At 44.6% G+C, this 45,082-nt stretch carries 43 protein-coding genes, 3 tRNA genes and 1 other annotated feature (1 of these 47 only partly in view); of the genes, 40 read left to right on the forward strand and 6 right to left on the reverse strand.

From position 1 onward, the window contains the following. The 5 genes from murB to ftsZ all read left to right on the forward strand — a co-directional run. On the forward strand, positions 1-15 hold the 3' portion of the coding sequence (gene murB, locus AC1DM9_RS11810; RefSeq protein WP_477580116.1) for a UDP-N-acetylmuramate dehydrogenase. It extends 891 nt beyond the left edge of the window; 15 of the gene's 906 nt are visible here — the last part of the coding sequence; the start codon falls outside the window, past its left edge; the stop codon is at positions 13-15. A 15-nt stretch (positions 16-30) separates the two neighbouring features. After that, on the forward strand, positions 31-1,299 hold the full coding sequence (murA, locus tag AC1DM9_RS11815) for a UDP-N-acetylglucosamine 1-carboxyvinyltransferase (protein ID WP_076268162.1): 1,269 nt from the start codon (positions 31-33) through the stop codon (positions 1,297-1,299). Positions 1,300-1,410: 111 nt separating this feature from the next. After that, on the forward strand, positions 1,411-2,163 hold the full coding sequence (locus AC1DM9_RS11820; RefSeq protein WP_339208722.1) for a cell division protein FtsQ/DivIB: 753 nt from the start codon (positions 1,411-1,413) through the stop codon (positions 2,161-2,163). Between the two features lie 236 nt (positions 2,164-2,399). Further along, entirely contained in the window at positions 2,400-3,641 is a 1,242-nt protein-coding gene (gene ftsA / locus AC1DM9_RS11825) for a cell division protein FtsA (RefSeq protein WP_339208723.1), read from the forward strand. Positions 3,642-3,760: 119 nt separating this feature from the next. Further along, entirely contained in the window at positions 3,761-4,876 is a 1,116-nt protein-coding gene (ftsZ, locus tag AC1DM9_RS11830; RefSeq protein WP_441882996.1) for a cell division protein FtsZ, read from the forward strand. Positions 4,877-5,744: 868 nt separating this feature from the next. Here ftsZ and AC1DM9_RS11835 read toward each other — a convergent pair. Then, positions 5,745-6,428, reverse strand: a complete 684-nt coding sequence (locus AC1DM9_RS11835; RefSeq protein ID WP_477580118.1) for a DNA-binding response regulator — start codon at positions 6,426-6,428, stop codon at positions 5,745-5,747. A gap of 508 nt (positions 6,429-6,936) precedes the next feature. Here AC1DM9_RS11835 and spoIIGA point away from each other — a divergent pair. The 3 genes from spoIIGA to sigG all read left to right on the forward strand — a co-directional run bounded on the left by spoIIGA (position 6,937) and on the right by sigG (position 9,502). After that, on the forward strand, positions 6,937-7,854 hold the full coding sequence (gene spoIIGA, locus AC1DM9_RS11840) for a sigma-E processing peptidase SpoIIGA (protein WP_441909666.1): 918 nt from the start codon (positions 6,937-6,939) through the stop codon (positions 7,852-7,854). Positions 7,855-7,892: 38 nt separating this feature from the next. Next, positions 7,893-8,615 carry an RNA polymerase sporulation sigma factor SigE gene (gene sigE, locus AC1DM9_RS11845; protein ID WP_054027973.1) on the forward strand — a complete coding sequence of 241 codons (723 nt, stop codon included), beginning with the start codon at positions 7,893-7,895 and terminating at the stop codon, positions 8,613-8,615. A gap of 104 nt (positions 8,616-8,719) precedes the next feature. Continuing rightward, the gene (gene sigG / locus AC1DM9_RS11850) at positions 8,720-9,502 is read left to right on the forward strand and encodes an RNA polymerase sporulation sigma factor SigG (RefSeq protein WP_054027974.1); all 783 of its coding nucleotides are present in this window, start codon (positions 8,720-8,722) and stop codon (positions 9,500-9,502) included. Positions 9,503-9,557: 55 nt separating this feature from the next. Here the strand turns inward: sigG and AC1DM9_RS11855 are convergent, their stop codons facing one another. Beyond that, positions 9,558-9,986 carry a DUF3995 domain-containing protein gene (locus AC1DM9_RS11855; protein ID WP_477580120.1) on the reverse strand — a complete coding sequence of 143 codons (429 nt, stop codon included), beginning with the start codon at positions 9,984-9,986 and terminating at the stop codon, positions 9,558-9,560. Between the two features lie 16 nt (positions 9,987-10,002). Beyond that, positions 10,003-10,569, reverse strand: coding sequence for a TetR/AcrR family transcriptional regulator (locus AC1DM9_RS11860; protein ID WP_477580122.1), 567 nt, complete (start codon positions 10,567-10,569; stop codon positions 10,003-10,005). 178 nt (positions 10,570-10,747) lie between these two features. Between AC1DM9_RS11860 and AC1DM9_RS11865 the strand changes: the two genes are divergently transcribed. From AC1DM9_RS11865 to AC1DM9_RS11905, 9 genes are all read left to right on the forward strand, one after another. Further along, positions 10,748-11,029: a YlmC/YmxH family sporulation protein gene (locus AC1DM9_RS11865; protein WP_076268170.1), complete on the forward strand. Its 282-nt coding sequence runs from the start codon at positions 10,748-10,750 to the stop codon at positions 11,027-11,029. 142 nt (positions 11,030-11,171) lie between these two features. Next, positions 11,172-12,023, forward strand: coding sequence for a peptidoglycan editing factor PgeF (gene pgeF / locus AC1DM9_RS11870; protein WP_477550800.1), 852 nt, complete (start codon positions 11,172-11,174; stop codon positions 12,021-12,023). Between the two features lie 3 nt (positions 12,024-12,026). Beyond that, on the forward strand, positions 12,027-12,746 hold the full coding sequence (locus AC1DM9_RS11875) for a YggS family pyridoxal phosphate-dependent enzyme (RefSeq protein ID WP_430060840.1): 720 nt from the start codon (positions 12,027-12,029) through the stop codon (positions 12,744-12,746). Between the two features lie 2 nt (positions 12,747-12,748). Next, positions 12,749-13,198: a cell division protein SepF gene (locus AC1DM9_RS11880; protein WP_076268173.1), complete on the forward strand. Its 450-nt coding sequence runs from the start codon at positions 12,749-12,751 to the stop codon at positions 13,196-13,198. Between the two features lie 10 nt (positions 13,199-13,208). Further along, complete coding sequence (locus tag AC1DM9_RS11885) at positions 13,209-13,475, forward strand: YggT family protein (RefSeq protein WP_054027981.1); 267 nt, start codon at positions 13,209-13,211, stop codon at positions 13,473-13,475. A gap of 18 nt (positions 13,476-13,493) precedes the next feature. Continuing rightward, complete coding sequence (locus AC1DM9_RS11890; protein ID WP_076268174.1) at positions 13,494-14,276, forward strand: YlmH family RNA-binding protein; 783 nt, start codon at positions 13,494-13,496, stop codon at positions 14,274-14,276. A gap of 96 nt (positions 14,277-14,372) precedes the next feature. Further along, positions 14,373-14,870, forward strand: a complete 498-nt coding sequence (locus AC1DM9_RS11895) for a DivIVA domain-containing protein (RefSeq protein ID WP_076268175.1) — start codon at positions 14,373-14,375, stop codon at positions 14,868-14,870. 79 nt (positions 14,871-14,949) lie between these two features. Continuing rightward, positions 14,950-15,251: a binding site (T-box leader), on the forward strand. 46 nt (positions 15,252-15,297) lie between these two features. Then, complete coding sequence (ileS, locus tag AC1DM9_RS11900) at positions 15,298-18,396, forward strand: isoleucine--tRNA ligase (protein ID WP_477580123.1); 3,099 nt, start codon at positions 15,298-15,300, stop codon at positions 18,394-18,396. A gap of 145 nt (positions 18,397-18,541) precedes the next feature. Next, entirely contained in the window at positions 18,542-18,880 is a 339-nt protein-coding gene (locus tag AC1DM9_RS11905) for a DUF5665 domain-containing protein (protein ID WP_256710892.1), read from the forward strand. On the opposite strand, the gene AC1DM9_RS11910 is transcribed toward AC1DM9_RS11905, so the two are convergent. Then, positions 18,881-19,612 (reverse strand): TraR/DksA C4-type zinc finger protein, encoded by a 732-nt coding sequence (locus AC1DM9_RS11910; RefSeq protein WP_477550802.1) that lies wholly within the window; start codon positions 19,610-19,612, stop codon positions 18,881-18,883. Positions 19,613-19,840: 228 nt separating this feature from the next. On the opposite strand from AC1DM9_RS11910, the gene lspA reads away from it, so the two are divergent. The 16 genes from lspA to AC1DM9_RS11990 all read left to right on the forward strand — a co-directional run bounded on the left by lspA (position 19,841) and on the right by AC1DM9_RS11990 (position 40,880). Continuing rightward, a complete protein-coding gene (gene lspA, locus AC1DM9_RS11915; RefSeq protein ID WP_441909652.1) occupies positions 19,841-20,362 on the forward strand; it encodes a signal peptidase II in 522 nt (173 codons plus the stop codon). Continuing rightward, entirely contained in the window at positions 20,343-21,281 is a 939-nt protein-coding gene (locus tag AC1DM9_RS11920; RefSeq protein WP_477580125.1) for an RluA family pseudouridine synthase, read from the forward strand. Before lspA ends, AC1DM9_RS11920 begins: the two co-directional genes overlap by 20 nt. A gap of 112 nt (positions 21,282-21,393) precedes the next feature. After that, the gene (locus tag AC1DM9_RS11925; RefSeq protein WP_477580127.1) at positions 21,394-22,629 is read left to right on the forward strand and encodes an LL-diaminopimelate aminotransferase; all 1,236 of its coding nucleotides are present in this window, start codon (positions 21,394-21,396) and stop codon (positions 22,627-22,629) included. A gap of 339 nt (positions 22,630-22,968) precedes the next feature. Beyond that, positions 22,969-23,544 (forward strand): bifunctional pyr operon transcriptional regulator/uracil phosphoribosyltransferase PyrR, encoded by a 576-nt coding sequence (gene pyrR / locus AC1DM9_RS11930; protein WP_441909650.1) that lies wholly within the window; start codon positions 22,969-22,971, stop codon positions 23,542-23,544. Further along, on the forward strand, positions 23,541-24,440 hold the full coding sequence (locus AC1DM9_RS11935; protein WP_076268183.1) for an aspartate carbamoyltransferase catalytic subunit: 900 nt from the start codon (positions 23,541-23,543) through the stop codon (positions 24,438-24,440). The genes pyrR and AC1DM9_RS11935 overlap by 4 nt, the downstream gene beginning before the upstream one ends. 40 nt (positions 24,441-24,480) lie before the next feature. After that, the gene (locus tag AC1DM9_RS11940) at positions 24,481-25,767 is read left to right on the forward strand and encodes a dihydroorotase (protein ID WP_477580129.1); all 1,287 of its coding nucleotides are present in this window, start codon (positions 24,481-24,483) and stop codon (positions 25,765-25,767) included. Positions 25,768-25,827: 60 nt separating this feature from the next. Beyond that, positions 25,828-26,973, forward strand: coding sequence for a glutamine-hydrolyzing carbamoyl-phosphate synthase small subunit (gene carA / locus AC1DM9_RS11945; protein WP_339208742.1), 1,146 nt, complete (start codon positions 25,828-25,830; stop codon positions 26,971-26,973). Then, complete coding sequence (carB, locus tag AC1DM9_RS11950; RefSeq protein WP_441883026.1) at positions 26,960-30,184, forward strand: carbamoyl-phosphate synthase large subunit; 3,225 nt, start codon at positions 26,960-26,962, stop codon at positions 30,182-30,184. Before carA ends, carB begins: the two co-directional genes overlap by 14 nt. A gap of 137 nt (positions 30,185-30,321) precedes the next feature. Continuing rightward, complete coding sequence (pyrF, locus tag AC1DM9_RS11955; RefSeq protein WP_441883028.1) at positions 30,322-31,059, forward strand: orotidine-5'-phosphate decarboxylase; 738 nt, start codon at positions 30,322-30,324, stop codon at positions 31,057-31,059. Continuing rightward, positions 31,052-31,699, forward strand: coding sequence for an orotate phosphoribosyltransferase (gene pyrE / locus AC1DM9_RS11960; protein WP_477580131.1), 648 nt, complete (start codon positions 31,052-31,054; stop codon positions 31,697-31,699). The genes pyrF and pyrE overlap by 8 nt, the downstream gene beginning before the upstream one ends. A 175-nt stretch (positions 31,700-31,874) precedes the next feature. Further along, positions 31,875-33,602, forward strand: a complete 1,728-nt coding sequence (locus AC1DM9_RS11965; protein ID WP_477580133.1) for a methyl-accepting chemotaxis protein — start codon at positions 31,875-31,877, stop codon at positions 33,600-33,602. Between the two features lie 177 nt (positions 33,603-33,779). Continuing rightward, a complete protein-coding gene (locus AC1DM9_RS11970; protein ID WP_441883032.1) occupies positions 33,780-34,511 on the forward strand; it encodes an ABC transporter ATP-binding protein in 732 nt (243 codons plus the stop codon). Beyond that, positions 34,483-35,547 carry an efflux RND transporter periplasmic adaptor subunit gene (locus AC1DM9_RS11975; RefSeq protein WP_477510141.1) on the forward strand — a complete coding sequence of 355 codons (1,065 nt, stop codon included), beginning with the start codon at positions 34,483-34,485 and terminating at the stop codon, positions 35,545-35,547. Before AC1DM9_RS11970 ends, AC1DM9_RS11975 begins: the two co-directional genes overlap by 29 nt. A 3-nt stretch (positions 35,548-35,550) precedes the next feature. Then, a complete protein-coding gene (locus AC1DM9_RS11980) occupies positions 35,551-38,469 on the forward strand; it encodes an ABC transporter permease (protein WP_441959631.1) in 2,919 nt (972 codons plus the stop codon). An 8-nt stretch (positions 38,470-38,477) separates the two neighbouring features. Then, a complete protein-coding gene (locus AC1DM9_RS11985) occupies positions 38,478-39,368 on the forward strand; it encodes an ABC transporter ATP-binding protein (protein WP_076268354.1) in 891 nt (296 codons plus the stop codon). A gap of 6 nt (positions 39,369-39,374) precedes the next feature. Next, positions 39,375-40,880 carry an ABC transporter substrate-binding protein gene (locus AC1DM9_RS11990; protein WP_441883036.1) on the forward strand — a complete coding sequence of 502 codons (1,506 nt, stop codon included), beginning with the start codon at positions 39,375-39,377 and terminating at the stop codon, positions 40,878-40,880. A 67-nt stretch (positions 40,881-40,947) separates the two neighbouring features. Here AC1DM9_RS11990 and AC1DM9_RS11995 read toward each other — a convergent pair whose 3' ends face one another. Further along, on the reverse strand, positions 40,948-41,460 hold the full coding sequence (locus AC1DM9_RS11995; RefSeq protein WP_076268194.1) for a 2'-5' RNA ligase family protein: 513 nt from the start codon (positions 41,458-41,460) through the stop codon (positions 40,948-40,950). A 141-nt stretch (positions 41,461-41,601) separates the two neighbouring features. Here AC1DM9_RS11995 and AC1DM9_RS12000 point away from each other — a divergent pair, with 141 nt between their 5' ends. The 4 genes from AC1DM9_RS12000 to AC1DM9_RS12015 all read left to right on the forward strand — a co-directional run bounded on the left by AC1DM9_RS12000 (position 41,602) and on the right by AC1DM9_RS12015 (position 42,173). Further along, positions 41,602-41,766 (forward strand): hypothetical protein, encoded by a 165-nt coding sequence (locus AC1DM9_RS12000; protein WP_162839330.1) that lies wholly within the window; start codon positions 41,602-41,604, stop codon positions 41,764-41,766. Positions 41,767-41,875: 109 nt separating this feature from the next. Continuing rightward, positions 41,876-41,952: transfer RNA gene (locus AC1DM9_RS12005), tRNA-Met, on the forward strand. Positions 41,953-41,989: 37 nt separating this feature from the next. Further along, a tRNA-Ile gene (locus AC1DM9_RS12010) sits at positions 41,990-42,066 on the forward strand. Between the two features lie 21 nt (positions 42,067-42,087). Beyond that, a tRNA-Leu gene (locus AC1DM9_RS12015) sits at positions 42,088-42,173 on the forward strand. A 199-nt stretch (positions 42,174-42,372) separates the two neighbouring features. Here AC1DM9_RS12015 and AC1DM9_RS12020 read toward each other — a convergent pair. Beyond that, positions 42,373-42,888, reverse strand: coding sequence for an RNase H family protein (locus AC1DM9_RS12020; protein WP_477510092.1), 516 nt, complete (start codon positions 42,886-42,888; stop codon positions 42,373-42,375). 220 nt (positions 42,889-43,108) lie between these two features. Here AC1DM9_RS12020 and AC1DM9_RS12025 point away from each other — a divergent pair, with 220 nt between their 5' ends. The 3 genes from AC1DM9_RS12025 to AC1DM9_RS12035 all read left to right on the forward strand — a co-directional run bounded on the left by AC1DM9_RS12025 (position 43,109) and on the right by AC1DM9_RS12035 (position 44,904). Continuing rightward, positions 43,109-43,504, forward strand: coding sequence for an RDD family protein (locus AC1DM9_RS12025; protein WP_477580136.1), 396 nt, complete (start codon positions 43,109-43,111; stop codon positions 43,502-43,504). A 170-nt stretch (positions 43,505-43,674) separates the two neighbouring features. Beyond that, positions 43,675-44,160, forward strand: coding sequence for a hypothetical protein (locus AC1DM9_RS12030; protein ID WP_477580138.1), 486 nt, complete (start codon positions 43,675-43,677; stop codon positions 44,158-44,160). A 51-nt stretch (positions 44,161-44,211) separates the two neighbouring features. Then, on the forward strand, positions 44,212-44,904 hold the full coding sequence (locus AC1DM9_RS12035) for a uracil-DNA glycosylase (protein ID WP_477580140.1): 693 nt from the start codon (positions 44,212-44,214) through the stop codon (positions 44,902-44,904). The last annotated feature ends 178 nt before the right edge of the window (positions 44,905-45,082 follow it).

A 45,082-nucleotide genomic window follows, 5' to 3' on the forward strand; every position in this document is an offset into this window, starting at 1 on the left:
GTGGGTGAGCGGTAATTCGGAGGTGATACATTGGACAAATTGGTGATTGAAGGTGGGAAACCTCTCTCAGGAACCATAGTTATCCAAGGAGCGAAAAATGCCGCTTTGCCGATTCTGGCTGCCAGTCTATTGGCCGAAGGCACAACAACGATAGATCATGTGCCTGATTTGCTAGATATCGATGTCATGCTGAACATTTTGCGCGAATTAGGATGCCGCGCCGAGCATACGGGAGGAACTGTGGTGCTGGACACTGAGACTGCACATACATCCCACGTGCCGGAATCGTTAATGAGACAGATGCGATCTTCTATTTTTTTAATGGGGCCTTTGCTTGCTAGATTTGGGGAAACTCAGGTTTATCAACCAGGTGGATGTGCAATCGGTGAGCGGAAAATTGATCTTCATTTAGAAGGTCTTCAGGCTCTGGGTGCAGAAATAGAAGAATTGGGTAACCGGATCATATGCCGTGCCGAGAAACTAAGGGGAGCGGATATTCACTTAAGCTTTCCAAGTGTCGGCGCAACAGAAAATATTATGATGGCCGCTGCTTTGGCAGAAGGCCGAACCACAATAAGCAATGCTGCAAGGGAACCGGAAATTCAAGACTTGCAAGGCTTTTTAAATGCAATGGGCGCTAAAATAATGGGAGCCGGAACCGACACGATAACGATAGATGGGGTACAGTCGCTAACACCTTGTCGTTATAAAGTGATTCCGGATCGTATTGTAGCAGGGACCATCATGGTAGCCGCCGCTGCAACACGCGGTCAAGTCACGCTCCAAAATACGCAGCCAGCCCATTTATCTTCCTTGATTCATGTTCTGCGCCGGGCAGGTGTTCAAATTGTTGTCGACGATGATATAATTAAAGTTGGCAGTGCAACAAGGCCTAGAGCGGTTGAAAGAATCGTAACCTCTCCATACCCGGCTTTTCCTACCGATTTGCAGTCTCAGGTTATGGTACTTCTTACGCTTGCAGATGGTGTGAGCGTATTAAAAGAAACGATTTTTGAAGGCAGATTAAAGCATGTGGATGAACTGTCACGTATGGGTGCAGACATTCGCGTAGACATGAATGCGGCATTCATTCGCGGCGTGCCAAGGCTTTATGGAGCGACGGTGGAAGCAACGGATTTGAGAGCGGGTGCCGCCCTTGTCATAGCTGGTTTAGCAGCGCAAGGAAGGACGGTCGTTGAGCAAATTCATCACATCGATCGAGGCTACGAAAAAATCGAAACGATGCTGTCTAGGCTGGGTGCGCGGATTTCGCGTTATTCGCCAGTGCCTAATAACTAATACTATGCGCATGAGCTGCAAGATAGAAACAGCCGGTACCCTTTTGATGCTAAGCGAAGGCTGACGCGGAGAGGTTAACCGGATGTTTTTTGGGGAAAGAAGGGACAAGTTATGAGTGCACAGATGCCAGTACTTAAGGAACCACCGAAAAAAAGAATGGGCAGTCGGAAGCTGTTGACCATACTTATATTATTGTTTGTGGCGCTTTTGGCTGTATTATTTTTTAATTCCTCTATTAGCAAAATATCAGAAATCCAAATTGAAGGAACTAGATTCGTAACCAGAGAAGAAATAGGCAAGGCAGCTGCTATTTTGGTTGGCGATGCTTTTTTTCGAACTTCGTCTTCTACTATAGAAGATAGAATTGTCACATTGCCACAAATTAAAGGGGCTAAGGTTACGAAGGTATTTCCAGGTGTGGTGAAGATTCATGTAGAGGAGTTTCCTGTTGTTGCATTCGAGCTTTCCAAGCAAGGGGAAATGACAGCGTTATTGACAAATGGAACGACAGTTGAGGCTGACAGCGATGAAATGCAGCTTGTGGACAAGCCTGTATTGTCAGGCTGGGCAGATGGAGATCCCGTAAAAGCACAGCTCACGAAGCAGCTTGCAAAAATATCGACGAAGCAGCTCTCCGACCTGTCTGAGATTTTACCATTTCCGTCAACCGCTTATCCCGATCGGATTCTGATGTACACTCGCACTAAATTTGAAGTAGTAACAGCGGTGTCGGTTCTTCCAGAGAAGATTGAAGCGTTGAATGCAGTAATCGAGACTCAAGAGCCAGGTAAGATCACGATGCTTCTGGCGGATACATATGTGCCTTTCGTAAGTGAGAGTCCAGAAAATATAGATTCTGAGTAAAATTATACTACTCAATAGTCTGAAAGAATGGTAGAATTTTATTTATGCATTAATACTCGATTAAGCTGGATAAACATAGGAAATATAGAGAATCGCAAGGGGCGGTGCTCGACACAAAGCGAGAAACAACGAAAAATTTGTTGAAAAAAGAGGGAAAATAATAAAAGCGTTGAATATGTAGGAAGACCTTAACATGTGGTAAAATAATTAATTATTTGAAACGGAGGTGCCGCAAGATGAGCAGCAACGACATCATCGTCAGTTTGGACATCGGTACATCCAAAGTTCGTGCTATTATTGGTGAAGTGAATAATGGAGCCATTAATATTATTGGAGTTGGATCTGCCGACTCAGAGGGTATTCGCAAAGGAGCAATAGTAGATATTGACCAGACTGTGCAATCGATCCGTAATGCCGTAGAGCATGCGGAGCGCATGGTAGGCATTCAAATATCAGACGTATATGTTGGTATTCAAGGCAATCATATTGCTTTGCAAACCAATAGAGGCGTCGTTGCAGTATCCAATGAGGACCGTGAAATTGGTGAAGAAGATATTGAACGAGTATTACAAGCTGCTAAAGTAGTGGCGCTCCCTCCAGAGCGTGAAATCATTAACTTGGTTCCAAAGCAGTATCTAGTAGACGGCTTGGAAGGTATTTCCGATCCGCGCGGTATGATTGGCGTTCGCCTTGAGGTTGAGGCGACGATCGTCACGGGGACGAAGACTGCTATACATAACCTTATGCGTTGTGTAGAGAAAGCAGGCCTTCGTATTTCTGGTGTCATTTTGTTATCACTCGCTTCAGGCGTGGTTTCGCTCACCAAAGATGAGAAATCGATAGGGACTGTTCTTACTGACATAGGAGCAGGATCATGTACGATTGCCATTTATGATCAAGGCGGCCTAGCTGCTACGTCAACGCTTCCAATTGGTGGCGAATATGTAACAAATGATATAGCTTATGGTTTGCGCACGCAAAGTGAGCAAGCTGAGAAAATCAAACTTAAATATGGCTGTTCTAATGTATTGGATGCAGCTGAAGATGTGAAGTTTAAAGTAGCACGAATGGGCAGCAATGTGGAAAAAGAGTTTTCACAGGTTGATCTTGCTAGTATTATTGAGCCTCGCATGCAAGAGATTTTCCATTTAGTTCGACAAGAGGTACGTCGACTTGGTTATGGAGACAAGGTTAACGGTTATGTGTTGACCGGTGGCACTGTATCGATGCCAGGAACACTCGCTTTGGCCCAGGCAGAGCTTGAGTCTTCCGTCCGAATTGCACTCCCTGATTATATTGGTGTAAGAGACCCGGCGTATAGCAGCGGCGTTGGCATGATTCAATATGTGTCAAAATATATGGGAGCTCGCGGAACTGGAGCAGTGAAGAAAACGGCAAGCCGCAAAGCAAGTCCAACACCTTCTACTAAACCCGGTATGTTCGAGCGGATTAAAAGTATGTTTAATGAATTTATTTGAGGATTTAAGATAATATAAGTTTCACCTTATATACGATACTTATATTTTACTGCGAAACGTTGCTGTGCCGTCTCATAGATGTTATCAGCAGTTTACGCTTGACTGGGGGAAAATGAAAGATGTTGGAATTCGACTTTGAGCTTGAGCAGCTTGCTCAAATAAAAGTAATAGGTGTTGGCGGTGGCGGTAGCAATGCCGTTAACCGAATGATAGAAAATGGTGTTAAAGGCGTGGAGTTTATTACGGTAAACACCGACGCTCAGGCGCTGCATTTGGCTAAATCCGAGCATAAGCTGCAAATCGGCGATAAGCTGACGCGTGGACTTGGTGCGGGTGCCAATCCTGATGTAGGCAGCAAGGCTGCAGAGGAATCTCGCGAAATTATTATGAACCAGCTTAAAGGCTCGGACATGGTATTCGTGACAGCAGGAATGGGCGGCGGTACGGGAACGGGAGCAGCTCCGGTTATTGCCGAAATCGCTCGCGAATGCGGCGCACTCACTGTAGGGGTTGTTACTCGGCCTTTTACCTTTGAAGGACGTAAGCGTGCTGGACAAGCTGAGCTTGGGATTGAAGCACTTAAAGAAAAAGTAGATACGCTTATCGTCATTCCTAATGACCGTTTGCTTGAGATTGTAGATAAAAAGACACCAATGCTGGAAGCTTTCCGTGAAGCGGATAACGTACTCCGTCAAGCCGTTCAAGGCATCTCTGACCTTATTCAAGTACCAGGCCTAATCAACCTTGACTTTGCAGACGTAAAAACAATTATGACAGAACGCGGCTCCGCTTTGATGGGTATCGGTATTGCTACTGGCGAGAACCGTGCTGCTGAAGCAGCGAGAAAAGCGATTATGAGCCCGCTGCTTGAAACGTCAATTGACGGCGCTCGTGGCGTTATTATGAACATTACTGGCGGCAGCAACCTTTCACTCTATGAAGTGAATGAAGCAGCTGAAATCGTCATTTCAGCATCTGATCCAGATGTGAATATGATCTTTGGTGCGATCATCGATGAAGATCTGAAGGACGAAATTAAAGTAACCGTTATAGCAACGGGCTTCGAGCACAAGTCACCAGCTGCTCGTCGTGTTCCACAACAGCAGCCAGAAGCGGTTGATACAAGGCAACAGGGCAGCTCCAATGCAGTTAAGCCTTTTGGAGCTAACAACACTTCAAGCGATCAGCTTGAAATTCCAGCATTTTTGCGCAATCGCCCTCGCAACGATCGCTAAAACTTTTTGTACTAAGCCTCGCCATTATGGTGAGGCTTTTTTTATTTGTTTGATTGTAAGTTGATCGAGAAAAGGGGAGAAGCAGCTGTAAGCACGCATATGCACTTACAGCATGAAGAAAAATTCATTTTGCTGCTAATGAGCACCTATATGTTCTTTTTGCCAACGATTAGCGAATGAGCAAGGTAGATAAGCCGTTGTAAGAACACATAGGTTCTTACAGCAAGAAAGAAACCATGGTTAGCTGCCAATAAGCGCCTATACGTTCTTAAAGCCTACTATTTGCGAATGAGCAAGGTAAATAAGGCCCTGTAAGAACAAATAGGTTCTTACAGCATAAAAGAAACCATGGTTAGTTGCCAATAAGCGCCTATACGTTCTTACAGCCTACTGTTTGCGAATGATCAAGGTAGGTAAGCCTCTGTAAACACGTATAGGTTCTTACAGCATGAAAGAAACCATGGTTAGCTAGCCAATAAGCACCTATATGTTCTTACAACTGATGCTTGGTGAATGAGCAAGGTAGAGAAGCCTCTGTAAGCACGTATAGGTTCTTACAGCAAGAAAGAAACCATAGTTAGCTGCCAATAAGCACCTATACGTTCTTACAGCCTACTATTTGCGAATGAGCAAGCTAGATAAGTCACTGTAAGCACGTATAGGTTCTTACAGCATGAAAGAAGCCTTAGTTTGCTGCGAATGAGCAAGGTAGATAAGCCTCTGTAAGCACGTATAGGTTCTTACAGCATGAGAGAAGCCTTAGTTTGCTACCAATAAGCGCCTATATGTTCTTACAATCAATGCTTGGTGAATGAGCAAGGGTGAGAAGCTGCATATCGTAAATGCTAACAACCCTCTAATGTGCTTGTTAAAGTGAGGTAAATAATAAAGTATGCAGCTGCTCTTGGTTTACTTTGTAGCATCGAATTCTCTGGGTGCCATTTCCTGCGGGCAACAAGGCTTGATTGAGAACCATACGATGAAGCAGTTTTTGAGCTTCGCGTTTTTTGATTTTCAGAAGATCGATAACGTCAGTGGGCCGGATAGGATGCTGTAGTTGAGAAGCATAACGTAATACTTCCAACTGCAAGAATGCATCAGCGCTTGTATCTTGTTTATTGCCAATCAAGCTCCTACCCATAAATTGCTGGAGAAGCTGTTGGCACATTCGCGGTTTTTCTTTTAGGTCATCATAGGAAAAACGTAATATTTTCCAGCCGTCGAGCACAAGGTGGTTTTGACGCATTAATGAATCTGAAAACTGCCAGCGAGTGGTTTCTGAGGAATGAGTGCGAAATCCATCGATTTCGATCGCTAGCCGCAAGCCTGATTTTAAATATGCAAAGTCTAAAAAACGAGTGCCGTCTCGAAAATCAGCAATCTCAAACTCTGGAATAAGTCCGTCAAGTTGATGGAAGGCAGGATACCATACCTTTTCTAAAAATAATTTTTCAGCGTGTCCATGTCCTTGCTCCAGCCTCCGTCTATTTTCTCCACTACTTTTTTTCAGATGATGTACCAGCCAACATTCATATACCGATTGAAACGACAAAGTTATCATCCTCCTCCGGAAAATAAAAAAAACCGCATACTGCGGGAGAAAGATCTCCCGAGTAAGCGGTGTGCTTCACTGCTTCTATCTATTTAGAATGATAATCTAATTGCCAAAGTGGAACAAGTATCCATTCCAATTTTTTTGTATTTTTAAAAAAAACGGCCAGATTAATTAGTCGAAAATTATTTTAGCAATGACAAGTGATGGCGGGAACCTCAAAAAGAAACAAAAAGGTAGATTCAGCCTGACATAGGAGTGATCCCTCACAGGAGCAGCCCTAGGTTAATGAACTGTTAGCAAAATAGGAGGAGCTAAAGATATAAGCCTCTGCAAAAATAAACATAAAAGACTTGCCGTTTTTTATACTCCTACTCGACAAAAAAAGATACGTCATGCCGTCATGAATAGACAGACTTTGAAATAGGATTTTAATATACTAGTGTCAATCGTTCTCCCGGGTGCCGGCTGCAGGCCGTTTACCGCCAGTTGCAGGAAGGTGACCGAAGTGGCTGTTTATGTTGATGTTATGTTTTTGCGAGAGCTGCTCGTTGACGGTGCTATTCTATTAACTACTGCTTGGGCACGTCATCTTAAACCGAAGCCTTGGCGAGTATTATTGGCTTCTGCTGTCGGAGCTTGTTATGTCGTTTTAATGCTTTTTCCACAATTATCTTTTTTATTCACATTTGCAGTTAAGGTTGCTACGTCGTTATTGATTTTATGGATTGCTTTTGGCTTTGCCTCGATTCAGCACTATATGAGGAATGTTGCAGCGTTTTATGCGGTTAACTTTGTGGCTGCTGGAGCTGTGCTTGGACTTTATTATTTGTTCATGCAAGGGTCCCGTGAGGTTTGGAAAACGATGATGTTCGTAAACGGAAACATGCGTGTGGAGCTTAAGATGGGATTGTTTTATTTGATTGCTGCGTTATGCATCGGATTGTATATATACCGTGCCGTATTGACGCAAAAAAGAGAAAGGGAGCTGGTGCAAACTCATTTGGCAGAAGTGAAAATTATGATTGGAGAACGTATACAAACCTGCATAGGCCTGATCGACACCGGCAATCAGCTTTATGATCCACTTACACGGACACCGGTCATGGTAATGGAGGCATCCTTGTGGCAAGATGATTTACCTGAATCGTGGTTGAATAGCATACGAGATGCACAAGTGGATCGTCTTGTAGCGGGAATGGATGAGCACACCTTTGTTTGGCAAGATCGACTTCGTCTTGTACCATTCAGAGGTGTCAATCGAGGGTCACAGTTCATGCTAGCGATAAAGCCGGATGCGGTTGAAATTACTAGGGAAGGACAAGTTTTTGAAACGCGGAAGGTGCTTATCGGGCTTGACGGCGGTAAGTTAACGTCTGATGGGGCATATCGAGCCATTATCCATCCGTCTATGGTACAACAGTAACGAACGTATGCTCATACAAACGAGGAGGGATGGGCCAGATGCTCGTCAAGTACAAACTGATCCTTCAGTTATATTATTATCGTGTCATGTTTTTATTCGGATTAAAAAGTGAAGAAATTTATTATATTGGTGGCAGTGAGGCATTACCGCCTCCCCTAACACGTGAAGAGGAAGAATATTTGCTGGAAAAACTGCCTACCGGCGATACGGCTATTCGCGCAATGCTAATCGAACGTAATTTAAGGCTAGTCGTATACATCGCTCGTAAGTTTGAGAATACCGGCATTCATATTGAAGATCTCGTATCAATCGGCGCGATCGGTCTAATTAAGGCGGTTAACACGTTTGATCCTGAGAAAAAGATTAAGCTGGCCACCTACGCCTCGCGTTGTATTGAAAATGAAATATTGATGTACCTGCGCCGCAATAGTAAGACGCGCACCGAAGTGTCCTTTGATGAACCGCTTAACATCGACTGGGATGGAAATGAACTGCTTCTATCGGATGTTCTCGGAACGGAGAATGATACGATTTACCGTAACATTGAAGAGCAGGTAGATCGCAAGCTGCTTCACAAAGCGCTTGATAAATTGTCAGAGCGTGAACGGATTATTATGGAGCTTCGCTTCGGTCTTGCCGACGGCGAGGAAAAAACACAAAAGGATGTTGCTGATCTTCTTGGCATTTCACAGTCCTATATTTCACGCCTTGAGAAGCGAATTATTAAAAGACTTCGTAAAGAATTTAACAAAATGGTTTAGATCCCGCATCCTGCTTGCAGTTGTCGAACGATGTCGCAATAGGAATAAAAAGGACTCCTGAGGAGATAATGTACATTAATGTTTCTCCTTGGGAGGTAATCACGTTGACCCGAAATAAAGTCGAGATCTGTGGAGTGGATACCGCGAAACTGCCTGTCCTTAATAATGTCGAAATGAGAGAATTGTTTACGGCATTACAAACCCGTAATGAGTGGGCAGCAAGAGAGAAATTAGTTAACGGTAATCTGCGGCTAGTGCTTAGCGTTATACAACGGTTTAACAATAGGGGAGAGTTTGTAGACGACTTATTCCAGGTCGGATGCATTGGACTTATGAAGGCGATAGATAATTTCGACCTTAGCCAAAATGTCAAATTTTCCACCTATGCCGTACCGATGATTATCGGGGAAATACGCCGTTACTTGCGTGACAACAACCCTATACGCGTATCGCGCAGCTTGCGAGACATTGCCTACAAGGCGCTTCAAGTTAGGGATAGCTTGACGAACAAAAATTCACGCGAACCGACGATTTTTGAAATATCGGAAGCTTTAAATGTTCCGAAGGAAGATGTCGTATTCGCACTGGACGCCATTCAAGATCCTGTTTCATTGTTTGAACCGATCTACCATGACGGCGGCGATCCTATTTATGTTATGGACCAAATTAGTGACGAACGAAACAAAGATGTATCGTGGATCGAGGAAATCGCGCTTCGGGAAGCTATGCATAAGCTGAACGACCGTGAAAAAATGATTTTGTCGATGCGCTTTTTCGAAGGCAAGACGCAAATGGAGGTAGCCGATGAAATCGGCATTTCACAGGCACAGGTATCTCGTTTGGAAAAGTCGGCTATTCAGCAAATGCAAAAGCATGTAAAAACATAAAAAAACGGTGCCGAGAGGCACCGTTTTTTTTGTTTATGTGATTTATTGAAGGGGACTAACCAATAATCATTAACCAAAAAGATAGGAAACTGATGATCAGACAAAGCGGAGAGTAAACATACGTATCCATTCGTGCAAAATGCGTGTTTCGAATCGTTTTGAATAACCCGACTGCACGAAACTCACCAACTGCTCTAGCCAAAAAAACAATAGCAAGTGCCCAGGCTGCAATGGAGGGCAGTGATGCTGGTCCGATGACAGGGATAATATCTGCAAACATGAGAATGAATGCGGCGCCCGCAAAGAAAAGTACTGCAACAGCTGCCGTTCCAATTGGACGAGGTTTAAAAAGAGGCTGAGATGTGTAATTCTTTGTCGGGACAGCAATGGAGATTCCATGCCGACCGCCTAACACCCAATATACATGTATCACGCCGATGACGAACAACACCGCACTAATGAGCGCTGCTAATAACGATTGCATCACATATCCCTCCGTGTCATGTATGATTTTTTTCAATAAACGGCATGAGCAGGTCAATCTGCTTCTTGGTTTCTTCCGGATTGAGAGTACGATGTTTATTTCGTTCGTACCATCCCAAGTAATAACTGTATAAGAGTTCAGTTGTATTCTTTGCCTCATCTTCTAATAATTCGCACGCAATGAGCAAGCCGCTCATATAATCCAAGCGCTGCTGCTCAATTTGCTGAAGCAGCTCGGCATACGCAGGCGATGTCGTTCCTAATTTTCGGAAATGATAAATAAAATCTTTTCCTTCTATCGTGCTGAACATGACGCTGAGCAGCTGGTATACCTTTTGCTTTGGTTCTAATGAATCATACTGCTGAATATGAGCGATGATTGATGTGGTTGTTTGTTCATGCCAGTAATGAATAATACGATCCACATACAAAATACGATTTTTAAAATACCAATAAAAGCTGGTTTTACTGCTGTTTAACTGCTTAGCGAGCTGTTCGATAACGAGAGCTTCGACACCCCCTTCAGCAAATTTTTGCAGTCCAAGCTTGATCCAATCGAGTTCCGTTGCGACGATTTTTGGCATGATATGCTCCTTATTCGATCCTCTGATATTCTTTTATTGTACGCTATCGTACATAAAAATCAAATTTTGAAATAAGAGGCTCCTTTTCTTGATAAGAAGGACATTTTGGGCGATTTCCACATATAATTATAGGAGAGACAAACGGGTGATCACTCTACTTGAAAAGTGGTGAGCGGAAATGAAAATATCTGATTTTCAGACAAAGGACGTTATTAATATTGTGGACGGAAAAAAGCTGGGTCAAATAACGGATTTGGAGCTTGATCTGCGGCAAGGTCGGATCGATTCTATTGTGGTGCCGCAGTATACTAAGTTTTTGGGGATGTTTGGCGGTGGCGGCACGGAAGTCGTTATTCCATGGCGCAATATTGTGAAAATTGGGGCAGATGTTGTGCTCGTTCGAATGGATGACACGAAACAGCTTCGTTCCGAGGAAGAAGATTTGCACGCTCGCTCATAAAACGCTAAACTGTGACTATACCAGCAAAGCAGATTTGCTTTGCAAACCTTAGCAAATGCTTACGAAGTAGGTTTGCTCTGCAAACCTAAGCTTATGCTTACGAAGTAGGTTTGCTTCGCAAACCTTTAATAGAGGTGAACAAATGGAAGCTTTTAAACATAATCAATCAGCGAAGGGACCTTCGCTTTTTTTATTGTCTGAATGGGAATCACGTTATGATCGTTTGAACGCGGGGTTTACAGGACGTCAAGGCGGGGTTAGCGAAGGACACTTTTCATCGTTAAACATGGGCTTGCACGTCAAGGATCAAGATGCCGCGGTTATATCAAATAGGCGATTGCTGACCGATGCTATCGGCTGGCCTTTTGAAGCATGGACTTGTGCTGAACAGGTGCATGGGAACCGGGTATGGCAAGTGACTGAAGCAGATAAAGGCAAGGGTAGAAATAGTCTGGACGATGTGCTGAGGGATTGTGATGCTATCATGACTAACGTCCCTGGGGTGCTGCTGACTTCTTTTTACGCAGATTGTGTCCCATTGTATTTCTATGATCCAGAGCATGATGCGGTGGCGCTTGCCCATGCCGGTTGGAAGGGAACCGTCCAGCAGATCGCTATTGAAACGGTACGAGCAATGGAGCAAGCATATGGAACCGACCCTAAAGCGCTTGTGGCAGCGATAGGGCCTTCTATAGGAGGCTGCTGCTATGAGGTGGATGGTCCAGTCATAGAGCAAGTACAGGCGCTTTTGACTGATCTGAGCTTGACGCCAGAAGAAGCGGAATCAATGCTTAAGCAAACCGAGGATGGCAAAGCGAACTTAGACTTGAAAGAAATAAACCGACAGATTATGATAAAAGCAGGAATTTTGCCGATACGTATCGAATTAACAGAGTGGTGCACTGGATGCAGACGGGATTTGTTTTTTTCTCATCGCAAAGAAGGTGGCTTAACCGGCCGAATGGCCAGTTGGATCGGCATTCGGGAGAGGTGAAACATGTCATTCACATTAGAGAATAGAATTGAGCTTGTGGAAGAGCGAATTAAGAAAGCCTGCGAGCGTGCCGGGCGCAGCAGAGATGAAGTTCAAATTATTGCTGTTACGAAATATGTTTCTTTAGATACTACGAAGGCTGCCCTAGGGCAAGGCTTGCTTCATTTGGGTGAAAATCGCTGGCAGGACGCGCAGGCGAAGTGGGAAGCGATAAGCGGCAGTGACGATCTAGCAGCAGAGGATCAGCCTATCTGGCATTTTATCGGTTCATTGCAAACGAATAAGGTGAAGGACGTCATTGGGAAGTTTACATACATGCATTCGTTGGACAGGCTATCGCTTGCTGAAGCCATAAATAAGCGTGCTTCCCAGCTAGGTATTATCGTTCCTTGCTTTATTCAAGTAAATGTATCTGGGGAAGATTCCAAGCAAGGCATTAATCCAGACGAGCTCTTTCCCTTTGTGGAGCAGCTTGCTAAGTTTAATTCGATCAAGCCAATTGGTTTGATGACGATGGCTCCTTATGAAGCCGAACCAGAGCAAACGAGACCCGTCTTTAGAGCATTGCGAGAGCTGAGGGATGAATTAGAGCGGCGCTCGGAACATCCAAACACCATCACCCAGTTATCAATGGGCATGTCGAATGATTTTGAGGTTGCCATCGAAGAAGGAGCGACATGGATTCGCCTTGGTACGATATTAGTAGGGAAAGAGGAGGAATAGGGATGAGCGTCATGAACCGCTTTATGAGTTTTCTTGGCTTGCAAGATGAAGAAGAAGTTGTAGAGAGAGAACGTGTTGTACAGCAGGAAGAACAAGAAGCTGAAACTTCTCCCTTCGAGGCACGTAAAAACACGAAGAGCAATAATGTCGTCAGCATTCATTCACAGAAGAATGTCCGGGTAGTACTTAGCGAGCCAAGGTCTTATGATGAAGCGCAAGAAATTGCTGATCATTTGCGTTCACGCCGTGCAGTAATCGTGAATCTTCAACGTGTTCGCAGCGATCTTGCTGTTCGAATTGTTGATTTTCTAAGCGGTACCGTGTACGCTTTAGGCGGAAGCATCTCTAAGCTAGGACCCAATATTTTTCTTTGTACGCCGGATTCAGTCGAAATTCAAGGTGCTATAACGGAAATGCTGGCGGAGGAGAACGACTACAACAAAATGAGGTGACCTTGAGTTAATGGATGAAGTTTATAGTATTGTGATGCTGGTACAAAAAATTTACACGTTTATGATCATTGGTTATGTGCTGCTATCTTGGTTGCCTAACGCTCGTGAAAGCTTTATCGGCGTATTTCTAGGTAAGCTGGTTGAGCCATACTTAGGTATTTTCAGAAAGTTTATTCCGCCAATCGGAGGCATGCTGGATCTTTCGCCAATCCTTGCCGTGTTCGCTTTGCAATTTGTAGCTTATGGCCTGATTGCAGTAATCGGATTTTTTATTTGATTAAAGGAATGAGTTTATATGAAACAAGGAATATACGATCATTTCCATCCCGATGAGAAACCTTTCGTAGATCGGGCGGAGGAATGGATAGAGCGGTCCGCACAGCAGCATGAGCTGAAGCGGACCGATTTTTTAGACCCAAGACAAGCACAAATATTGACTATTTTGGCAAATCGCAACCCTGATGTTAATGTCCGGTTTGACGGCGGTTATGATCAAGCTGAGCGTAGACGAGCCATTATAGGTCCAGATTATCGAAATTTGGATGACGAAAATGCTGGCATATCTGTTCTTGTAGTTAATGGACCGGGACAAGCCCAGATGGAATTAGATCATGGTGATTTTTTAGGAGCACTGCTTGGACTTGGTATAAAACGTGACCGAATTGGTGACATACATGTGCATGAGCATTTTTGTCATATCATTGTTATGGATGAAATTGCGGATTACTTGAATATCCATCTGAGACAGGTTCATCGGATTAATGTGCTGACAGACGTACTTCCACTATCTGAGCTTCAGACGGCTTTGGTTAAGCTGGAGGAAATGAGTTTGTCAGTTGCTTCTATGCGATTGGATGGGATTGCGAGCGATGTTTATCGCATAAGCAGATCCAAAATCGTTGATCCGATTCGGGCAGGAAGATGCAGGGTGAATTGGAAATCGGAAGAAGACCCATCCGAGCAGCTTCGAGCGGGTGACGTTGTGTCATTCAAAGGACTTGGCCGATTTAAAGTACTAGAGGTGGATGGCGTGACAAAAAAAGGCAGAATTCGAGTAAAGATCGGCAAATTTATTTGAATGATTGCAGGAATTTTCCTGTAGTTGTCGAATTATTCTCATCAAATCGTGTATTTTCGGTTACGAATGTTCCAAATACCATAAGGAGGTGCCCCAATGCCGTTATCGCCATTGGACATACATAACAAAGAGTTTGGTCGGAGATTACGTGGCTACGATGAGGATGAAGTTAATGAATTTCTAGATCAGGTCATCAAAGACTATGAATCGCTCATTCGTGAAAATAAAGAAATGCAAAACCAAGTATTAGGCTTGCAGGAAAGATTGAATCATTTTACGAATATCGAAGAAACGCTTAGCAAAACGATTATAGTTGCACAAGAAGCAGCCGATGAAGTAAGAAACAACGCGAAGAAAGAAGCACAGTTGATCATTAAGGAATCAGAGAAAAACGCTGATCGAATTATCAATGATTCACTTGCCAAGTCTCGCAAGGTTTCTCTTGAGGTGGAAGAGCTTAAAAAACAAGCTTCCGTATACCGTGCTCGTTTCCGTACACTTGTAGAAGCTCAGCTTGAACTGCTTTCGGTAGATGGTTGGGATACGCTGGAGCCGCATGTAAGACAAACCGAGCATGAATTGACTCGCGGCTAGTTTTTTTATAAACAGGCGAAATGCCATTTGACATTTGGCCTGTTGTTACGCTATAACTAATAGTAATTAATTGATGATCTAAACTTCGTTGATGAGAACAAGTACGTTTTGAGTTCACTCCTCAGAGAGCCGGCGGCAGCTGAAAGCCCGGTGTGTGAGCTATTGCGGAATATCCTCTCTGAGAAGCGGTGCTGAACCTGCGTATGCAGCAGTAAGTGCTGACGGCTGTCCCCCGTTACAGGGAACGCGAATATTATGTTCGCGACTAAGGTGCCGCATGAAGCACAGCTGAACGTAGCTGTCTGCTCTCATTGACTTGTTGCTGGATTTCAGCAGCAGTGCGGAACAAGGGTGGTAACGCGACTAAGCCTCGTCCCTTCTCATAGGGATGAGGCTTTATTTTTGTTTAAATTAGGAGGCTGAAGCGATGCAACGCGTAGACGTTAAGGAACGTGCCCGCACCCGTGAGCTGCGAGTGCTGGAGCAATGGAAAACAGATGAAACGTTTAAAAAATCAATAGCAAACCGGGAAGGCAAGCCGAATTTTGTATTTTATGAAGGGCCGCCTACCGCTAATGGAGCACCACATATCGGTCATGTACTTGGCCGCGTAATTAAAGATTTTATTTGCCGCTACAAAACAATGGCAGGATACCGTGTTATCCGTAAAGCAGGATGGGATACGCATGGTCTACCGGTTGAGCTTGGAGTTGAGAAGCAGCTAGGCATCTCCGGCAAGCAGGAAATCGAAGAATACGGTGTAGAGAAGTTTGTGAAAAAATGCAAAGACAGCGTATTTGAATATGAGAAGCAGTGGCGTGAGCTGACAGAAGGCATCGCGTATTGGACGGATTTAGACAATCCATATATCACGCTTAAAAACGAGTACATCGAGAGTGTATGGCATATTTTATCGTCAATCCACGGAAAAGGTCTGCTGTACCGCGGTCATCGCGTAAGTCCTTATTGTCCGGATTGTCAAACGACGCTTAGCTCACACGAGGTTGCTCAAGGTTATGAGGATGTTAAGGATTTAAGCGCAACAGCGAAGTTTAAGCTAGTGGAGTCGGGAGAATTCGTTCTCGCTTGGACAACTACGCCGTGGACGCTTCCTGCAAATGTGGCGTTAGCCGTAAATCCGGAGCTTGATTATATCCGTGCTTCCAAAAACGGTGAAGTGTATATCGTTGCTCAAAATCTAGCGGAGAGCGTTCTTAAAGAAGATTATGAATTTCTATCCGTATTGAAAGGCGCTGAACTTGTTGGTCTTAGCTACGAGCCGCCATTCCAATACGTTGCCCTAGAAAAAGGCCACGTCGTTATTGCAGGCGATTTCGTTAGCGACACTAGCGGTACGGGTATCGTTCATATCGCGCCAGCACATGGTGAGGATGACTACCGAGTTTCACGCGACAACGGAATCAGCATGCTGAGTGTTGTTGATTTGGCTGGTCGCTATACGTCAGAGGTTACTGACTTTGCAGGACGTTTCGTGAAAGACGCTGAGCTTGATATTGACATCGTCAAGAACCTTAGTGAACGCGGTCTTCTTTACTCGAAGGAGCGCTACGAGCATAGCTATCCATTCTGCTGGCGCTGCAAAACGCCGCTCATCTACTATGCGATGGAAAGCTGGTTTATTAAAACAACAGCGGTTAAGGATCAGTTGATCGCCAACAACAACAGCGTTGATTGGTATCCTGGCCACATCCGTGAAGGACGCTTTGGTAAGTTTCTGGAGGATTTGGTGGATTGGAACATCAGCCGCAACCGTTATTGGGGCACGCCGCTTAACGTTTGGGTCTGCGATGTAACAGGCAAAGAGTATTCACCAAGCAGTATTGCTGATCTGCGTGCGATGGCGATTGGCGATGTGCCAGAAGACATTGAGCTTCATAAACCGTATGTGGATGATATTAAACTGAAATCACCTTTCGCTGAGGGTGCTGAAATGACGCGTACACCTGAAGTTATCGATGTATGGTTCGACAGCGGTTCGATGCCGTTCGCTCAGCATCATCATCCGTTTGAGAATGAGCAGCAATTCGCAGAGCAATATCCAGCAGACATTATCTGTGAGGGTATTGACCAAACGCGCGGCTGGTTCTACAGCTTGCTTGCAGTTTCTACACTGTATAATGGCAAAGCGCCATATAAAGCGGTTATCTCAACTGGCCATATTTTGGATGAGAACGGGCAAAAGATGTCCAAATCTAAGGGCAATGTAATTGACCCTTGGGAAATCATCAACGAATATGGAACGGACGCTTTCCGCTGGGCATTGCTTGCAGACAGCGCGCCATGGAACAGCAAACGCTTCTCACGCGGCATTGTTGGCGAAGCGAAATCGAAAGTCATTGATACCATCGTAAATACACATGCGTTTTTCGCGTTATATGCTTCAATCGATGGCTTTGACTACACAGCGCATGAAGAGATCAAATCAGACAACAAGCTGGATCGCTGGATCATTTCACGTCTGAACAGCTTGATTAATACAGTGAACAAGGGTCTTGAAGTAAATGATTTCCTAAATCCAGCTAAATCGATTGAGGTTTTCGTTGACGAGCTGAGCAACTGGTATATCCGCCGTTCACGTGATCGTTTCTGGGGAAGCGGGCTTACAGATGATAAATTAGCCGCTTATCAAACTTTGCGCAGCGTATTGCTTACCCTCTCGCGTCTGATCGCTCCTTATGCACCTTTGCTTGCAGAGGATGTATTCGGAAACCTTGGCGGAGCAGGCAGCGTTCATTTGGCTGATTATCCGAAAGCGGATGAAACGCTTATTGATGAGACGTTGGAGCGCGATATGGAAAGTGCAAAACAAATCGTTGAGCTTGCTCGCAACGTTCGGAACGAAACGGGAATCAAAACGCGCCAGCCTTTGTCGGAGCTAATCGTATCGCTTGATCGTGATTTCAACGTAGCAGACTACGAGGATATCGTGAAGGATGAAATAAATGTAAAAGCTATTACCGTACAAAATTCAGACAGTGGATTTGTTGACTTCACCCTTAAGCTGAATCTTAAAATTGCCGGTAAAAAATACGGTAAAAACGTTGGACCTATTCAAGGTCAGCTAAAAGGACTATCAGCAGAACAGACTCGAAACATCGTAAATGGCGGAAGCTTCCACTTCACAAGTGCAGAAGGCGAACAGCTGTCGATCACTGTTGATGAGCTGTTGGTTGAGAAGCAAGCGAAGTCAGGTTTCGCATCTGCATCTGGCAACGGTGTTACTGTAGCGCTGAATACGGATATCACAGCTGAGCTTGAGCAAGAGGGCTGGGTTCGTGAAGTGATTCGCGCCGTTCAGGATACACGCAAAAAGCTCGATCTGCCAATTGAGAAGCGCATCGATCTTGTACTTGATGTTGACGCAGAGCTCAAAGCGGCGCTGGATGCGTTCGCACAAGTGCTTCAAGACAACGTGCTTGTTCAAACCGTTACTTATGGTGATGAGCCGGGGATGGAGAAAGTTGTGCTTGGCGAAAAAGAAATAGGGATTTTCATCCGCGGATAAGGTTATAGTATAAAGGAAATTAACAAGCGAAAAAAACGAGGCCGTCGCCTTCCGACAGCTGCAGCAAACGACTGAATGGTCGCGATGCTTGCAATGTCCGGCAGGTCAGGCCTCGTTTTATTGTTTGACAAAGGGGATGCCTCGTATGAATACAAATAACCCGGAACAGCCGAAAAATTTGAACGAGTTACAAACTTCGTTAAGCAAGCTTGATAAACGACTGCAAACTATTGCTACCGAAATGGAACATACCCAAATAGCGGACTACATTGATCTGTTAAACAGACCATGGACAATGATTTGGAAAAACCTGCTGGCTGGTACAGCCAGAGGTGTAGGAATCGCGATTGGCTTTACCTTTTTTGCTGCGACCATTCTTTATGTTCTGCGTATATTAGGAGCGTTAAACTTACCGATAATCGGCGACTATATTGCAGACATTGTCCGAATTGTCCAAATCCAGCTCGAAGGAAAAGTTTATTGATTATAAGCGTTGATCCTCAAGATCAGCTTCTAATCCATGATCGCCTTCGTCTGACTCCAAGTAATTTTTATACTCTCGGTTGCGGATGACGGACACATGACGCCCTGTAATGTCGGTTGCAAGAAAGCTTTCAATGGATTCAACGAAGCCGTCATTCTCGAAAGCTTCAATGCCTACATGCTCATAATCGGCAACATCTCGATTCTCGGATGTGGCAGGTGAATCCGCATTGCCCCATTGCTCAACAATTTGCCAAGCATCCTCGCCATCAAAACCGTTGTAGGAATCATGCTCATCCATGCTGGTTCGACCAAATGGAGGTTCGAGAAATAATTCTTCAACCGGCCTGCGCAGGGATAAATGTTGTCTTGGCGCATGTTCAATGCAATAAAGCGTATCGGGTACGGCATCCAAACGCTCAAGCGGGATAGGTTCATTGCATGTTTTACAAATGCCGTATGTTCCATCAGCAATCGCGGTTAGCGCTGCCTCAATGCGATTCAGATGCAATTCCTCTTGTTCATGAAGGGCTACATCTTTCTCGCGTTCATAAAGCTCAGTAGCGACATCACCTGGATGATTATCGATTGTGGATAGTTCTCCGGTAGTGTCACGCAACGAATTCGCTAAGCCATAATGATCGTTTTCTGAGAAACGTCTTTCAATTTCGCGCTGCTCGTCCAACAATCTGGCTTGCAGCAGCTGAATATGAGCAGTGTTTGGCTTTGTCATTTTGAGCACCCTCCTTAGCAGGGAACATAATTGCAGTATTAGCTTTTGCTGAAATACGGTTTTTCAGTATGGTCTTCAATGGAAGAACAGCAGGCGGGTGCTGGCTCTTATTTAGCTCCGTATGCTACAATTGATTAGCAAACTTTCAGAAATGCGCTGGCTTTTCACATCTAGCCTGAAGTGCTTTTGAATGGAAACGCTGCTTTACAAAAAATTAGGAGTGATTCGATGCGTTTTTATTATTACTGGGTAGCGGTATTAGTGTTAGTCCTTGATTTTGTAACAAAGAAATTAATTGAGACAAAATTGGAGATCGGGGATCAAATTAGCATTATCGGTAATTTTTTTCTCATCACTTCGCATCGAAATCGCGGTGCTGCATTTGGCATCTTGCAAGAGCAAAGACTGTTTTTTATCATTATTACCGTTATCATTGTTTTGGGTATCATTTGGTACATACAGGCATCGAGAAAATCAGCTAAGCCTTGGTTGCTAGTAGGACTCGGACTAGTTCTTGGCGGCGCAATTGGCAACTTTCTCGATCGCGCGCGTTATGGTGAGGTTGTTGACTTTCTGCAGTTTAACTTCGGCAGCTATGGCTTCCCAATATTCAACGTAGCGGATTCAGCGATTGTCTGTGGTGTAGCATTAATTCTAATTGACACCTTGTTATCGGCTAGAGATGACAAGAAACGTTTGCAAAATGGAGAGGACAAGGATCAAAACAATCATGAGCAGCAACCTGTATAATGAAGAACCGTTGGAATGGATCGTAGAGGCGGAGCAATCCGGCGAACGAGTAGACAAGTTTGTAACAGACAGTATTGACGATCAAGGCGTATCCCGAACCCAGGTTCAGGAATGGATCAAAGCAGGGGCCGTTCAGGTCGATGACAAAGTGGCAAAAGCGAATCTGAAGGTAGCAGAGGGCAATCGTGTCGTTCTGATTATCCCAGAGCCTGAAGAGGCCGCCATTGTCCCTGAGAACATTCCGCTTGAAGTTATCTATGAGGATTCAGACTTGATTGTTATTAATAAAAAGCGCGGTATGGTCGTTCATCCTGCACCTGGTCATTCTTCAGGCACGCTTGTTAATGCGCTGATGTATCACTGCAAGGACTTGTCCGGCATTAACGGCATGATCCGTCCGGGCATTGTTCACCGCATAGATAAGGATACAACAGGTTTGTTGATGGCTGCCAAAAACGATCTGGCGCATATCTCGCTTGCTGAGCAGCTTAAGGAGCATACGGTAACGCGGAAATATATCGCACTTGTGCACGGCAATTTGCCGCATGACCAAGGTACAATTGATGCGCCTATCGGACGTGACCTGAATGACAGGAAGCTGTTTACGGTAACCGAGCACAATAGCAGACATGCAGTAACACATTTTCACGTATTGGAGCGCTTAGGCGATTACACGATTGTAGAGCTTCAGCTAGAGACGGGACGTACCCATCAAATTCGTGTGCATATGAAATATATCGGTCATCCGCTTGCAGGAGATCCGGTTTACGGCCGCAACAAAACTGTAGCCTTAAAAGGACAAGCTTTGCATGCTACGCTGCTTGGCTTTACACATCCGCGCAGCGGCGATCGGCTGGAGTTCGAAATGCCTTTGCCGGCAGACTTCGAATATGTATTAAGCAGCTTGCGTTCAAGGTAATAGTGCAATAGTGCAAACTTTTCACCACATTATTCATTATTTCAAGCACATAAGTACGTTATTCTAATCAATAACAACTGAAGTAAATGAATATAAGGATAGGTGACGTGAAATGACTTCCATTAACCAAAATTACTTGGAGCTGCAAGGCAGCTACTTGTTTTCTGAAATTGCAAAACGCCGTACTAAATTCATTCAAGAAAATCCAAATGCTGAAATTATCAGCTTAGGAATTGGTGATGTTACGCTCGGTTTGCCGGATTCGGTTCTGAATGCTATGCACAGTGCAGTGGACGAGCTTGCAGCTCCAGGTTCATTCCGTGGATACGGACCTGAGCAAGGCTACGATTTTCTAATAAATGCAATTATCGAAAATGACTATAAAGCACGCGGCATTGACATTGCAACAAATGAAGTGTTTGTAAGTGATGGTTCCAAATGCGATGTCGGCAATATACAAGAAATTTTCAGCGAGAACAGTATCGTTGCGGTACAAGATCCGGTTTATCCAGTCTACGTCGATACGAACGTCATGGCTGGCCGCTCAGGCAAATACAATCAAGATACAAAGCGCTATGAGAACATTGCGTATTTGGAGTGTACAGCTGAAAATGATTTCAAGCCTAGCCTTCCTGATCGTAAAGTAGACATTATTTACTTGTGCTATCCGAACAATCCAACTGGCATGACGCTTACGAAAGAAGAGCTTAAAGTATGGGTTGACTATGCGAAAGCAAACAACTGCATCATTCTTTATGACTCCGCATACGAAGCATTTATTCAGGAAGAAGATGTTCCGCACAGCATTTACGAAATCGAAGGCGCGCGTGAAGTAGCCATCGAATTCCGCAGCTTCTCCAAAACAGCAGGTTTTACTGGTGTTCGCTGTGCATACACAGTTGTGCCGCGTGAGCTGAAAGGTCTTGACGCTTCAGGCAATGAAGTGTTGATCAATGATTTGTGGAATCGCCGCCATACGACGAAGTTTAACGGCGTATCATACGTTACACAACGTGGAGCAGCTGCTATCTATTCAGAAGAGGGCAAAGCGCAAATCAAATCTTTGGTTGACTACTACATGAAAAATGCAGCAATTATCCGTGACGGCCTTGCGTCCATCGGTCTAGAGGTATTTGGCGGAGTAAACGCTCCTTATATTTGGCTGAAAACACCGAACGGCATGGATTCATGGTCATTCTTCGATAAGCTTCTTACAGAAGCAAACATCGTTGGAACGCCAGGTGTAGGCTTCGGTCAAAGCGGTCAAGGCTATTTCCGCCTTACAGCATTCGGAAGCCTTGAGAATACTCAAAAAGCAGTTGAAAGAATTCGTAAATTAAGCCTGTAACAAATAATCGCTATCCTTGCATAGTTTATCAGGATTGGTCCACACTAAGTTGAAGCGGAAATAATCGTTTTTACTTGACATCTTTTGTCGAACGTGGGATAATTCCTATGATATACATCAGTACCTTTAACTCAGTCCAGAGAGGCTGGCAAGGTAGCGTGAATAACAGGTCTATAGAAGAGAGGAATAGGACAGCTTTATGCACTGCTTTCTGTGACGAGAGCTCTGCTTGCTTGCACCTATCTCTTTAAGCCTTATCACAAGCTCCTTGCGAAATTCGCAAGGAGCTTTTTGTCGCAACCTGGCAGTTTTGGACGGTTATGGAAGGAGTCAGCGGAAATGACGGAAGAAGAGCATTTAGTCATCATGGATGAAACGGCGATTCGCCGCGCATTAACGCGAATTGCTCATGAAATTGTGGAGAAGAACAAGGGAATCGATAACTGTGTGATTGTAGGCATTCGCACAAGAGGGATCTACCTTGCTCGGCGAATTGCAGAGCGCATCGGTGAAATTGAAGGAAAGCCTGTTCCTGTGAGCGAGCTTGATATTACTCAATACCGTGATGATCGAAAAGCAATCATATCTGCAGACATGGAAATAGCAGCAGCAATTGGCGATACCGACGGCATACCCTTTACGGTTCAAGACAAACGCATTATTTTGTTCGATGACGTATTGTACACGGGCCGCACGATTCGCGCTGCAATGGACGCGCTTATGGATTGCGGAAGGCCGCAAAGCATTCAGCTCGCCGTCCTTGTAGACAGAGGACATCGCGAACTGCCGATTCGACCAGATTTTGTAGGCAAGAACGTCCCAAGCTCTAAGCAAGAGCAAATCGATGTGGCTCTTACCGAAATCGATCAAATCGACCAAGTGACCATTATTAATCAGAGGGGGCAAGCCGGATGACCATCACACAGCTTAAACAACGGAGTTTGCTCGGATTAAAAGATTTAAGCCAAGAAGAGATTGAATCGATACTAGATCGTGCTGCTTATTGGGAGAATCATTCAAACAAAGTGCACACGACGATGCAAGGCAGATTTGCAGCCAATATGTTTTTCGAGAACAGCACGCGTACTCGCTTTTCATTCGAAGTAGCAGAGAAACGACTAGGTACAGAAGTGCTGAATTTCTCCGCTGCGGTTTCAAGTGTACAAAAGGGCGAGTCAATCTACGATACTGTACGCACACTTGAATCAATGGGAATTGACGTTGGCATCATTCGCTTAAAGCCAATCGGCGTTCTTGCAGAACTAGCAACGAAGATCAAGGTGCCGCTTATCAATGCCGGCGATGGCAATAACGAGCACCCGACACAAGCGCTGCTGGATATGTACACGATGCGCAAGCATTTTGGACAACTCAAAGGCTTAACGGTCTCGATCGTTGGAGATGTGCTGCATAGCCGCGTTGCAAGATCGAATCTATGGGCTTTGCAAAAATTCGGAGTTAATGTGAACTTTTGCTCACCGCCAAATATGCAAGCCTCTGAACTTGACGTCTCGTATGTCTCTATAGATGAAGCATTAAAATCAGATGTTGTCATGATGCTGCGCGTCCAGCTGGAACGCCATGAAAGCGGAATGTTGAACTCTGCTGAAAGTTACCGCGAGCATTACGGCTTGACGGTAGAGAGAGCCAGCAAGCTGGCTAATCACGCGATCATTATGCATCCTGCTCCAATCAACCGCAACGTAGAAATAGACGATGAACTGGTTGAGCATCCACAATCTCGTATTTTCCCGCAAATGGAAAACGGGGTTCCTATCCGCATGGCGGTAGTAGAGCGTGCGCTCAGCTAATTTTAGCAACATAGATCTAAATCCGGAGGGTGAAACGACAATGTCATTATGGATTATAAACGGTAACGTATGGAATGAAACTTCGGGCAGCTTAGAAAGTAAGCATATTCGGATTGAAAATAACAAGATCGAAGCTATTATAGACGGTTCCGAATCAGTAGATACAGGAAGCGCAGAAGTCGTTGATGCAAAGGGCAAGCTGGTATCGCCAGGCTTTATCGATATGCACGTTCATTTGCGCGATCCGGGCTTTGAATATAAAGAAGATATCGCAACAGGCACACGCTCTGCTGCAAAAGGCGGATTCACAACGATTGCATGTATGCCCAACACTCGCCCTGTAACGGATACTGCTGAAACGGTAAGCTACATTGCGAACAAGGCGGCTCAAGTCGGCGTTGTCAAAGTATTGCCATACGCATCCATCACTAAAAACGAGCTTGGCCGTGAGTTGACGGACTTTGCTTCATTAAAAGAAGCGGGTGCAATTGGCTTTACGGATGATGGTGTAGGTGTCCAGAACGCGCAAATGATGAAAAACGCGATGGCGCTTGCTCATTCCATGGATATGCCGATCATCGCTCACTGCGAAGATGATTCATTGGTTGAAGGCGCTTGGGCATCGGAAGGCGAGTTTTCCCGCAAGCACGGCTTGAAAGCTATCCCAAATGAATCCGAAGCGATTCATGTAGGCAGAGACGTACTATTGGCGGAAGCGACGGGCGTTCATTATCATGTATGCCACGTTAGTACTGAACAATCGGTACGGTTAATTCGCCTAGCTAAGCAAATCGGAGTTCGCGTTACTGCTGAGGTTTGCCCGCATCACTTGCTGCTGTCTGATGAGGATATTCCGGGCCTTGATGATGCGAATTGGAAAATGAATCCTCCGCTTCGTACGCCGCGTGACGTTCAAGCGGTTATCGAAGCGATTGAAGACGGAACGATCGATATGGTCGTTACGGATCATGCACCGCATAGCGCGGAAGAGAAAGCGCGCGGCGTTCAACTTGCACCTTTTGGCATCGTTGGCTTCGAGACAGCTTTCCCGCTCTTGTACACAAAATTTGTTCAAACCGGCAAGTGGACGCTTGGCTTCCTACTTCAGCGCATGACTGCGGATCCGGCACGTGTTTTCCGGCTTCCAACGGGGCGTTTAGAGCAAGGCGCTCCTGCTGATATTACAATCGTTGATTTGGATAACGAGCGTTCGGTTGATCCGAGCACATTCGCATCCAAAAGCAACAACACGCCATTCGGCGGCTGGAAGCTTAGCGGCTGGCCTGTGACAACGATCGTTGACGGCGCAGTTGTTTGGTCAGAATAAATAACTTTTACTAACTAAAGCCAATATATGGGGACAATCAACACCTGAGGAGTGATACGGATGCAAGCAAGATTATTATTGGAAGACGGTACATTGTTCACAGGACTTTCGTTCGGTGCAGAAGCACAAATGATGGGCGAGGTTGTATTTAATACTGGAATTACTGGTTATCAAGAAGTTTTATCCGATCCGTCCTACTGCGGACAAATCGTAACGATGACCTATCCGCTAATCGGCAACTACGGCATTACACGTGATGATTTTGAGTCGATGCGTCCATTTATTCATGGCTTTGTCGTTCGTCGTCATGAAGAAGTGCCAAGCAACTGGCGCGCTCAATATTCACTAGGACAACTTCTTAAAGAATACGGCATCCCGGGCATCAGCGATATCGATACACGTATGCTTACTCGCAAGCTTCGTAACTACGGTACAATGAAAGGCCTAATTACAACAGGCAACGAGCGTGTAGAAGAACTTGCTGAACGTCTTAACATCTCGAAGCTAATGACGGATCAAGTTGCACGCACTTCTACATCTCATGTATTCTCAAGCCCGGGTCAAGGCGAGCGTATCGTACTTGTTGACTTCGGTGCAAAAAGCGGTATTTTGCGCGAGCTTACTAAGCGCGGCTGCGATGTAGTCGTTGTTCCTCACGATACAACAGCAGACCAAATTCGTCGCCTAGCTCCAGACGGCATTCAATTGTCCAATGGCCCTGGGGACCCGCAGGATGCACCTTATGCTGTAAAAATGATTTCTGAGCTGCTCGGCGAATACCCGATCTTCGGAATTTGCTTAGGCCACCAGCTGTTCGCATTAGCTTGCGGAGCAGAAACAACGAAGCTTAAATTCGGACATCGCGGCGGAAACCACCCGGTTAAAGAATTGGCAACTAACCGTTGCTACATTACTTCACAAAACCATGGTTATACGGTGCTCGAAGAATCAGTAGCTAACACGCCGCTTGTAGTAACACATATCAATAACAATGACCGCACGATCGAAGGACTTAAACACAATACATTCCCAGCTTTCTCGGTTCAATATCACCCAGAAGCTGCGCCTGGACCGTATGATTCCAGCTATTTGTTTGATGAGTTCCTAGAAATGATCCGTACGCACAAGAAAAATAACCCACAAAAACCTCGTCAAGCTGTGTTGTCGGAGACGTTGAAAGGAGAGCTTCAGTATGCCCAAAAATAATGAACTCAAAAAAATTCTCGTGATCGGTTCCGGTCCAATTGTCATCGGACAAGCGGCGGAATTCGACTATGCCGGTACTCAAGCCTGCCAAGCGCTCAAAGAAGAGGGCTATGAAGTTGTTCTTATAAACAGTAACCCAGCAACAATCATGACAGACACGAACATGGCTGACAAAGTATACATCGAGCCAATTACTTTAGATTTTGTATCACAAATCATTCGTCAAGAACGTCCAGATGGACTTCTTCCGACGCTTGGCGGCCAGACAGGCCTTAATATGGCGGTTGAGCTTGCACGCGCAGGCGTTCTTGAACGCGAGAATGTAAAATTGCTTGGAACACAGCTGACAGCTATTGAGAAAGCAGAGGATCGCGACTTGTTCCGTGACCTTATGCGTGAGCTGGAACAGCCAGTACCAGACAGCGACATCGTAACTACAGTAGAAGATGCAGTTAACTTCGCTAACACAATTGGTTACCCAATCATCGTTCGTCCTGCTTATACACTAGGCGGAACAGGTGGCGGTATTTGTGCGAATGAAGAAGAACTGCGCGAAACGGTTGCTTCTGGAATCCGTTATAGCCCGATTAGCCAGTGCTTGATCGAGAAATCGATCGCAGGCATGAAGGAAGTCGAATATGAAGTTATGCGTGATGCGAACGATAACTGTATCGTTGTCTGCAACATGGAAAACTTTGACCCGGTTGGCGTACATACAGGCGATAGCATCGTCGTAGCGCCAAGCCAAACCTTGTCTGATCGCGAGTATCAAATGCTTCGTTCAGCTTCCCTAAAAATCATTCGTGCGCTGAACATCGAGGGCGGCTGTAACGTACAGTTCGCACTTGATCCACAAAGCTATCAATATTATGTCATTGAAGTAAATCCGCGCGTAAGCCGTTCATCGGCACTAGCGTCGAAAGCAACAGGATACCCAATTGCCAAAATGGCAGCAAAAATCGCTGTCGGCTACACACTCGATGAGCTTGTAAACCCTGTTACAGGACAAACGTATGCTTGCTTCGAGCCAACACTTGATTATATCGTATCGAAAATTCCACGCTGGCCGTTTGATAAATTCGTTAACGCGAACCGTAAACTTGGTACGCAAATGAAAGCAACTGGCGAAGTTATGGCTATCGGCCGTACGTTTGAGGAATCCATTCATAAAGCGGTTCGTTCATTGGAAATTGGCGCTCACCGCATTCACTTGAAAGAAGCTTCATCTTTAGAAGATGCAGTGCTTCGCGCACGTCTAGAGAAGCCGGATGATGAGCGTATGTTCCTCGTAGCAGAAGCGTTCCGCCGGGGCTATCAGCTTCAAGAAATCCAAGACATTACAAACATCGACTGGTGGTTCCTTGATAAAATTCAGTCTATCGTAGCATTCGAGGATCGTATGCGCAGCGAATCAACGTTGAATCAACAAACGTTGTATGAAGCTAAACGCAAAGGTTTCTCAGATCGTTCTATTGCTGAAATTCGTCAAGAAGGTTTCCCGAATGGCAGTCACACAACGGAAGCTGACGTGCGTGCACTTCGCGAACAGCTTAACTTAAAGCCGGTATACAAAATGGTTGATACATGCGCAGCTGAATTCGAAGCTTCGACACCATATTACTACTCCACTTATGAAGTAGAGAATGAAGTAACTGTTACAGACAAACAGAAGGTTCTAGTCCTTGGCTCTGGACCAATTCGTATCGGCCAAGGTATCGAGTTCGATTACTCGACGGTTCATGCGGTATGGGCAATTCAAAATGCAGGTTATGAAGCGGTTATTATCAATAATAACCCAGAGACGGTTTCAACAGACTTCAGCACATCGGACAGACTCTACTTTGAGCCATTGTTCTTTGAAGATGTAATGAATGTTATTGAGCAAGAAAATCCGATTGGCGTAATCGTACAATTCGGCGGTCAAACGGCAATCAACCTTGCAGCTCCGCTTTCCAAAGCTGGCGTACGCATTCTAGGATCCAGCCTTGAGAGCATCGATGCAGCAGAGGATCGCAAGAAATTCGAAGCATTGCTTCGCAGCCTGAACATCGCACAGCCAGACGGCAAAACGGTTATCTCTGTTGATGAAGCGGTAGTTACGGCACAAGGACTTGGTTATCCGGTACTTGTTCGCCCTTCCTATGTACTTGGCGGACGCGCAATGGAAATTGTGTACTCGGACGAAGAACTGCTTAACTATATGGAAGTTGCAGTGAAAATCAACCCCGAGCACCCGGTTCTAATCGACCGTTATATGCTAGGTAAAGAAGCTGAAGTAGACGCAATTTGTGATGGCGATACTGTTGTTATTCCAGGGATTATGGAGCATGTTGAGCGCGCAGGCGTTCACTCAGGCGATTCCATTGCGGTATATCCACCACAATCACTTTCGGAAGAAATTAAACAGCAAATCGTTGACATCACGATTAGCATTACTAAAGCTCTTAACGTAATTGGACTTGTTAACATCCAGTTCGTCATTCACCAAGAAAAAGTATATGTGATAGAAGTTAATCCGCGTTCATCGCGTACCGTACCTTTCCTAAGCAAAGTTACGAATATTCCGATGGCAAACTTAGCTACTAAAGCAATTCTCGGTACGAAGCTTGCTGATCTTGGTTATGTTGAAGGCTTATGGCCTGAGGATGAATATGTTTCGGTTAAAGTTCCTGTCTTCTCCTTCGCGAAGCTGCGCCGGGTTGACCCAACGCTAACGCCGGAAATGAAATCAACAGGTGAAGTAATGGGCCGCGACGTTCAATATGCGAAAGCTCTTTATAAAGGTCTCATTGGCGCAGGTATGAAAATTCCAACATCAGGCGCTATCATTGCTACAGTTGCGGATAAAGATAAAGAGGAAGCAACAGAGTTGCTTCGCGGATTCTTTAACCTAGGCTACAAAATTATTGCTACAGGCGGAACGGCGAAAGCACTCGAAGAAGCCGGCCTTATCGTTACGACTGTTAATAAGCTTAGTGAAGGCTCGCCGAATATTCTTGATCTAGTACGTGAAGGGCAAGCGCAATTTGTAGTCAATACGTTGACTAAAGGCAAAGCTCCTGAACGTGATGGATTCAGAATTCGTCGTGAAGCGGTTGAGAATGGCGTCGTTTGTATGACATCGCTTGATACAGTTCGTGCATTGCTTGTTATGCTCGAAACGTTGAACTTCTCCTCCCGTTCAATGCCAGTAGCGCTACAAAACAAATAAGCTCAATGAGCTTAAAAGTACGGCCAGCGTTTATTGCTTCGTTATCTACCTTAAGAAGTTAGTCTTAAGGTGGATAGCTTGAAGCAAACGTATGGCCGTTTATTTTGCAAATGAACAGAGAAATGGAGCGATTTCGGATGAAATTGACTAAAGAGCAAGCAGCAGGACGGATTATGGTAGCCCTTGATTATCCAGATGCAGCAGCGGCTGAACGTTTAATTGCCGAACTGCAAGGCATTCCCTGTTTTATGAAGGTGGGCATGCAGTTGTTTTATGCTGCCGGTCCTTCCTTCGTGCAAAGCTTGAAAGAGCGTGGTTACTACGTATTTCTTGATGTGAAAATGCATGATATTCCGAACACTGTCAAAGGCGGCTCTAATAGCGTAACGAAATTGGGAGTTGACATGTTTAACGTCCATGCAGCAGGGGGCAGTGATATGATGGAGGCTGCGCTTGAGGGCGTAGATATTGCATTAACAGGCAGCAGCCTTCGTAAGCCAACGGTAATCGCGGTAACTCATTTGACAAGTACGAGCCAGTCCATGCTCAATGAGCAGATCGGTATTAGCGGAACCGTAGAAGCAGCAGTGCTTCGTTATGCAGAGCTTACCAAAAAAGCGGGTTTGGACGGTGTTGTCGCATCACCTTCCGAGGTTGAGGCTATTAAGTCGCTATGCGGCAGCTCTTTCAAAACCGTAACGCCAGGCATTCGTCCCATTGGAGCGGATGTTAATGATCAATCACGCATCATGACGCCAAGTGAGGCGCTGCGCAAAGGAACTGATTATATGGTTATCGGTCGCCCGATTACAGCGGCACCAAATCCGCGTGCAGCATTAGAATCTATTATTGAGGAGCTGATTTCCTATGAGTAAAATTACTTTATCTGAATTGCCAAATCAAATTGCTAAAAGCCTGCTAGAAATCGAAGCTGTGGCACTTCGCCCTAATGAGCCATTCACATGGACATCAGGCATTAAATCACCAATCTATTGTGATAACCGCCTTACGATGACTTACCCAGCGATTCGCGATCTTGTTGCAGAAGGTTTCGCAACGATCATTCGTGAGCGTTATCCTGATGCTGAGGTTATTGCGGGCACTTCAACTGCCGGCATTCCACATGCAGCTTGGGTAGCGCAGAAGCTTAATCTACCGATGGCTTATATTCGCGATAAAGCGAAAGGTCATGGCAAGCAGAATCAAATCGAGGGCCGTGTTATACCTGGACAAAAGGTCGTTGTGATCGAGGATTTGATCTCGACAGGCGGCAGCTCGCTTAAAGCTGGTCTTGCAGTCAGAGAAGCAGGCGCAGAAGTGTTGGCGGTGCTTGCTATATTCACTTACGAATTTGATTCAGCGATTCAAGCCTTTGCATCAGAGCAAATGCCTCTTGTTACATTGTCTAGCTATAGCGCACTTATTCAAACAGCTGTAGAGCTTGGAAAAGTTGCTCCTGAAGATGTAGCTGCTTTGCAAGCTTGGAGACAAGATCCTCAATCGTTTGGAAAATAATTGCTTAAATTAAAAAAAGCGTGCTCTTTCCATGAGAGCTCGCTTTTTTTGTGACAAAATTGTTCATAATTCGACACTAAAATTTAATTTTTTTTGAAAGGGACTCTTCTTAATAGCTATTTGTCTCCGATAAATAATTATAGAGTATAGTCATGAATTGAGGGGCGGGGTTTTAATGAAATTGTCTTTACGTGTTAGGCTAGTCTTGTTGTCTTTGGTTCCACTTATGTTTTATGCATTTACTGGGCTTTATTTGCTCAATGAGCAATGGCGTGTGTTGAATGACATGACAGATCGTATTTATGAAACTTCTAATCAAGTAGACACATTAGTATTAAACGCGGATAGGGATATGTATCAGGCCTATCAAGCTTACTTGAGAGTGGAATCCGGTACTTTGGATCAAGTAAATGCAGACGCTGCTCGAGTGGAGTTAGCCGAAAATATAAAACAAGTTGAAGACAGGGTAGGAGAAGCGCAAGCCATTTTATATGAGAAAGGACTTCAGAACTTAGCAGAAGGGGAAACTGAGCGCAGCATAAACCAAATTTTAATTGAGTTTAAGGCTAATTTTAATTTCTGGTCAGTTGCAGCGGTAAAAGCAGCAGCGGATGGAAAGAACAATTTTCAAAATAAACAGATCGATAATAGCTTCTTAACAAGCCGTACAGGGATTGATGAAATCGGTCAAAATATTAAAATTTATGCACAAACCACGATTACTGATATTACAAATGAGCTTAGAAAAACGCAGCTTACTCTCTTAGTCTGCATCATTGCAGTTACATTAGTTATATTAATTGCTATGTACTTTACAGTGCGTCATATAATGAAGACAATCAGGAGTGTTGTATTTAAGACACAGCGAGTAGCAGAAGGGGATTTAACGGTTCTTCCGGATCAGAAATACAGCAAGGATGAGCTTGGCCGTATTTCGCAATCGGTGGATCATATGATTGAAGCTACAAAGCAGCTGATTAGCGGTATTGCTAGCAATGCAGCTGAAGTGACCAAGTCAACTGATCAGTTAACGACTGCATCTAAGGAATCTGCTGATGCAGCAGAGCATGTTGCTCAAAATATTCAGGAAGTAGCAAATGGCTCAGAAGTACAAGCAAGAGGTGCGGAGGAAACATCTAGAGCGATCGAAGAGATGACGATAGGCATTCAACGAATCGCAGAAAACACAGCCTCAATTGCCGATAAATCATCTTCAACCTCTAAGCAGGCTGAACTTGGTCATGAAGCGCTGCTCCGGTTAATTGATCAAATGAGCGAGGTAACCTCAGTAACTGGCAAACTATCGAATACAATTGAAACGCTTGAGCATCGTTCCAAGGAGATAGGTGCAATTGCCGAGAATATAACAAGTTTTTCAAACCAAACGAATATTTTGTCGCTGAACGCATCAATAGAAGCAGCTCGTGCAGGCGAACACGGCAGAGGTTTTGCGGTCGTTGCAGGAGAGATTCGGAAGCTGGCAGCGGGATCCCTAGCATCTGCTGACGGGATACATCAACTCGTGGACATTACCCGAAGTGAAATCGCAGGAGCCTCGGCTTACATGTCGCAAACGGTTCTGGAAATGGAGCGAGGCAGCGCGCGGGTAGGCGAGGTTCGTCAGAACTTGGATGTCATCGTTGCTTCTATTACACAGATGAGTGAGCAGATTCATGAAAATTCTGCAATTACTCAGCAAATGTCAGCCAGCTCGGAGCAAGTAAGCGCCTCAATGCAGCAAACGGCTGCTACAGCTGCCGTTAATCTGGAGAAGACAGAGAATGTTGCTGCCGCAACGGAAGAACAGCTTGCTTTGATGGATAACATTTCTTCAGCAGCTGTTCATTTAGAGGAAATTGTACGCGATTTGGATCTTGCTATTTCTCATTTCAAGGTGAAGTAAGATAATGTAAAAGCTGTTTTTTATGCGGAGTTTAAGCCTTCGCTAAAAGCAGCTTTTTTTGTTTAAAAAAGGTTTTAAAAAGTTGTTTAAATTTGACGTAACTTTTTGAGCATGTCCTACGTCTATCATGTAAGATGAGAATTATGAAAGTTGGTTGAGGAGGGATCGGAAGCGCTAATGGCCATTCCGCAGGAAGAAGAACAGAAGGTAGAAGAGCAGTTAGAAACGACTGAGGAAAGACGCGATCTGCTTAAAGTTATTGATGTAGAGCGAACGTTCCAGGTTGGAGGAACTCCGCTGCCTGTACTGAAGGGCATCAATATGGAGCTTAAGGAGCGTCAATTAGTTATGCTCAGAGGCAGATCAGGCTCTGGCAAGACGACGCTGCTGAATTGCTTGGGCGGGCTTGATACGCCAAGCAAAGGAGAAATTTTGTTTAACGGTTTGAAGTTTCACAGCATGAGCGATGACCAACGCACTTTAGTTAGGCGAAAGCACATGGGCTTTATATTTCAAGCCTTCGCACTTATGCCGCTATTGTCCGCACGTGAGAATGTGGAGCTGTCTCTTCGGATGGCTGGTGTACCACGAGCGGAATGGAAGGATAGAGTTACGCAATGTCTTGAACTGGTTGGTTTGGAGCGCCGAATGAATCATCGTCCCTTCGAGCTTTCCGGCGGTGAGCAGCAGCGGGTCGCAATTGCTAAGGCGATCGCCCATAAACCAATGCTGCTGCTTGCTGACGAACCGACGGCAGAGCTTGATACTGGCATGTCAGCTCAAATTATGGCGGTTTTCCAAAATATTATTCGCACTGAACAAGTTTCTATTTGTATGACTACACATGATCCTACGATTTTGGAGGTTGCTGACATTGTCTATGAAATGGTGGACGGAAAATTTATTTAAGCGTTCAATGGTTGTTGTATTAAGTGCTTCATTGGTGCTTTCAAGCGGGTGCTCATTGCTTCCCGCAGAAGATGAAGAAGAGGTTATACCTGAGATTGCCCCTGCACAAATATCCAAGAAACCTGAGTATGAGGTAACGACGACGACATTAGAAACTTCGATACCGCTGATCGGCAAGCTTATCTCTTTGGAAGAAGAGACGATGTTTTTCACATTGGACGGCAAGAATTTGAAGGAGTTGAATGTGAAAGTAGGAACAACTGTAAAAGCCGGTCAAGTGATAGGTCAGCTGGACGTTGATGTACTGGTCAAAAGCTTGCGGCAAGAGCGGCTTTCATTTAGGAAAGTCGAAAATGAGATGAAAGACACGCTTCGCCAGCGTGATGAAATGGATCCGATTGAATTCGAAGGTAAGCTGATTGCTTTTGAAGAACAGAAGCAGAAGCTAGTCGATATGGAAGAGGAAATCGGGAAAGCGACATTAAAAGCTCCATTTGCCGGAACGATTGTATCGCTTAACGTGCAGAAGGGCGATTTGATTAAAGCCTATGCTCCAATTGCAATTGTAGCCGATACGAGCAAGATTACAGCTGCAGCCAAAATTTCTAAGTCAGAGCTAGAAAAATTAGGCGTTGGCATGGAAGTAACGGCTGATATTACGAGCGTTGGTAAATTTAAAGGCAAGATCAAGCAGCTCCCTTACAAAACGGAGGAACAGAACAACGGCGGCGGCGGTGGTGGTTCTGGAGTAGAGAAACCAGAAAAACCCGAAGACTTCTTAATCGTTGATCTTAAGGATTTGCCTAAAAACTTGAACCGCGGTATGCCGCTTTCGATTAAAGTCATTACGAAGCGCACTGAAAATGCTATTGTTATTCCTCCTTCTACGCTTCGTTCTATTGGATCTCGTACGTACGTGCAGGTCATTGAAGGCGAAGTTAAGCGCGAAGTTGACGTAGAGGTCGGCCAACAAACCTCGACGAATATCGAGATCCTCAAAGGGTTGAAACCGGGGCAGAAAGTTGTAGGTCGATAGCCAATGGGAATTCCGCTGTTTCGTTTTTTGTTCCGCAAAATGTGGAACACGCGCTGGCTAACCTTAAGCACGCTGGCTGGGCTAACTCTGGCGGTTGCATTTGCAACGAGTATCCCTATGTATGCAGATGGCGCACTCAAGAGAGTAGTAGCCGAATCACTGCAGCAGAAGAGTACCGGATTACCTGCGGGCTCGCTTCTCATGAGATATCAATCACCTGCTGGCGGGAAAACGGATTTAGCAGCGCTGTCGGAGCTTGAAAAGTATATTAAAGATGGAATACCGAAGGAAATTGGATTTCCATTTGGTACGTATGTAAACAGCTATTCCATTCGCGGTGCAGAGGTCGTTCCTGAGGATTCAAGCAAAGTAGACGCAGGACGAAACCGTCAACTGACGATTATGAATCTGTCAGAACTTGAAAAAAATACAGAGCTGACCCAAGGTAAATGGTTTTCAAATACCGAAGGGGATGGAGATATACTCGAAGCAGTCATGTTCGAGGAAGCAATGTATAGAAATGATGTACATATCGGCGATGTTTTTGAATATCCGATATACGGTGGACTGGATCTGACATTGCGAGTGAAAATTGTCGGAGCAGTCAAACCGCTTACTGATACGAGTTCATACTGGTATCAAGGGATGGAAAGCTTGCTGAACACGTTCCAAATAAGCAAAGCAGCATTCGAAAAGACGCTGTTAGCGAATAAAAAAATACCGCTGCATAATGCAAGCTGGTACTACGCATTTGATTTATCAGAAGTAAAAACGAGTCAATTAACACCGTTAAGCAAGACGCTAGAACGCTTGAATATTGAGCTTTATCAGCGTCTTAAGGACACAAGAGTAGAAATTTCTTTTGCATCCACGCTTACCGAATTTAAGAAACAAAGCCTGCAGCTGCAAACATTGCTGTTTACGCTAGCTGCTCCAATGCTTGCGATGGTGTTTTTCTTTATTGCCATGAATGCAAGGCAGTCACTGGATAAGCAGCGAAGCGACATTGCAGTGCTTCGAAGCAGGGGGGCCGGCACACGGCAAATCATATGGATTTATTTGCTCGAAGGACTACTGCTTGGAGGGATCGCGCTTGGAAGCGGTCCGTTTATCGGTTGGTTCATGGCGAAGAGTATCGGATCAGCCAATGGCTTCCTTTCTTTCGTTAATCGGAAGTCCATACCGGTTGGCTTCTCTACAGAGGCCATTATTGCTGGTGGAGCTGCAGTCTTTCTAGCGCTTATGGCGACCATTATTCCAGCTGTTATTTATGCAAGATCTTCAATCGTAAGTTATAAGCAGGATCTGGCGCGTTCTGATCGCAAGCCAGTTTGGCAGCGTTGGTATCTTGATGTCTTGTTAATTGCCGCTGCTGGTTATGGCTGGTATATGTTCAATGAGCGCCAAATGTTGACATTCAAAACAGGCATGACAACGGATCAATTAAACGTACAGCCATTTTTATTTTTTGTTCCTGCCTTATCAATCTTTGCATTTGGGTTGTTTTTCTTAAGATTATTCCCATGGCTTTTGAAGGTGTTTACATGGTTAGGACGCAAATTTTTACCGGTTCCGCTATATTTGACGCTGACTCAGCTTTCACGTTCATCCAAGGGATATTACCCATTGATGATTCTATTGGTGCTGACGCTGGGGCTTGGTGTTTATAACGCATCGGCAGCTAGAACGATTGATTTGAACTCCACGGAACGTACGCTGTATAAATACGGAGCAGACGTAACCATTCAAACGGTATGGGAAGGCTCTCCGGAAATTACCACGACGCCTGGCAACAACGGCGGAAATGGTGGCAACGGCGGCAGTGGAGGCAATGGCGGCGGTGGAAACGGCGGAAATGGTGGAGGAGGCAACGGCGGTGGTTCAGGCGGCGGAGGCGGTGGCGGTCAAACCATACCTTCAAAGATGTTGTTCAGTGAACCTCCATTTGAGCTATTCCGTTCCCTTGAAGGCGTAGAAGCGGCTGCTCGTGTACTACAGACGAAGGGCAGCGTGGTCATTTCAGGCAAATCGATTGGTCAAGGAACCGTAATGGGAATTGATAATGTCGACTTTGCCAAGGTCGGCTGGTTCCGCAATGATTTGTACCCAGTTCATCCGAATTATTATTTAAATAATTTGGGTAAATATGAGCATGCGGCACTTATTCCTTCGAAAGTAGCAGAGAAATATCAATTAAAAATCGGAGATCCTGTGTCGGTTGGATTCGCCGAAGGTAAAGTGGATTTTATGGTCGTTGGCATTTTGCCTTATTGGCCTAGCCAATATCCAGATAAATCTCCGTTTATTATCACGAATTTAGATTATATTTATGACCAGCTTCCGCTTATTCCTTATGAGGTTTGGCTGAAGATGAAGCCTGATGCTAAAGTAGCTCCGATCGTTGAAGCGCTGCAAAAGGCTGGGGTGGAGATAGCAGCTATTAAAGATGTAAGAAGCGAGCTAATCATTCAATCGAAGCTTCCAACTAGGGGCGGCGTATTCGGAATATTGAGCTTAGGTTTCCTTGTTTCGGTCATCATCACATTAGCTGGCTACGTTCTATTCTGGTTCTTTAATCTCTCAGGGCGCGTTGTCCAATTCGGGGTATTGCGGGCAATGGGATTATCGCGAAGACAGCTTACGGGGATGCTGCTTCTGGAGCAGCTATTTACAGCAGGACTTGCGATTGGACTTGGGGTGTTAATTGGTAAAGGTGTGAGCTTGCTCTTCCTTCCATTCTTGCAAACGACAGAAAACGTTGCAGAAACAGTACCGCCTTTCCGAGTCATATTCGAGTCTAGCGATACGAACCAATTGTTCATAGTTGTCGGATTTATGATGCTGACCGGCGCATTGCTGCTCTTCCTGCACATACGCAGGCTTAGAGTGCATCAAGCGGTCAAGATGGGAGAAGAACGATGACAACAGCGATGATCGATTGCGAAGGTCTAGTGAAAATTTACAAGACAGACGATCTAGAGGTCGTTGCCCTGCAAGGCTTGAACCTAAAAGTAAACGAAGGCGAGCTAATGGCTATTATCGGCAACAGCGGCAGCGGGAAATCGACGCTTCTGAATACGCTGGGCGGTCTTGACCGCCCTTCAGCCGGCCAGGTGCATGTAGGTCCATGGGATCTTCTGAAGATTTCCGAAGAGGATCTAGTGAAATACAAGAGGGAGACGGTAGGATTTATTTGGCAAAATAATGCCAGAAACCTGCTGCCTTATCTTACTGCCCTCGAAAATGTAGAAATGCCGATGATGCTTTCAGGGAAGGTTGATCGCGCATATGCGAAGCAGCTGCTTGAATGGGTTGGCTTGAAGGAGCGAATGCATAACAAGCTCCATCAATTATCAGGCGGTGAGCAGCAAAGGGTTGCCATTGCGATTTCATTGTCGAATCGCCCGAAGCTTCTGCTTGCGGATGAACCGACAGGTTCGGTTGATACGGCTACATCCGATTTGATTATGGGTATTTTCCGCAGGTTGAATCGCGAGATCGGTATTACCATCGTCATTGTAACGCATGACTTGACGCTTGCTGGCAAGGTAGACCGAGTGGTTGCCATTCGCGATGGCTTGACGAGCACTGAGTTCATTAAACGCAATCCGAATATTAATCTTGATGGAGGTGAGGCAGAGCTTCCAGCTGTAAGCAGCGGACTGCAGTCTGTGCATGAAGCCTATGTCGTGGTAGATCGCGTTGGACGTTTACAAGTGCCTAAGGAATATTTATCTGCTCTTAATATTAAAGACAAAGCAACGATGGAATTTGACGGCGAGCGGATTATTATTACTCCGCCTAAATCACTAGGGGGTTAAAATCAAATGAATAATAAAAGATTGTCAGGCAAGCGAATTCGCAAATTTACTTTAGTATCGTTAACACTTACCTTGCTTATTGGCCTGCTAGCAGCGTGCAGCAGCGGCTCAGACAGCTCTACAGAAAAACGGGTTTTACGTATTGGCGTGCTTTATGGCGGTGCGGATAATGAGCCGTATTTCCGTCAGCAATACACGGATATGTATGAAATGTCTCATCCTAACATTGAGTTCCAAATCGTAGGCGCAATCAACTATGATGATCAACGCTTTGAACAGCAAGATCCTGCAAAGCCAACAAAGCAGCCAGATCCGTATGAAAAAATGAAAGAAATGCTAACTGGATCAAATCCAGTCGATGTTGTTGTTCTGGATTACAATATGCTTCGTCGGATGACACAAGACAACTTGCTGCAACCGCTGGATCCGCTAATAGCACAAGATAAATTCGACTTGTCGGATTATGTTCCAACTGTTGTTGAAGGCATTAAAGCTGCTGGTGATGGCGGATTGTATGCATTGACGCCAACTTTTAACTCTTCTGCACTTTACTACAACAAAAAAATGTTTACTGAAGCTGGTGTAACTCCTCCGACAAACAAAATGGAGTGGACTGAAGTTCTTAACCTAGCACGTCAAGTGGCTAAAGGTGAAGGCGTGGACCGTAAATTTGGATTCTCCTTCAATCGTTGGTCCAACGACGGCTTTAGCAATGCGCAGTCTTATAGCCAAGCATTGCAGCTAAAAATGTGGGATGACAAAGGCGAGAAAATGCTCGTCAATAGCGATCAGTGGGAAAATGTATGGAGCACTGTTGCATCGCTGTATCAAGAAGAAGTTATTCCAACACAAGAATTTATGAATAAAATGTATGAGAAGCAAAACGCGGAAGGTGGCAATGACCCATTCTATGGTGATTTGTTCATCAAAGGCAAAATTGCGATGACGATCGGTGATTATGGTTATATCAATGAGCTTAAGAGAGCTTCGGACAACGCATCGAAAATTAAAGATTTTGAAGCTGTTGATTGGGACGTTGTGACAGTTCCCGTTTCTCCAAGCGATCCTGAAGTAGGCAGCAGTATTTCATTGAGCCAGTTGATGGGTATTAACAACAAAGCTCAAAACGATAAAGACGCTTGGGATTTCATCAAGTTCTCCAACAGCAAGGAATGGGCTAAGCTGAAATCGAGAAGTCTTTATGAAATGGTTGCACGTAAGGAATTTTTGACGCCAATCGGCGGTTTGCAGTACAACATTGACGCATTTACTTCACTTAAACCAATGCCAGCTGTAGATACGGACAAAATCTTCCGTGAGAAACCAGGTGCATGGGAAGCTCAACAACCTGGCTATGAATTGTTCCAGGCCGTAATCGAGAAGAAAAAATCGGCTCGTGAAGCACTAGCTGAGTGGGAAACACGTGGAAACGCGGTTTTGGAAAAAATTAAAAACAATCCAACTGGAGAAGGCAACGGCGGCGGAGTCGAAATTATGCCAATGCCAAGATAATTTGAAATAAGGAAAAAGCCCGTAATCGACCTCTGCGTCGTTTGCGGGCTTTTTCCTTAATATTTGTCTAACCTCGTAATAGAAAGGACTGGTAAGCGGTCCAAGAGCCGTTCTCGGTCTGATACATCAGATGTATGCGATCAATTCTCGAAGTAAGATCAATGGACTGCATGCGCAGATTTCCGAATAAATCATGCAGCTCATCAGCTGAGATTTCTTGCCCTATCGTGACATGTGGCGTGTAAACATATTTAGGCTCGACAATGGCCAGCGGACCGCTGCATACGCTCTCCTGGAGCTTCTGCATGGAAACGGTGTCTTCAAGCGCTAAATAGAGCACATGACTTACAGGGAAAAAAGTAGATACACGGTTCAAATGGATAGAGAAAGCAGGCAGCTTAGATGTGGTTTGCTCTAAATGAGCGACTGCTAGCTGCAATTCATCGTCTGACCAATCTTCTGCGTATCGTACTGTCAAATGAGCAGGCACAGCTGTGTAATGCGGATCATGGCGTCTTCGCCAGCTATTAGCGAAGTCCTGTACATGCTTTTCGGGGAAAACAACAATTCCATATAACATGGTCTTCAGCTCCTTCGAAATGACCTATTTTGAGTATACCCCATTTGCATGTATGATCCCAATTTTGGGGTATTCTAATGTATACAGCCTTTATTGGAGTGATAAGCATCAGCTTCTCCAATAAGATAGTGGAGGGATGACATGAGATGGGTATATTGGGTTCGCCTATATGAAACCAAATTTCAAGCGGGTTGTTTGGTTAGGAGAATGGAGAATGACGGTTGGATGTATGGCTATGAAACTCCGCATGAGGTAGAGGTATTTCGATCCCGAAAAGGGCGATACGGCGTGAGGTTTATACCATAAAAAATAAAAAGAAAATAAATTAGAATATTTTGCTTGACTTAAAACACACCTATATAGTATATTATTTTATGTCGCCAATTCAACTGGCTTTGCTCAAATGGATATACGTCGCGGGGTGGAGCAGCCCGGTAGCTCGTCGGGCTCATAACCCGAAGGCCGCAGGTTCAAATCCTGCCCCCGCAACCAACCTTTCGATGAATACGTTGAAATATACGTTTTTCGAGGGCCCTTAGCTCAGTTGGTTAGAGCGGTCGGCTCATAACCGATTGGTCGGGGGTTCGAGTCCCTCAGGGCCCACCATAAGCAAAACCTTTACAACATGCCGGGGTGGCGGAACTGGCAGACGCACAGGACTTAAAATCCTGCGATGGGTGACCATCGTACGGGTTCGATTCCCGTCCTCGGCATACCTCGAAGACATTGACGAGTCAATGGTTTTCACGAAGTACATAAGATGTACGAACGATAAAAGAACCTCCTTTATAGAATCTGACTTGTCAGTTCTAAGCAAAGGAGGTTTTTTTATTGTTAGGTACTTAATATCTAGCAATTTAATTTAATATGTTAATTTCTAAAGCTGTTAAGTAAATTAAAGGCTGGCAGTAATTAATTTATAGCAGCTTGTCTCGCAGCATTATGGGCTAACCTATGGAGGGTATTGTTTTTCTTGTGCTTGCTTATGTATTTTATTTGTATGTGAACGCTGGGATACATATTATTTAAATGATGTAGAACTGCCAATATTTCATCTCTAGCATCTTTATGATGTGAATGAGAAAAATAATCTTTTGATAAAATGTTTGCGATTTGACTGCAATCAGTATAGATAATAGCGAATTTCGGCTCATACTCCGTCAGCGCACTTGCAAGTATTTCAAGACTGTAACGAACAGCAAGCAATTCACCGTAATTGGAACCTTCAATATGTTCCATCATAATTTTTTTGGCGGTAACGCGTATTGTTCTATTGAAGACAAAGCAACAAGCTGCTCCATGATTATTTTGCGCAACGAAACCGGAGTAATCACAATACAAACAAATCATACTCTTGTTCATAATGTTTTGTCTTAAACGGGGATTGGCATATGCTCTTTTTATTAGCAATTCAGTTGTAGTATCCACAAAATCTATCCTCCAGATTATATTCCTTCTTTCATTATTTTAATCATCGTCAAAAAAGAGATGGGCTAGTCTTCAAATGGGAAATCCTCGAAATATTTTTTACTTTAAGGATAGGCGAATGGATTAAGGTATACATCGGAGCTGATAAGCGTAAGTTTTAATAGGAATGTGTCTGAATAAGGAAGTAACATTAATGATGTAATACTGGAGGGGACTCGGCATGAACGCAGGTTTTTGGATTCGATTAGGAGCTTCATTGCTGGATGGCATTATTATTGGCATTCCGTTAGCCATTATTTCATTATTATTTACAGGAGGATATGAAGGGAGAGATTATTTTACAGATGCGGTCTCATTCCTTTACTCGTTACTGGTTCCGGTATTTTGGAGCGGCTATACCATTGGGAAAAGGATATGCGGCGTACAGATTAGAAAGCTGGATGGCTCACCTCCAGGTATAGGCACCATGTTATTGCGTAATGTTGTCGGTGGACTTGTTTATGGATTAACATTAGGTATTGCTGTGATCGTCAGCGCCTTTATGGTCGGTTTGCGAGAGGACAAAAGAGCGATTCATGATTTTATAGCAGGAACAGAAGTGGTGCATTCTGATTAAGCGGTCTTATGAGCTCGTTGCGATATCATGCAGCGGGCTTTTTTTATTATACTTTTGGCATTTGCCACGATATTTAATGAGGAAACTTTTTTGCTTTCTCTATTTTGAATGAAGTAAACTAAGAGTTGTATTGAAATACCTGAGCGATAAGGGAAGTAGGTGGATGATTGATGCAGCACAAGAACGAGGAGACTTCACTTAAGCTAAGCGCGCGTCGACTCTATGCGGAGATATTCTCTTTAAAGGACACGCTTTACAATGATCTTCTACATCGGTTTAAGGATGATGTATCACTCACAGAAAAAGCGGAGCAGTGGAAAACCGGCATAATGGCAGCTGCGATCTCTACAGCGCTTTACAGCTCTTCTCTGGGTGGAAACAAGGAGTTTCCTTATGTCTATTCCTATTTGAAAATAAAGCTTAAAACGTATCATTCTGAAGGGGAAGCAGCGATAGAGGACTGTATGACTGTCATTTCAGGCCTATTAAATGAAGCTGATTACGAGCCTGATTCATTCTCCGAAGGAATTGCTTTATGGCTTTATTTTAGTATTCAAGGAAAAGAGTCGTTTGTAGAAAAAGAGACGGTTCCATATTTGCTTACTGGACAATATATTAATCAAGTTTTTTATAATTGGTTTGATAAGCAGAGCTAATAAAGGATGCTTATTCAAAAACGATTGCGTTTGAAGGGGATATTAATGATTATGAATACGTTAGCAAATGATTGGGCGCAGAAATTGCAGAGTGAGCTTGAAGCGCCTTATATGCAAGAGCTTTTTGCCATATTGGCAGAAAAATATAAAACGACCACGGTTTATCCGGAAGCGGAAAATATATACAATGCACTTCATCATACATCCTATGAGCAGACGAAAGTGGTCATTTTAGGACAAGACCCTTATCATGGACCAAAGCAGGCGCATGGGCTTAGCTTCTCCGTGCAGCCAGGATTAAAGGTACCTCCTTCACTAAAAAACATTTACAAAGAGCTGGAGTCGGATGTAGGGGCCACGGTACCTGACCATGGAAGCTTGCTTTCATGGGCTAAGCAAGGAGTGCTGCTTCTAAATACAGTGCTTACGGTGGAGGATGGCAATCCTAATTCTCATCAAGGAATAGGGTGGGAGCAATTTACCGATCAGATTATTGCCGCTCTAAACGATAGGGAGAAGCCCGTGGTATTTATACTTTGGGGCAAGAATGCAGAAGCGAAAGCGAAGCATATTAATGGGGACAAGCATCATTTAATTATTTCACCGCATCCAAGCCCATTTGCAGCGCGCAAAGGTTTTTTTGGAAGTAAACCATTTTCCAGGACAAATCGTTTCTTAGAATCGATTGGAAGCGAGCCGATTGACTGGTCGATTCCGATGCTGAATGAGCTTGAAAGTAAATAAAAAAAAGACTTCTCAACTGTCTGATGGTTGGGACTGACCCCTTAGCGTGAGACAAATTAAAACACCTTCAAGAAAATGCAACCATGTCGTAAGATATGGAGACAACCTTGGAGGTGTTTTTACGTTGGCAACAAGAGTAAGTTACCCAGTGGAAACAAAAATGAAAGCTATTGAATTG

The organism is Paenibacillus sp. 01T431, assembly GCF_056398625.1.

Excerpts from the sequence above, each read along its gene's own strand:
- AC1DM9_RS11820 (WP_339208722.1), top strand. The coding sequence starts at position 1,411 with ATGAGTGCACAGATGCCAGTACTTAAGGAACCACCGAAAAAAAGAATG.
- ftsA (WP_339208723.1), top strand. The coding sequence starts at position 2,400 with ATGAGCAGCAACGACATCATCGTCAGTTTGGACATCGGTACATCCAAA.
- ftsZ (WP_441882996.1), top strand. The coding sequence starts at position 3,761 with ATGTTGGAATTCGACTTTGAGCTTGAGCAGCTTGCTCAAATAAAAGTA.
- sigE (WP_054027973.1), top strand. The coding sequence starts at position 7,893 with ATGCTCGTCAAGTACAAACTGATCCTTCAGTTATATTATTATCGTGTC.
- AC1DM9_RS11855 (WP_477580120.1), bottom strand. The coding sequence starts at position 9,986 with ATGCAATCGTTATTAGCAGCGCTCATTAGTGCGGTGTTGTTCGTCATC.
- AC1DM9_RS11860 (WP_477580122.1), bottom strand. The coding sequence starts at position 10,569 with ATGCCAAAAATCGTCGCAACGGAACTCGATTGGATCAAGCTTGGACTG.
- AC1DM9_RS11865 (WP_076268170.1), top strand. The coding sequence starts at position 10,748 with ATGAAAATATCTGATTTTCAGACAAAGGACGTTATTAATATTGTGGAC.
- pgeF (WP_477550800.1), top strand. The coding sequence starts at position 11,172 with ATGGAAGCTTTTAAACATAATCAATCAGCGAAGGGACCTTCGCTTTTT.
- AC1DM9_RS11875 (WP_430060840.1), top strand. The coding sequence starts at position 12,027 with ATGTCATTCACATTAGAGAATAGAATTGAGCTTGTGGAAGAGCGAATT.
- AC1DM9_RS11880 (WP_076268173.1), top strand. The coding sequence starts at position 12,749 with ATGAGCGTCATGAACCGCTTTATGAGTTTTCTTGGCTTGCAAGATGAA.
- AC1DM9_RS11885 (WP_054027981.1), top strand. The coding sequence starts at position 13,209 with ATGGATGAAGTTTATAGTATTGTGATGCTGGTACAAAAAATTTACACG.
- AC1DM9_RS11890 (WP_076268174.1), top strand. The coding sequence starts at position 13,494 with ATGAAACAAGGAATATACGATCATTTCCATCCCGATGAGAAACCTTTC.
- AC1DM9_RS11895 (WP_076268175.1), top strand. The coding sequence starts at position 14,373 with ATGCCGTTATCGCCATTGGACATACATAACAAAGAGTTTGGTCGGAGA.
- ileS (WP_477580123.1), top strand. The coding sequence starts at position 15,298 with ATGCAACGCGTAGACGTTAAGGAACGTGCCCGCACCCGTGAGCTGCGA.
- AC1DM9_RS11905 (WP_256710892.1), top strand. The coding sequence starts at position 18,542 with ATGAATACAAATAACCCGGAACAGCCGAAAAATTTGAACGAGTTACAA.
- AC1DM9_RS11910 (WP_477550802.1), bottom strand. The coding sequence starts at position 19,612 with ATGACAAAGCCAAACACTGCTCATATTCAGCTGCTGCAAGCCAGATTG.
- lspA (WP_441909652.1), top strand. The coding sequence starts at position 19,841 with ATGCGTTTTTATTATTACTGGGTAGCGGTATTAGTGTTAGTCCTTGAT.
- AC1DM9_RS11920 (WP_477580125.1), top strand. The coding sequence starts at position 20,343 with ATGAGCAGCAACCTGTATAATGAAGAACCGTTGGAATGGATCGTAGAG.
- AC1DM9_RS11925 (WP_477580127.1), top strand. The coding sequence starts at position 21,394 with ATGACTTCCATTAACCAAAATTACTTGGAGCTGCAAGGCAGCTACTTG.
- pyrR (WP_441909650.1), top strand. The coding sequence starts at position 22,969 with ATGACGGAAGAAGAGCATTTAGTCATCATGGATGAAACGGCGATTCGC.
- AC1DM9_RS11935 (WP_076268183.1), top strand. The coding sequence starts at position 23,541 with ATGACCATCACACAGCTTAAACAACGGAGTTTGCTCGGATTAAAAGAT.
- AC1DM9_RS11940 (WP_477580129.1), top strand. The coding sequence starts at position 24,481 with ATGTCATTATGGATTATAAACGGTAACGTATGGAATGAAACTTCGGGC.
- carA (WP_339208742.1), top strand. The coding sequence starts at position 25,828 with ATGCAAGCAAGATTATTATTGGAAGACGGTACATTGTTCACAGGACTT.
- carB (WP_441883026.1), top strand. The coding sequence starts at position 26,960 with ATGCCCAAAAATAATGAACTCAAAAAAATTCTCGTGATCGGTTCCGGT.
- pyrF (WP_441883028.1), top strand. The coding sequence starts at position 30,322 with ATGAAATTGACTAAAGAGCAAGCAGCAGGACGGATTATGGTAGCCCTT.
- pyrE (WP_477580131.1), top strand. The coding sequence starts at position 31,052 with ATGAGTAAAATTACTTTATCTGAATTGCCAAATCAAATTGCTAAAAGC.
- AC1DM9_RS11965 (WP_477580133.1), top strand. The coding sequence starts at position 31,875 with ATGAAATTGTCTTTACGTGTTAGGCTAGTCTTGTTGTCTTTGGTTCCA.
- AC1DM9_RS11970 (WP_441883032.1), top strand. The coding sequence starts at position 33,780 with ATGGCCATTCCGCAGGAAGAAGAACAGAAGGTAGAAGAGCAGTTAGAA.
- AC1DM9_RS11975 (WP_477510141.1), top strand. The coding sequence starts at position 34,483 with ATGAAATGGTGGACGGAAAATTTATTTAAGCGTTCAATGGTTGTTGTA.
- AC1DM9_RS11980 (WP_441959631.1), top strand. The coding sequence starts at position 35,551 with ATGGGAATTCCGCTGTTTCGTTTTTTGTTCCGCAAAATGTGGAACACG.
- AC1DM9_RS11985 (WP_076268354.1), top strand. The coding sequence starts at position 38,478 with ATGATCGATTGCGAAGGTCTAGTGAAAATTTACAAGACAGACGATCTA.
- AC1DM9_RS11990 (WP_441883036.1), top strand. The coding sequence starts at position 39,375 with ATGAATAATAAAAGATTGTCAGGCAAGCGAATTCGCAAATTTACTTTA.
- AC1DM9_RS11995 (WP_076268194.1), bottom strand. The coding sequence starts at position 41,460 with ATGTTATATGGAATTGTTGTTTTCCCCGAAAAGCATGTACAGGACTTC.
- AC1DM9_RS12000 (WP_162839330.1), top strand. The coding sequence starts at position 41,602 with ATGAGATGGGTATATTGGGTTCGCCTATATGAAACCAAATTTCAAGCG.
- AC1DM9_RS12025 (WP_477580136.1), top strand. The coding sequence starts at position 43,109 with ATGAACGCAGGTTTTTGGATTCGATTAGGAGCTTCATTGCTGGATGGC.
- AC1DM9_RS12030 (WP_477580138.1), top strand. The coding sequence starts at position 43,675 with ATGCAGCACAAGAACGAGGAGACTTCACTTAAGCTAAGCGCGCGTCGA.
- AC1DM9_RS12035 (WP_477580140.1), top strand. The coding sequence starts at position 44,212 with ATGAATACGTTAGCAAATGATTGGGCGCAGAAATTGCAGAGTGAGCTT.